Origin of the sequence: Achromobacter piechaudii NBRC 102461 (assembly GCF_001571245.1) — a bacterium.
Lineage (GTDB): Bacteria > Pseudomonadota > Gammaproteobacteria > Burkholderiales > Burkholderiaceae_B > Achromobacter > Achromobacter piechaudii.
In genome coordinates this window covers 447,033-504,703 of sequence record NZ_BCTK01000001.1, presented here as the reverse complement: position 1 = coordinate 504,703, position 57,671 = coordinate 447,033, and the positions used below count along the sequence as shown (strand labels likewise).

Annotated in this window: 48 protein-coding genes and 1 pseudogene (2 of these 49 cut by a window edge); 16 read left to right on the top strand and 33 right to left on the bottom strand. The window is 65.1% G+C overall.

Annotated elements, in window-relative coordinates; genetic code table 11:
* Window positions 1-946 carry the 3' portion of a bifunctional phosphopantothenoylcysteine decarboxylase/phosphopantothenate--cysteine ligase CoaBC gene (coaBC, locus tag API01S_RS02415; RefSeq protein ID WP_050730097.1) on the top strand. It extends 251 nt beyond the left edge of the window, so only the last 946 of its 1,197 coding nucleotides appear in the window; the start codon falls outside the window, past its left edge; it ends in the stop codon at window positions 944-946.
* 74 nt (window positions 947-1,020) lie between these two features.
* Here the strand turns inward: coaBC and API01S_RS02410 are convergent, their stop codons facing one another.
* From API01S_RS02410 to API01S_RS02385, 6 genes are all read right to left on the bottom strand, one after another.
* Window positions 1,021-2,025 carry a Bug family tripartite tricarboxylate transporter substrate binding protein gene (locus tag API01S_RS02410; protein ID WP_006220240.1) on the bottom strand — a complete coding sequence of 335 codons (1,005 nt, stop codon included), beginning with the start codon at window positions 2,023-2,025 and terminating at the stop codon, window positions 1,021-1,023.
* Between the two features lie 114 nt (window positions 2,026-2,139).
* Window positions 2,140-2,829, bottom strand: a complete 690-nt coding sequence (locus API01S_RS02405) for an AroM family protein (protein ID WP_050730096.1) — start codon at window positions 2,827-2,829, stop codon at window positions 2,140-2,142.
* Window positions 2,826-3,755, bottom strand: a complete 930-nt coding sequence (locus API01S_RS02400; protein WP_050730095.1) for a DUF1177 domain-containing protein — start codon at window positions 3,753-3,755, stop codon at window positions 2,826-2,828. The genes API01S_RS02405 and API01S_RS02400 overlap by 4 nt, the downstream gene beginning before the upstream one ends.
* On the bottom strand, window positions 3,752-4,456 hold the full coding sequence (gene pepE / locus API01S_RS02395) for a dipeptidase PepE (protein WP_050730094.1): 705 nt from the start codon (window positions 4,454-4,456) through the stop codon (window positions 3,752-3,754). Before pepE ends, API01S_RS02400 begins: the two co-directional genes overlap by 4 nt.
* A gap of 48 nt (window positions 4,457-4,504) precedes the next feature.
* Window positions 4,505-5,272, bottom strand: coding sequence for an IclR family transcriptional regulator (locus tag API01S_RS02390; RefSeq protein ID WP_006220245.1), 768 nt, complete (start codon window positions 5,270-5,272; stop codon window positions 4,505-4,507).
* A 138-nt stretch (window positions 5,273-5,410) separates the two neighbouring features.
* The gene (locus API01S_RS02385) at window positions 5,411-6,451 is read right to left on the bottom strand and encodes a metal-dependent hydrolase (protein ID WP_006220246.1); all 1,041 of its coding nucleotides are present in this window, start codon (window positions 6,449-6,451) and stop codon (window positions 5,411-5,413) included.
* Between the two features lie 120 nt (window positions 6,452-6,571).
* Here API01S_RS02385 and API01S_RS02380 point away from each other — a divergent pair, with 120 nt between their 5' ends.
* From API01S_RS02380 to API01S_RS02370, 3 genes are all read left to right on the top strand, one after another.
* Entirely contained in the window at window positions 6,572-7,210 is a 639-nt protein-coding gene (locus API01S_RS02380; protein ID WP_006220247.1) for a DedA family protein, read from the top strand.
* 13 nt (window positions 7,211-7,223) lie between these two features.
* Window positions 7,224-7,739 (top strand): hypothetical protein, encoded by a 516-nt coding sequence (locus API01S_RS02375; protein ID WP_050730092.1) that lies wholly within the window; start codon window positions 7,224-7,226, stop codon window positions 7,737-7,739.
* Between the two features lie 95 nt (window positions 7,740-7,834).
* Window positions 7,835-8,488, top strand: a complete 654-nt coding sequence (locus API01S_RS02370) for a dUTPase (protein WP_061303822.1) — start codon at window positions 7,835-7,837, stop codon at window positions 8,486-8,488.
* 78 nt (window positions 8,489-8,566) lie between these two features.
* Here API01S_RS02370 and API01S_RS02365 read toward each other — a convergent pair whose 3' ends face one another.
* The 6 genes from API01S_RS02365 to API01S_RS02340 form a co-directional block, all read right to left on the bottom strand.
* Window positions 8,567-9,679: an NADH:flavin oxidoreductase/NADH oxidase gene (locus API01S_RS02365; RefSeq protein WP_061302938.1), complete on the bottom strand. Its 1,113-nt coding sequence runs from the start codon at window positions 9,677-9,679 to the stop codon at window positions 8,567-8,569.
* A 91-nt stretch (window positions 9,680-9,770) separates the two neighbouring features.
* On the bottom strand, window positions 9,771-10,541 hold the full coding sequence (gene ehuA, locus API01S_RS02360) for an ectoine/hydroxyectoine ABC transporter ATP-binding protein EhuA (RefSeq protein ID WP_006220252.1): 771 nt from the start codon (window positions 10,539-10,541) through the stop codon (window positions 9,771-9,773).
* Entirely contained in the window at window positions 10,538-11,209 is a 672-nt protein-coding gene (ehuD, locus tag API01S_RS02355) for an ectoine/hydroxyectoine ABC transporter permease subunit EhuD (protein ID WP_006220253.1), read from the bottom strand. The genes ehuA and ehuD overlap by 4 nt, the downstream gene beginning before the upstream one ends.
* Window positions 11,206-11,859, bottom strand: coding sequence for an ectoine/hydroxyectoine ABC transporter permease subunit EhuC (gene ehuC / locus API01S_RS02350; RefSeq protein ID WP_061302936.1), 654 nt, complete (start codon window positions 11,857-11,859; stop codon window positions 11,206-11,208). Before ehuC ends, ehuD begins: the two co-directional genes overlap by 4 nt.
* Window positions 11,860-11,868: 9 nt before the next feature.
* Complete coding sequence (gene ehuB / locus API01S_RS02345) at window positions 11,869-12,783, bottom strand: ectoine/hydroxyectoine ABC transporter substrate-binding protein EhuB (protein ID WP_082306105.1); 915 nt, start codon at window positions 12,781-12,783, stop codon at window positions 11,869-11,871.
* Window positions 12,784-12,961: 178 nt separating this feature from the next.
* Window positions 12,962-14,116 (bottom strand): ABC transporter substrate-binding protein, encoded by a 1,155-nt coding sequence (locus API01S_RS02340; RefSeq protein ID WP_061302935.1) that lies wholly within the window; start codon window positions 14,114-14,116, stop codon window positions 12,962-12,964.
* A 225-nt stretch (window positions 14,117-14,341) separates the two neighbouring features.
* Here API01S_RS02340 and API01S_RS02335 point away from each other — a divergent pair, with 225 nt between their 5' ends.
* Both API01S_RS02335 and API01S_RS02330 read left to right on the top strand, forming a co-directional pair.
* Window positions 14,342-14,767, top strand: a complete 426-nt coding sequence (locus tag API01S_RS02335; RefSeq protein WP_006220258.1) for an OsmC family protein — start codon at window positions 14,342-14,344, stop codon at window positions 14,765-14,767.
* Window positions 14,768-14,896: 129 nt separating this feature from the next.
* Window positions 14,897-16,189 (top strand): Nramp family divalent metal transporter, encoded by a 1,293-nt coding sequence (locus API01S_RS02330; protein ID WP_061302933.1) that lies wholly within the window; start codon window positions 14,897-14,899, stop codon window positions 16,187-16,189.
* A 53-nt stretch (window positions 16,190-16,242) separates the two neighbouring features.
* Here API01S_RS02330 and API01S_RS02325 read toward each other — a convergent pair whose 3' ends face one another.
* Together API01S_RS02325 and API01S_RS02320 are read right to left on the bottom strand one after the other, a co-directional pair.
* Window positions 16,243-16,464, bottom strand: coding sequence for a hypothetical protein (locus API01S_RS02325; protein WP_050730089.1), 222 nt, complete (start codon window positions 16,462-16,464; stop codon window positions 16,243-16,245).
* Between the two features lie 180 nt (window positions 16,465-16,644).
* Window positions 16,645-17,250 (bottom strand): TetR/AcrR family transcriptional regulator, encoded by a 606-nt coding sequence (locus API01S_RS02320; protein WP_050730088.1) that lies wholly within the window; start codon window positions 17,248-17,250, stop codon window positions 16,645-16,647.
* Window positions 17,251-17,404: 154 nt separating this feature from the next.
* Between API01S_RS02320 and API01S_RS02315 the strand changes: the two genes are divergently transcribed.
* Window positions 17,405-18,688 (top strand): MFS transporter, encoded by a 1,284-nt coding sequence (locus API01S_RS02315; protein ID WP_061302932.1) that lies wholly within the window; start codon window positions 17,405-17,407, stop codon window positions 18,686-18,688.
* A gap of 80 nt (window positions 18,689-18,768) precedes the next feature.
* Here API01S_RS02315 and API01S_RS02310 read toward each other — a convergent pair whose 3' ends face one another.
* The 13 genes and pseudogenes from API01S_RS02310 to clpS all read right to left on the bottom strand — a co-directional run bounded on the left by API01S_RS02310 (window position 18,769) and on the right by clpS (window position 41,833).
* Window positions 18,769-19,509, bottom strand: a complete 741-nt coding sequence (locus API01S_RS02310; protein WP_061302930.1) for an ABC transporter ATP-binding protein — start codon at window positions 19,507-19,509, stop codon at window positions 18,769-18,771.
* Window positions 19,506-20,309, bottom strand: a complete 804-nt coding sequence (locus API01S_RS02305) for an ABC transporter ATP-binding protein (RefSeq protein WP_061302928.1) — start codon at window positions 20,307-20,309, stop codon at window positions 19,506-19,508. Before API01S_RS02305 ends, API01S_RS02310 begins: the two co-directional genes overlap by 4 nt.
* On the bottom strand, window positions 20,306-21,394 hold the full coding sequence (locus API01S_RS02300) for an ABC transporter permease subunit (protein ID WP_006220266.1): 1,089 nt from the start codon (window positions 21,392-21,394) through the stop codon (window positions 20,306-20,308). The genes API01S_RS02305 and API01S_RS02300 overlap by 4 nt, the downstream gene beginning before the upstream one ends.
* Window positions 21,391-22,242, bottom strand: coding sequence for a branched-chain amino acid ABC transporter permease (locus API01S_RS02295; protein WP_409360600.1), 852 nt, complete (start codon window positions 22,240-22,242; stop codon window positions 21,391-21,393). Before API01S_RS02295 ends, API01S_RS02300 begins: the two co-directional genes overlap by 4 nt.
* A gap of 236 nt (window positions 22,243-22,478) precedes the next feature.
* Entirely contained in the window at window positions 22,479-23,624 is a 1,146-nt protein-coding gene (locus tag API01S_RS02290; protein ID WP_050730085.1) for a branched-chain amino acid ABC transporter substrate-binding protein, read from the bottom strand.
* A 252-nt stretch (window positions 23,625-23,876) separates the two neighbouring features.
* Window positions 23,877-27,698 carry a trifunctional transcriptional regulator/proline dehydrogenase/L-glutamate gamma-semialdehyde dehydrogenase gene (gene putA, locus API01S_RS02285; protein WP_006220269.1) on the bottom strand — a complete coding sequence of 1,274 codons (3,822 nt, stop codon included), beginning with the start codon at window positions 27,696-27,698 and terminating at the stop codon, window positions 23,877-23,879.
* A gap of 162 nt (window positions 27,699-27,860) precedes the next feature.
* Complete coding sequence (locus API01S_RS02280; protein WP_061302927.1) at window positions 27,861-28,508, bottom strand: PqiC family protein; 648 nt, start codon at window positions 28,506-28,508, stop codon at window positions 27,861-27,863.
* A gap of 5 nt (window positions 28,509-28,513) precedes the next feature.
* The gene (locus tag API01S_RS02275; protein ID WP_050730083.1) at window positions 28,514-30,178 is read right to left on the bottom strand and encodes a PqiB family protein; all 1,665 of its coding nucleotides are present in this window, start codon (window positions 30,176-30,178) and stop codon (window positions 28,514-28,516) included.
* Window positions 30,179-30,224: 46 nt separating this feature from the next.
* Entirely contained in the window at window positions 30,225-31,562 is a 1,338-nt protein-coding gene (locus API01S_RS02270; protein ID WP_006220272.1) for a paraquat-inducible protein A, read from the bottom strand.
* Window positions 31,562-33,892: pseudogene (gene clpA / locus API01S_RS02265) on the bottom strand (ATP-dependent Clp protease ATP-binding subunit ClpA). The gene API01S_RS02270 and the pseudogene clpA overlap by 1 nt, the downstream one beginning before the upstream one ends.
* A gap of 37 nt (window positions 33,893-33,929) precedes the next feature.
* The gene (gene pbpC, locus API01S_RS02260) at window positions 33,930-36,149 is read right to left on the bottom strand and encodes a penicillin-binding protein 1C (RefSeq protein WP_061302925.1); all 2,220 of its coding nucleotides are present in this window, start codon (window positions 36,147-36,149) and stop codon (window positions 33,930-33,932) included.
* Window positions 36,146-41,368 carry an alpha-2-macroglobulin family protein gene (locus API01S_RS02255; RefSeq protein WP_167351689.1) on the bottom strand — a complete coding sequence of 1,741 codons (5,223 nt, stop codon included), beginning with the start codon at window positions 41,366-41,368 and terminating at the stop codon, window positions 36,146-36,148. The genes pbpC and API01S_RS02255 overlap by 4 nt, the downstream gene beginning before the upstream one ends.
* Before the next feature lie 150 nt (window positions 41,369-41,518).
* Window positions 41,519-41,833, bottom strand: coding sequence for an ATP-dependent Clp protease adapter ClpS (gene clpS / locus API01S_RS02250; RefSeq protein WP_006220276.1), 315 nt, complete (start codon window positions 41,831-41,833; stop codon window positions 41,519-41,521).
* A gap of 227 nt (window positions 41,834-42,060) precedes the next feature.
* On the opposite strand from clpS, the gene API01S_RS02245 reads away from it, so the two are divergent.
* Together API01S_RS02245 and API01S_RS02240 are read left to right on the top strand one after the other, a co-directional pair.
* Window positions 42,061-42,306, top strand: a complete 246-nt coding sequence (locus API01S_RS02245; RefSeq protein ID WP_006220277.1) for a cold-shock protein — start codon at window positions 42,061-42,063, stop codon at window positions 42,304-42,306.
* A gap of 203 nt (window positions 42,307-42,509) precedes the next feature.
* The gene (locus tag API01S_RS02240) at window positions 42,510-42,911 is read left to right on the top strand and encodes a DUF192 domain-containing protein (protein ID WP_232294762.1); all 402 of its coding nucleotides are present in this window, start codon (window positions 42,510-42,512) and stop codon (window positions 42,909-42,911) included.
* 112 nt (window positions 42,912-43,023) lie between these two features.
* Here the strand turns inward: API01S_RS02240 and pcaF are convergent, their stop codons facing one another.
* The 6 genes from pcaF to xseA form a co-directional block, all read right to left on the bottom strand.
* Window positions 43,024-44,229 (bottom strand): 3-oxoadipyl-CoA thiolase, encoded by a 1,206-nt coding sequence (gene pcaF, locus API01S_RS02235; protein ID WP_050730080.1) that lies wholly within the window; start codon window positions 44,227-44,229, stop codon window positions 43,024-43,026.
* 199 nt (window positions 44,230-44,428) lie between these two features.
* Window positions 44,429-45,856, bottom strand: coding sequence for a chloride channel protein (locus tag API01S_RS02230; RefSeq protein WP_082306103.1), 1,428 nt, complete (start codon window positions 45,854-45,856; stop codon window positions 44,429-44,431).
* Window positions 45,857-45,972: 116 nt separating this feature from the next.
* Window positions 45,973-47,679 (bottom strand): methyl-accepting chemotaxis protein, encoded by a 1,707-nt coding sequence (locus tag API01S_RS02225; RefSeq protein WP_006220281.1) that lies wholly within the window; start codon window positions 47,677-47,679, stop codon window positions 45,973-45,975.
* Between the two features lie 277 nt (window positions 47,680-47,956).
* Complete coding sequence (gene sodB, locus API01S_RS02220) at window positions 47,957-48,535, bottom strand: superoxide dismutase [Fe] (protein ID WP_050730078.1); 579 nt, start codon at window positions 48,533-48,535, stop codon at window positions 47,957-47,959.
* Between the two features lie 138 nt (window positions 48,536-48,673).
* A complete protein-coding gene (locus tag API01S_RS02215; RefSeq protein WP_156487046.1) occupies window positions 48,674-51,727 on the bottom strand; it encodes an ankyrin repeat domain-containing protein in 3,054 nt (1,017 codons plus the stop codon).
* Between the two features lie 87 nt (window positions 51,728-51,814).
* Entirely contained in the window at window positions 51,815-53,182 is a 1,368-nt protein-coding gene (gene xseA / locus API01S_RS02210; protein WP_006220285.1) for an exodeoxyribonuclease VII large subunit, read from the bottom strand.
* Window positions 53,183-53,534: 352 nt separating this feature from the next.
* Here xseA and API01S_RS02205 point away from each other — a divergent pair, with 352 nt between their 5' ends.
* The 7 genes from API01S_RS02205 to API01S_RS02175 form a co-directional block, all read left to right on the top strand.
* On the top strand, window positions 53,535-54,167 hold the full coding sequence (locus API01S_RS02205) for a MotA/TolQ/ExbB proton channel family protein (protein ID WP_039883346.1): 633 nt from the start codon (window positions 53,535-53,537) through the stop codon (window positions 54,165-54,167).
* Window positions 54,164-54,577, top strand: a complete 414-nt coding sequence (locus API01S_RS02200) for an ExbD/TolR family protein (protein WP_006220287.1) — start codon at window positions 54,164-54,166, stop codon at window positions 54,575-54,577. The genes API01S_RS02205 and API01S_RS02200 overlap by 4 nt, the downstream gene beginning before the upstream one ends.
* Complete coding sequence (gene lpxK / locus API01S_RS02195) at window positions 54,574-55,614, top strand: tetraacyldisaccharide 4'-kinase (protein ID WP_050730077.1); 1,041 nt, start codon at window positions 54,574-54,576, stop codon at window positions 55,612-55,614. Before API01S_RS02200 ends, lpxK begins: the two co-directional genes overlap by 4 nt.
* 142 nt (window positions 55,615-55,756) lie before the next feature.
* Entirely contained in the window at window positions 55,757-55,936 is a 180-nt protein-coding gene (locus API01S_RS02190; RefSeq protein ID WP_006220289.1) for a Trm112 family protein, read from the top strand.
* 10 nt (window positions 55,937-55,946) lie between these two features.
* Window positions 55,947-56,711: a 3-deoxy-manno-octulosonate cytidylyltransferase gene (kdsB, locus tag API01S_RS02185; RefSeq protein WP_050730076.1), complete on the top strand. Its 765-nt coding sequence runs from the start codon at window positions 55,947-55,949 to the stop codon at window positions 56,709-56,711.
* Between the two features lie 91 nt (window positions 56,712-56,802).
* Window positions 56,803-57,459, top strand: a complete 657-nt coding sequence (adk, locus tag API01S_RS02180) for an adenylate kinase (protein ID WP_006220292.1) — start codon at window positions 56,803-56,805, stop codon at window positions 57,457-57,459.
* A gap of 131 nt (window positions 57,460-57,590) precedes the next feature.
* A protein-coding gene (locus API01S_RS02175) for a 3-hydroxyacyl-CoA dehydrogenase (protein ID WP_006220294.1) crosses the window boundary here: on the top strand, window positions 57,591-57,671 show its 5' end (the start). Its footprint extends 678 nt past the window's final position; 81 of the gene's 759 nt are visible here — the first part of the coding sequence; the start codon lies at window positions 57,591-57,593; its stop codon lies beyond the right edge, outside the window.

Below are 57,671 nucleotides of genomic sequence, written 5' to 3'. Positions count from 1 at the left end.
CGCCGTGCTGATCGCGCCGGCCAGCGCCGACTTCATGGCCAAGCTGGCGCATGGCATGGCCGACGATCTGCTGTCCACGCTTTGCCTGGCGCGCGCCTGTCCGTTACTGGTCGCACCCGCCATGAACCGCGAGATGTGGGCAAACCCCGCCACGCAGCGCAACGTGCAGCAACTGCGAGCGGACAGCATCAGCGTGCTGGGGCCCTCGGCTGGCGAACAGGCTTGCGGCGAAACCGGCGACGGCCGCATGCTGGAAGCGCACGAGCTTCTGACCGACCTGATCGCATTCTTTCAGCCCAAGCTATTGGCCGGCCTCCATGTGTTGCTGACCGCCGGCCCCACATCCGAACCTGTTGATCCGGTGCGCGTTCTCAGCAACCGTTCGTCGGGCAAGACCGGTTACGCCCTGGCCCGCGCTGCGCGCGAGGCCGGCGCCCGCGTCACGCTCATCACCGGCGCCACCTTCCTGCCCGTGCCGCGCGGCGTGACGGCCCTGTCGGTCATGACCGCGCGCCAGATGCACGACGCCGTCATGGCCAGCGCGGCGGATGCCGACATCTTCATCGCCGTGGCCGCCGTGGCCGACTGGCGCGTGAAGAACGTCAGCACGCAAAAGCTGAAGAAAACGAGCGAAGGCGGCGGCGCGCCGCTGATGGAATTCGAACCGAATCCGGACATCCTGGCCGAAGTGGCCAAGCTGGAAAACGGACCGTGGTGCGTAGGCTTTGCGGCCGAGACCGAGAAGCTGGCCGAACACGCGGAAGCCAAACGCCAACGTAAGGGGATCCCACTCTTGGTCGGCAACCTGGCGCACAAGGTCATGGACGCAGACACCACCGAACTGGTGCTGTTCGACGAGCAAGGCGCGCATCCGCTACCCGCTGGCGACAAGCTGGAAGCCGCCCGCCGCCTGATCGCCGAGATCGCCGCGCGCTTTCCGGCCTGACGCCCGGGCGCTTGCATCGCCCCATCGGCCTGACCTCGCAGCCATAAAAAAGGGCCCTTCCGGGCCCTTCTCCTTTACTGCTCCAGACTGATGTTCGCGGCCTTCACGATATCGGCCCATTGCTGGCGGTCCTTGTCCAGGAACTGCGCCGTCTTTTCCGGCGTCATGCCAGTGACCGGCTCCGAACCCAGGCCCGCCATCTTTTCGACCAGCGCCGGATCCTTCAGCACGTCCTGCAACGCGGCGTAGTAAGCAGCCAGCACGTCGGCGGGCAAATTGGCCGGTGCGAACACGCCCTGCCACGTCGGCATGTCAAAACCCTTCAAACCCTGCTCGTCCAGCGTCGGCACGTTGGGCAACTGGGGCGCGCGCTTGAGCGAGGCTACGGCAATCGCCTTGACCTTGCCCTGCGAGGCCAGGGGCGCGGCCGTAGAGATGTTGTCCATCGTCATGGCGATGTGGCCGCCCAGCAGGTCGGTGATGACCGGCGCTGCGCCACGGTAAGCCGCGTGCGGAACCTTCACGCCCAACTTGTACAGCATGGTTTCGGCGATGAGGTGGTTGGAAATACCCACGCCCGCCGTGCCGTAGGTGGCGCTCGGAGTCTTCTGGAAATAGTCCTTGAGCTCGGCCAGGTTGTTGGCCGGTACGTCCTTGTTGACGATCACCACGTTGGGCTGCACGGCGGCCAGCGTGATGGGCGTGAAGTCCGACGGCTTGTAGTTAGTGCCCTTGGGATTCAAGACGTGCGTGATAGCCATGGAACCGGCTGCCGCGATGCCGATCGTGTAGCCGTCGGCAGGCGACTGCGACAGGCGGAAAGCCATGATGTTGCCGCCGGCTCCGGCCAGATTCTCGACGACCACCGACTGACCCAGGCGCTTGGACAGCGGATCGGCAAGCAGGCGCGCGAGCGTATCGGCCGAGCCGCCAGGCGCGAAACCCACCAGCAGCCGCACGGGCTTGGTGGGCTGCCACGCATCGGCTGCGTGCGCGGGCAGGGCCAGCGCGGGCATCACCGTCAAGGCAGTGACGGCGGTCAAAGCGCCTGCGGCGCGGTGCAAAGTACGGCTGAACATTAAAGACACTCCCAACATTAAATTGACGAAGACAGCTTCGTCTCCCCATGCCGCTCATCTGGCTGGGCAGCGGCGCGAAACCGCCACCGCCCCGCCACTGAAACACCGGCGGCTTTATTCCAATAACTGCGACAAGGCCTGGGCCACGATGCGGTTGGACAACAGCACCGGCCGGCCGGAGCCTCGCGCAACCGCGTCGCGCATGCGTTGTCCATAACCCATGCAGTGCATGACGATCAGATCGCAGGACGCCAACGCCTGCCCCGCTTGCGCGAAGTTGTGCGCCGCCTGCTGCGCATCGGCCTCGTAGGGCGAGGCATGCACGATCTGCATGCCGCAGGCCAGCGGCACGGCCAGGTGAAAGAAGTCGACCTGCTCGGCCAAAGGCACCACCAGGCCCACGTTGCGGCAGTGCTGCGACAGGCCCGCGACCAGATGATCGACAAGCTGCTGCGGCTCGACCACCAATGTGCGCATCGGTGCGATGGCGGTGCCAGTGCACAGCGGCACGAGCGCGTCGTAGCCCGCGCCGTCGGCCTGCCGCATGACTTCGGCCAGCCGCGCTTCGGCTGCCGCGGCGTCCAGCTCGATCTGCGCGCCATCGCGCATGCGGGTGGCGAAACGGTATTCGCCGTCGCGCGGCGCCATCGCGGCCAGCGCGGCGGCATCCAGGCCATCCAGCGCGCCGAACTCATCGATGTGCACGTCGTCGCCCAACAGGCGCGCCATTTCAGGCACGACGTCGCTACGCGGCGATTGGCCGATGGTGAAAAATGCGACGCGGCGTTTGGGCGCCGCGCTCATGCTGCACCGCCGTCTTCGCGCCCGACGGTTTGCAGATGCGCCATCGACCCGTATCGAGCCTGCAACGCGCCCCACTCGGCCTCGTCGAAGAAGCCCATCGTGCGCTGGCCAAACAGTTTGGCGATCTCGATGCAGAAGCGCATCGCCACGTCGGCGTCCACTGCGTTGGTCACGCCCGTAGCGCAGCCGGGCACCGTGGTCTGCGCGGTCAAGGCCACGCCCACGACCGGCGCATCGGTGACGATGGCCGGTTGCATCAGCGAATTCACGTGCCAGAGGCCGTTTTCGTAGGGCGTGATGTCTTGCGTCGTCAGCGGCAGGGTCACGGGCAGTTCGCCGCTGACCCAGCCCATCACGTCCAGCATCGTCTCCGGAATGCGCAGCAGATAACCTTGTTTGGCCACGGGCGTCAGGGCGACGCCGCGCTTGTTCACCAGGCGGTTGCCGCGAGTGGTGTCCACGGACAGAATCGCGTCCATGCGCGGATCGACTTCGTGCGACATCATTTCGCGCATGGGAAAAGGCGAGCGCATCATCGGCACGGGATGATGCGGCCGCGTGCCGGCGCGCGGGCAGATGTGCGTGCGCAGCCGCACCGTGCCCGGCATCACATCGCCCTGGCGCGCCATCGCCATCAGTTTCAGCGCCGTGGCAATCGCTACGACCGCGCCGTCGCTATCGGACACCAGACCCGTCACGGCGGGCCGCGCGCCAATGCCGCCCAGGCGGCCCACGATGCCCAGCTGCGGCGCGGATTCGTCCAGGCCGGGAATGACGATGGACAGGAAATCGGTGGCGGCGCCGTCGCGCTCAAGCCGGGTCACTTCCACCTCGCACTTGCCCGCGTCGCGCAGCACTTGGGCCACGGCATCGCCGGTAATGTGCGCCGAGGACAGCAGTTCGATGGTGTCGATCACCTGTTTCATGCCGCGATCTCCAGCGGGCCCGGACGGAATACGCGCGGCTCTTCGCGCCCCAGGAACAACGGGGCGTCGTGCGGGCCGATCAGCGCAAGCTGTTCGCCGCGCACGCGCAGGCCCGAGCCTTCCGGCAGCCCGAGCACCGGCATGGCCGGGTTCAGGGTGCAGAATTCCGCCAGGCGCTGGGCGCGCGTTTCGCCCCGGTGTCCGGGCGGGTGCGCATTGGTGTAGTGCGGGTTGATCTGAAACGACAACAGGCCCAGCGCCTCAAAGCCGCCCGGGTCGGTAATGGGCATGTCGTTGGTGGTGCAGATGCTGGGGCAGGTCAGGTTCGAGCCGGCGCTCCAGCCCAGGTACGCGGCGCCCTGGCGCACGCGGCTGGCGATGACTTCCAGCAGCCCCAGGCGACGCAACTGGCCCAGCAGATTGAACGTGTTGCCGCCGCCGACGATGATGACGGCAGCGTTTTGCAGCGCGGCGACCGGGTCCTGGGCGCGATGCAGCCCCTCGATGGACAGGCCCGTGTCTGCCAGGGCCGACACCACCAACGCGGTGTAGTCGTCCCAATCGCGCGTGACGCCGGCGAACGGCACGAATACGGCCGGCGCGCCGGGCGGCAGCGTGGCGATGAGTTCGCGGATGTCCGGCATGGCATGCACCAGATAGCCGGCGTCGCTGCTGGAGTTGCTAAGGAGCAAAAGGTTCATGGAAAGGATTCCGTCAAAGAAATTGGGAAGAATTCAGGCCAGCCAAATTCACGCCAGCCAGTAAGGGTCGTTCAGTTGGCGACCCAGCCCGGCCACTTGCTCCAGGACCGCTTCGCGCAGGCGCGCCACGCGCGCCGCATCGGCCTGGAAGGACACGAACGACAGGCACAGGCCGCGCAATTCGCCTGTGGCCGGGTCGCGCACGGCGGCCGCCACCGCGCCGATGCCGGGCATGGCCTGGTCGATGGCGACACCGCAGTGGTCCGCGCGCGTCTGCTCGACCAGGCGCGCCAGGTCGCCCACGGTGGCGGGGCAGTCGCGGCCTTCACGGGGCAAGGGCTGTGTGGGGTCAGCGCCGTACAGCGCCTGGAATTCGGCATCGCTCAGGCGCGACAGCAACGCCCGCCCCATTGCCGTGCCCGAAGCGTTGCGGCGCGAGCCGGGCGGCGACAGCACCTGCACCGGGTGCGAACCATTCAGCCGTTGCAGCACGACGGTTTCGCGCTGGTTCAGGGTGGAAAGATAGGCGGTCAGGCCGCTGTCTTCCGACAGACGCGCCAGCACATCGCGGCAGGCTTCGTCCAGCGGCGTAGCGGCCATGCCAGCGCGCACGGCCTGGGCCAGCAACGTGCCCGGGCGATAGCGGCGCGTGGCCGGATCCTGATCCAGCATGCCGTAGTGCTGCATCTGGTTCAGCAGGCGCGACGCGGTGCTCTTGGGCATGGCCAGCCGCGCCGCGACGTCGGTGAAGCTAAGTTCCACCGCGCCCTCTGCGTAGAGCGACAGGACGCGCTGGACGCCATCTAGAATACTCATGCTTGTTCCGTTTTATGGAACTAAAGTTCCTTAATAGAGAACAAGGATAATGCAGCGCATCGCAGGCGGTCAACATGGATTGCCCGGGCATAAAAAAACCCCCGGCGATGCGGGGGTTTCAAAAATGCGGGGCTGCCGCTACTGATGGGTCAGCGTCGACCACTGTGCCAGCGGCAACGGCGGCTGCGCGTCCAGGATGCGAGCCAGCACCAGCTTGAGTTCCGCCCAACCGCCCCGCTCGCTCGGCCAACTGGACGGGGTCACAGGCTTCCAGCCACCTTCGGGCGTGCGCTCGGCCATCTTGAAGCGAAATGTGTAATGACCCGCCATGCCCATGCGCAGATCGCTGACGACGAGCGCATCTCCGATGGCGTCATAGCGCAGCCAATCGTCCGTAAACCAGCGCAGTCGCTCATGCAGGGGCACATCGTCCAGCGCGCGCGCCAGATCCAGATTGAGCGGCTGGCGCAGCCATTCCGGCCGCTCGCGGTCAAACAGGCTGCTGACGGATTCGTAGTAATTTCCGTCCTTCGTCTTGGCAATGACGCGCCAGACCAAGGTGTTGAACGGCATCGACACGGCCCGCAGCTCGGTCACGGGGATGCCCTCGCGCTCCATGGCCTCGCGCACGCGCTCTTCGGCCAACATGCGGCTGGTCAGTCCGAAGCCCAGGTACGCCGTGCTGAAGATCAACGCCCCCGCCAGCAGGCGGCGCGCGCGGTCGGTCATGCCGACGGCGATTGCAAACAACACGGCCAGCAACAACGGCACGGTGTAGACGGGATCGATGATGAATATCGCCGACCAGCTCTCGGGGATCGAAGGCAGCGGCCAGAAAAGCTGGGTGCCATAGACCGTGAACGCGTCCAGCACCGGGTGCGTCACCAGCACCAGCCACAGTGTCAGGAACAGCCGTCGCCCGCTATAGGGTGCCTGCGGCCAGTATTTGCGTATCAGCCAGGCGAGCAGCAGCGCCAGGCCGGTCAGCACGAATATCGAATGGGAGAACCCCCGGTGATACGTCATCAGCGAGACGGGGTCGGGATAGCGCATCAGCACGTCCAGATCTGGCACCGTGGCCAGCACTGCCCCATAAACCAGCGCCCGACGCCCCTGAAAGCGCCCCAGCAAGGCGCCCTGTATACCCGCGCCCAGCACGGCTTGTGTTACCGAATCCATAGTTTCCCAGTCAAACCTTCAAAGCACGCGCATCAATCAGACAGCCTAGATAACATTTGGCCACCAAGGTAGGCGTTAAGATACCCGATTGCTTTCAGCTAATTTTCAGGTTTCGCCTCCATGGATCAATATATCGACAAAATCGGCCTGTTCATCGAGGCCAATCAGGTGTGGGCCGGCCCGATCACCTTCCTGCTGACTCTCGGCGAATCGCTGGTGCTGGTGGGCCTGTTCATTCCGGCAACGGCATTGCTGCTGCTGACTGGCGGCCTGATCGGCGCCGGCACGTTGGACCCATGGGGCATCATTGCCTGGGGCATCGCGGGCGCCATCGTGGGCGACGCGCTTTCCTATGCGTTGGGCCGCTGGGCCGGGCCTGGCGTCCTGCGCCGCTGGCCGCTCAAGCAGCAGCGCACCGGCGTGGCGCGCGCGCGGCTGTTTTTTTACCGCTACGGTTTTGCGTCGGTGCTGATCGGCCGCTTCCTGGGACCGATCCGTTCGACCATCCCCACCGTGGCGGGCGTGATGGGCATGGCGCACAGCCGCTTCCAACTGGCCAACGTCATGTCGGCCGTGCTGTGGATGCCGCTGATGCTGGCGCCCGGCTACATCACCGCGCGCAGCCTGGGCACGGCGGAAAACGCGCAGCAAATTGCCATGATGATCGGCGCGGGCCTGTCGGTCCTGCTAGGATGCGGGCTTCTGCTGGCCATGATGCGCAAGCGCCGGCAACCGGCGCGGCAGCGGCGCGGCAACTGATCGGAGAATTGGCATGGCGATAGACCTGGAGCCCAAGGACGGCGATTTCGCGCGCTATATCGAAAACCTGTCCCGCGCGGGTGGCGCCACGCCCGGCAAGGTGCCCGAAAAGCGCCGTGCGTCGCCCCAGGCGACGGCCACCGTGCCCACGCCTCCGGCCACCACCGGCGGCTCCTTGTCCACCGCCCCTTGGGGCAACACGGCATCGCCCTATCCCACCGCCAGCGCTCCAAGCTCGACCGCCTCCGCGGATGCCGCCGATGCGTCGCTGGCGCAGCGCGCCAAGCAACGCAAGATCGGCATCATCCTGACCATCGCCGGCATCCTGGCGGGCTGGGCGGCCGTCAACATCGCGTTCCGCGCCTTGCGCGCTCCGCACTTCGAGCTCGACGAACTGGTGCCCGCCGTGTTCCTGGCGTTCTTTGCCTTGATGCTGCTCAAGGCGGCCGGCAGCGCGCGCAAGCCCCGGGCCACGCCGCTGGGCAAGCTGCCTCCGCTGAAAACATCGTCCTATCGCAAGGACACGTGAAGGCGGCGGGCAGCAGCGGCAATGGTGCTAACATTTCCGCCGCTGTCCAAAAGACCCTCAAGAATTACGGAGTGAAAGTGAAGAACGTTGTCGGATTGAACCAGGCCCAGGCGGCCACGATGCTGAAGTTGCAGGATCACTTGAACAGCATGATCAATCCTGACTGGATCAATGGCGGTTCCCGCTTCCTGCGCGCGGCGTTCGTGGAATCGGCCGAAGCGCTGGAGCACTACGGCTGGAAATGGTGGAAGAAGCAGACCATCGATCTGCCCCAGGTGCAGATGGAACTGGTCGACATCCTGCACTTCTACCTGTCGCACACCATCGTCCAGGCCGGTGGCAAGCAAGCCGATGCGGCGCGCCTGCTGATGGAAGATCTGGCCACGCCCGCCTCGGTCACGCTGGACGGCAAGGCTTATGCGCTGGACGCCCTGCCCGTGCCGGAATTGCTGGAACTGATCGGTGGACTGGCCGTTTGCGGACGCGCCAGCTACAAGGTGCTGGAACAGACCATGACGGCATGCGAAATGGGCTGGAACGATGCCTATACGCAGTACGTCTCCAAGAACGTGCTGAACATCTTCCGCCAGCAGCACGGCTACAAGGAAGGCACGTACATCAAGATCTGGAACGGCGAAGAAGACAACGTCGTGCTGGCACGCCTCTTGACGCAACTGGACCCGACCAGCGCCGACTTCGCCGACGCGATGGCGCGCGAGCTGGAACAGGCCTACGCCCGCCTCAAGTGATCTGGCTGCGCGGCTCTGCCGCACGGTAGAAAAAAACGCCGCAACATGCGGCGTTTTTTTTGCCCATGCGACCCAGGTTCAGCGTTGGCCGAAGTGCGTTTCGCCGAACAGGTTCTTGAATTCACGTGGTTGCGAGCGCCAGTACTGATGCGGCGCGGCGACCTGGCCGCCCAACTGCGCGGCCGCGTGCCAGGGCCAGCGCGGGTCATACAGGATGCCGCGCGCCAGCGCGACCATGTCGGCCTGCCCTTGCGCCAGGATGTCCTCGGCCTGCTGCGCCTCGGTGATCAGCCCCACCGTAATCGTCGGCATGCCCACCTGCCGTTTGATCTCGGCCGCGAACGGCACCTGGTAATTGGGCGCCACCGGGATCTGCTGCTGCGACGACACGCCGCCGCTGGACACGTCGATGAACTCGCAGCCGCGTTCCTTCAACTGCCCCGCAAAGACGATGGTCTGCTCCAGGTCCCACCCGCCTTCCACCCAATCCGTGGCCGACACGCGCACGCCCAGCGCCATCGATGCCGGCACGACTTCGCGCACCGCCTGGAAGACTTCCAGCGGAAAGCGCATGCGGTTTTCCAGCGAACCGCCGTACGCATCCTGCCGCTGGTTGGCGATCGGGGACAGGAATTGATGCAGCAGGTAGCCGTGCGCGGCGTGCAGCTCGATGGCGTCAAAGCCGAGCCGGATGGCGCGCCGGGCGCTGTCCACGAAGGCCTGGCGAACGCGCGCCAGCCCGGCCTCGTCCAGCGCGTGCGGCGGCGGCTCGCTCGCCTTGTGCGCGATGGCCGACGGCGCCCAGCCTTGCCAGCCGCCTTCGGACGGCGGCACCAGCTGGCCGCCGTTCCAGGGCTCAGCGCTGGACGCCTTGCGGCCCGCGTGGCCCAACTGAATGCCCAGCTTGATCGGCGAATAGCGCCGCACCGCGGCCACGACTCGGCCCAGCGCCGCCTCGGTCTCGTCGGACCACAGGCCGAGGTCCCCCGGCGAAATGCGCCCGTCGGGCTCGACGGCGGTGGCCTCGGTGAACATCAGCGCCGCGCCGGACAAAGCCAGGTGGCCGAGATGGATCATGTGCCAATCGTTGGCACAGCCGTCTTGCGCCGAGTACTCGCACATGGGCGCGATGACGATGCGATTGGATAGCTGGACGTTGCCAACCGACGTGGGACTGAACAAATGGCTCATGGGTGCCTCCGGACTTGGGATGCGAAAGCATAGCGCCCGGCCCGGACGCCGGGCGCAATCCCAGCGCCCCCGTCAGGGTTAAGCCGGACCGCTATTGGCCTTCGATCACCGAATCCAGGAATTGGCGCGTGCGCGCCTCCTTGGGCTGGCTGAACAGCACGGAAGACTCGGCGTCTTCGACGATGTTGCCCTGATCGAAGAACAGCGTGCGGTCCGAGCTGCGTTCGGCGAATTTCATCTGGTGGGTCACGATGATCATCGTCATGCTGCGCCGGGCCGACAGCTTGCGCAAGATCTCCAGGATGCCGCCGACCAGCTCCGGGTCCAGCGCCGAGGTCACTTCGTCGAACAGCATGATTTCGGGGCACATCGCCAACGCGCGCGCGATGCCGACGCGCTGCTTCTGGCCGCCTGACAACTGTGCGGGATAGACATCCAGCTTGTCGCCCAGGCCCACCATGTCCAGATACTCCACGGCGCGGTCGCGCGCCTGGTCCTTGGTCATGCCCAGCACGTGCACGGGCGCTTCCATCGTGTTGCCCAGCGCGGTCATGTGCGGGAACAGGTTGAAGTGCTGGAACACCATGCCGATCTTGCCGCGCACGCGGCGCAGATGTTCGGAATTGACGCCTGCCGGTCGACCCTGCTCATCGGTCCACATGGGCTGCCCATCGATCTCGATGTCGCCGCTGGTGGGCCGGTCCAAGGTCATCAGGACGCGCAACAGGGTGGACTTGCCCGAACCGGACGGCCCGATCACGGCCACGGTCTGGCCTGCCGGAATTTCCAGATTGATGCCGCGCAGCACCTCCAGCTCTCCGTAACGCTTGTGCAGATTCTTGATGGTCAAGCTGGCGCTCATCGCTTTCCTCCATATCGTTGCAGGCGGGCCTCCAGGCCGCGCACGCCCCACGCCGCCACCAGGCTCAGGGCCAGGAACAGCACGCCGACCAGCGTCAGGGGTTCGGTGTATCGGAACGTGGCGGATCCGATCATCTTGCTTTGTTGCAGCAGTTCGACCACGGTGATGGCCGACAGCAGCGGCGTGTCCTTGAACATCGCCACCAGGTAGTTGCCCAGCGCCGGCACCACGGGCGGAATCGCCTGCGGCAGCACCACGCCCACCGCCGTGCGCCAGCGCGACATGTTCAACGCCGTGGCCGCCTCCCACTGGCCGCGCGGCACCGCCTCGATGCCGGCGCGGTAGACCTCGGCGCAGTAGGTCGCGTAATGCAGGCCCAGCGCCACGATGCCCGTCGCCAGCGGCGACATCTGCACGCCGGTCAAGGGCAGCACATAGAACAGGAAATACATCTGCACCAGCAGCGGCGTGCTGCGGATGAACTCGATCACGAACGCGGTCGGCAACGACACGATGCGCAGGCGCGAGCGCCGCAACATGGCCAGGGCCAGACCCAGCGTGACGGCCACCAGCATGCCCAGCACGGTCGCCTCGATCGTGATGACCAGCGCCGAGCCCAGCGTGGGCAGGATCTCCAGTGCGAAAGACCAATCGAATATCGGGCTCATCGGACTCGGACCCTCCGCTCAAGCGCGCGCACACCGGCCGTGATCACCAGCGCCACCGCGAAATACATCAGCAGCATCAAGGTGAAGATCTCGGTCGTGCGTAGCGTCTCGCTGCGCAGCAGTTGCCCACGGAAGGTCAGATCGGTGATCGTGATGAGCGAGACCAGCGCGGTGTTCTTCATCAGTTCGATCAGCAGGTTGCCCGCTGGCGGCAGCATGGCAGGCACCGCCTGCGGCACGACGATGCGCCGCATGATCTGCGCGCGCGTCAGGTTCAGCGCGACGCCCGCCTCGCGTTGGCCGGGGGGCACGGCGCGAATGGCGCCGCGCACCACTTCGGCCCCGTAGGCGCCCGCGTTCAGCGCCAGCACCACGATGCCCACCAGCATGGCCGGCAACTGCACGCCAAAAAGCGGCAGCACGAAATAGAACCAGAACAGCTGGACCAGCGCCGACGTGCCCCGGAAAACTTCAACGTAGACGGACGACAGCCAGCGCAACGGCCGCAAGGGAGACTGGCGCCCAATGCCCGAGGCCAGCGCCAGCGGCACCGCCAGCACGACGGCGCCCCCCATGATCTGAAGCGTGACCGCCAAGCCCTCAAGCAGGGGCGGCACCAGCGTCGCGATGTGTTCGGAAACGACTTGCATCGGCGCTCCTTACTGGCCGGCGCAGAGCTTGGCGGCGGTCACGCCCTGCGGCAGTTCCTGATCGGTAAAACCAAAGGGAGCCACCAGCTTCTTGTGTTCGTCAGTGCCGATGTATTTGGCAAGTTCGGCATTGAAGGCGTCGGCAAACGCCTTGTCGTCGGTACGGAAGGCATAGGCGCCGTAACCGCGCACGCCCTTGCCGTCGATCACCGGGTCGGTGAACGGGTCCGCCTTCTCCAGTCCGCTGCCCGCCTGCGTCTTGCCCATCAGGTCGTTGATGGTGAGCGCTGTGGCCGCGTAGGCATCCGCGCGGCCCGCCTGCACGCCGGACAAGGCGCTGACCGCGTCCGGAAACACCACGACCTGACCGGACGGAACCTTCACCTTTTCGGCATATTCGCCCTCGATGGCGCCCACCACGACGCCCAGCTTGGCGTCCGGGTTCTTCACCACGTCTTCATAGCTGTGCAGGTTCTTGGGGTTGCCTTCCTTCACCAGGAAAGCTTCGCCCACGCCATAGGTGGGATCTGAAAACGCTACCTGCTGGCAGCGTTCGGGCGTGACGTACATGCCGGCGGCAATGATGTCGAAACGCTTGGCCGCCAAGCCGGGAATCAGGGAACCGAATTCGGTGAGCACCCCTTCCACTTCGTTGATGCCCATGCGTTTGAGCACCACCCGCGCGATCTCGACGGACTCGCCCGTTACCTTCGCTTCCTTGCTGTCCATGTATGCAAACGGCGCCTCGTTGGCATAGCCGATGCGGATCTTGCCCGCCGCCTTGGCCGCCTCAAGCGTGCTGGTAGCCCCCGAGGACGCCCCGCCTGCCGCCGAGGCCGGCTTATCGCCGCCCGAGTCGGAACACGCGGCCAACACGCCAAGGCCCAAGGCCAGCAACAAGCGTTTGGATTGCAGCAAGGTCATGAATGATTTCTCCCGAATTTATTTCTAGGTACATGGCTTCGCTAAAAATAATACGCTATTAAATGATTTCTATACGAATCATATAGGCGTAAAAAAGCAGGCCTAAGCCTGCTTTTAGCGACCGTTGCCCTATGGAGCGTCAGCAGACGTTACCAGATGTAGGCAATCATGGCGCGGACTAGTGGGCGTACGAGAATCGGCCGTTCTTGACGATACCCATGACGCGAGCGCGTTCGTCAAAACCCTGATGATTGTCCTTCGAAATATTCAGGACGCCATTGGGCACCACCAGATCGCGCGTGTTCTCCAGCGCGTCGCGCAGGGCGCTGCGAAATTCCGGCGTGCCGGGCTTGGCGCCCGTCTTCAGCGCCCGGCCCACCGCCGAGTCCAGCAGCATCCACGCGCCATAGGCATCGCCCGCGAACTGCGTCAGGGTGTTGGCGCCGTACTGGCCTTCGTACTTGTCGGCGAACGCCACGGCCACCTGCTTGACCGGGTTGCCGTCCGGCAACTCGCGCGCCACCACGCCGGGGCCGGTGGGAAATAGCGTGCCTTCCACGTCCCGGCCGCCCACTTGCAGGAATTCCAGCGTGCCGATGCCGTGCGTCTGGTAGATGGCGCCCGTGTAGCCGCGTTCCAGCAGCGTCTTCTGCGGCAAGGCGGACGGCGTGCCCGCGCCGGCGATCAGCACCGCGTCCGGCTTGGCGGCAATCACCTTCAACGCCTGCCCCACGACCGAAGCGTCGGTGCGTTGGAAGCGTTCCTGCGCAACGACCTTCAGATCGTTGCCGGCCGCGGCGGTGAATTCCTTCCACCAGCTGTCGCCATAAGAATCCGCGAAGCCGATGAAGGCGACGTTCTTGTACCCCTTTTTCTTCATGTCTTCGACCAGCACGGTGGCCATCAGCGAATCGTTCTGGGGCATCTTGAACGCCCACGCGCGCTTGGGATCGGACATGGGTTCGACGATGACGCTGGAGGCGGCCAGCGCGATCATCGGCGTCTTGGTTTCGGCCAGCACATCCAGCGCGGCAAGGGCAGCGGCCGTGGTGTTCGGGCCCACAATGGCGTCGACCTTGTCTTCCGAGGTCAGCTTGCGCATGTTCTTCACCGCGCGGCTGACGTCCGTGCCGTCGTCCAGCACCACATAGCGCGCCGGCTCGCCCCCAAGCGTATTGGGCCACAAGCGGATCGCGTTATTGGTCTGGATACCGATGGCCGCCGCCGGGCCGGTGGTGGACACGTCCACGCCGATGACGATTTCGGCATGGGCGGACAAGGCGGGCAGCACCAGCGCGACGGCGCAGGCATAGCGAAGAAAATTGCGAGACATGACAGCAGCTCTTGGGACGGTTGGAACAGATGCCGCTATTTTGCCTGATGGGCGGCGGCCGTTACATCGGCTTGCCGTTGCGCACGGGTGGATTCCGCGCCCGCCCCCCAGCCTCGACTTATCATCGTTCATGCCTTGCATGGCAACGCACACCGCCCACCGGGCGGTCGTCTTTTTGCACCGGGCGCGCCGGCCTCGCGCGCGCCCCCTTTCCAAGGAGTCACTATGAAGAAAACCGCATCCGCCGCCTGGTCGGGCGATTTGAAGACGGGCAAGGGCACGATCTCCACGCAAAGCGGCGCGCTCAAGGCCCAGCCCTACGGTTTCAACACCCGCTTTGGCGACACGCCGGGCACCAACCCCGAAGAGCTGCTGGGTGCGGCGCACGCCGGCTGCTTCACGATGGCGCTGTCCAACATCCTGTCCGAGTCCGGCATGGTCGCCACCAGCCTGGACACCAAGGCGGAAGTCACGCTGGACAAGGTGGACGGCGGCTTTGCCATTACCGCCGTGCATCTGAGCGTGGAAGCCGTCATTCCCGGCGCGACCGCGCAGGCGTTTGAAGAGGCCGCGCGCAAGGCAGAGACCGGCTGCCCGGTTTCCAAGGTCTTGAACGCCAAGATCACCATGGACGCAAAGCTCAAGTCTTAAGCTGCGCTGCCTGCCAATGGCGCGCCTGCCGGTCGCGCCATTGGCCCGCCCTATCCCGGGCTTGGTGAAAATCAATTTGACGGTCAGCGGCCATCCCTAGAAAATGAGAACCATTCTCAGGAGCGCTGCATGACCGGTTTCATCTACGCAATTTCTGGCGGCAAGGCCGCTCTGGCGCAAGACGACGCGCGCGTGTCGGCCAGCTTGCGGCGCATGGTGGGCTCGGGCCTGCTCGTGGCCGTCGGTTATATCGACCCCGGCAACTGGGCGACCGACATCGCCGGCGGCAGCGGCTTTGGTTACGGGCTGTTGATGGTCGTCGTCGCGTCGGCATTCCTGGCGCTGGGTTTCCAGGTCCTGGTGTCGCGCCTGGCCCTGGCTACCGGACAAGACCTGGCCACGCTGACCGCTCGTCACCTTTCCCCGCGCTGGTCCAAGGCCGCGTGGCTGGCCGGCGAAGCCGCCATCCTGGCCACCGCCCTGGCCGAATTGATCGGCGGGGCCATCGCTCTGCGCCTGCTGTTCGGCCTGCCCCTGATCGCGGGCGTGGCGGTCACCGGGGTCGGCACTTTTGCCGTGCTGGCGCTGACGCGCGGCAATGCCGATCGCCACGAACGCGTTATCGCCGTGCTGCTGGCAGTGGTGGCCGCCTCGTTCGTCTTCCTGCTATTCAAGGCCAATCCCGCCTGGACCGCCGTGGCCCACGGCGTCGGCGACACCGGTCGCGCCCTGCGCGATCCGCAGGGCTTCCTGATCGCGCTCGGCATCCTGGGCGCCACGCTGATGCCGCATAACCTCTATCTGCACTCGGGCTCCCTGGCCGAACGCGCGCAGTCACTGCCGTCGTCGGCGCGTGGCATGGCGATGCGGCTGGCGCGTAACGACACCATCGTGTCGCTGGGCGTGGCCATGCTGATCAACTCGGCCATCATGATCGTGGCGGCGGCGTCGCTGTCGGGTTCCGGACTGATCGTCTCCAGCCTGGACGATGCGCACGCCGTCATCGGCCACACCCTGGGCCTGGGCGCCGCCATCGTCTTCGCCGTCGCCCTGTACGCCGCAGGCCAAAGCTCGACCATTACCGGTGTGTTGGCGGGGCGCATTCTTTCGCGCGGCTTCCAGGTGCGCAGCAACTGGTCGGACCGCCGTCGCGCCCTGGCCACGCGCCTGATTGCGGGCGCGGCGGCGGTGGGCCTACTTGTCGCCACGGGCGGCAAGGACCCTGACGAACTGCTGGTATTGAGCCAAGTCATCCTGAGCCTGGCGCTGCCCTTCGCACTCGGTCCGCTGGTGGTGCTGGCCCGCCGCAAACAGGTGATGGGCGACTACGTGCTGCAAGGCGCGTGGGCGTGGGCCGCCGTCAGCGCGACCATCGGCATCATCATCCTGGACGGCTACCTGCTGATCGACATGGTCATGTGACGCAAAAAAAACGCCAGCATCTGCTGGCGTTTTTTTGGCTGACCGCGCGCGATTCAGTGGCGGGCGGAGATGACCGGATGCTGCTGTCGACCGGCGTCCATATCATGCAGGACTTCACCGACGGCGCCGCCCAGGGCGGCCATGCGCAGCTTCAGGCGCAGCCAAAGGCCTCGCTTGAACGGCCCGGACAAGGTTTCCGCCTTGACGGCCTCGCGAATCAAGGACCGCTCCAGCGCATCCGACATACGGGCATTTTTCAACGCGGTATCGCTCATGATTCTCTCCTTGAGAAAGCGCGATGTGGAACAACACGACTTCATGTTAGACCCGCGTTTGTTGCGTCGCAATATAAATTGCCAGCATTTTTTTAATCGTTGCGCAATGGGTACAAACACCACCATTACGGTGCATGGGGCACCACATTAAGCACTAGTCTTGTGCGGCGCCTGCTGCTTTCAGTGACCTCCATGCGCCTGGATCAGCTTGTCAGCCATATCGGCGACACGGCTGGCCGGGCCGCCTTCCCCAAACAGCTGACTGGACACGAACGCGCCCTCGATCAACAAGAGCAGTCCATCGGCCAGCGCCTGGGGATCGCGCGCGCCCATGCCCGTGGCCATCTCATTCAAGCGGCGTCGCAATTCCAGCTTGTGCTCGACGGCGACGGCGCGCGCCGGGTGCTCGGGTTCTGGATATTCGACGGCGGCGTTGGTCAGTCCACAACCCCGGTAGCCGCTCACCACTGCCCGCTGGGCCAGGCCGGACAGGTAGTCCAGCAGCTGCGCGCGCGGATTGTCGGGATGGGCGGCGCAGGCAGCGTCGAAGCGCGCCCAGAATTCGGCCTCGTAGTCGCGCAGGTATGTGGCCGCCAACTCGTCCTTGGAGGAAAAGCTGCGATAGAGGCTGGGCTTGGTTACGCCCGCCTGATTGACGATGGCGTCCACGCCCACTGCACGAATGCCGTCCCGATAGAACATTTCACGCGCCGTCTTGCGGATGCGGTCGGCCGCAAGCGGCGGCTTGGCGGCGGCTTGCGGTGCATTCGTCGGTTTGGTGGCCATGCGGAACTCCTGTAACGGAAGGGAGAAAGCCAGGTACGAGCCCCCGACGCCCCCTGCCCTTCGACAACAAAATCATCAATAAACGCTTGACGATGTTACTGACCGGTACGTACTATTCGCAAATTCCAAACCGCAATACGTACCGGTCAGTAACATGAGTATAGCCCACCCCCCAGCACCATTTCAGCGCGCCGGACAACGGTACGCCTTCGTCGTCGTCGCGGTCATTTTCCTGGCCTTGCTTGTGTCGGCCGGTCTGCGCTCCACACCCAGCGTGCTGCTGGTGCCGCTGGAAGAAGCGTTCGGCTGGAGCCGAAGTTCGATCTCGTTCGCGGCGGCGGCCGGCATCTTCCTGTACGGCCTGGTCGGGCCCTTCGCGGCAGCGGCGATGGAACGCTTCGGCTTGCGGCGGGTGCTGATCAGCGCATTGATCCTGATGTCAGCCTCCAGCGCCGTCAGCGCCTACATGACCGAGCCCTGGCACCTGCTTCTGACCTGGGGCGTGTTTTCGGGCCTGAGTTCCGGAGCGGTGGCCTCGGTATTGGGCGCCACGATCGTGAACCGCTGGTTCACCAAGCATCGCGGCCTGATGATGGGGCTTCTGACGGCCAGCACGGCCAGCGGCACGCTGGTCTTCCTGCCCGTGCTTGCCACCCTGGCCTCTTCCGGCGACTGGACGCGCGTGGTCTGGACCGTTGCGGCCGCCGCCGCCGCGCTCGTGCCGTTTGCGATCTGGCTGGTGCCCGATCGCCCGGCCAACGTCGGTCTTGTGCCTTTCGGCAGCGACCCCGACGCGCCGCCCGCCCCCGTCGCGCCGCGCACCGGCATGCTGGCCGCCACGTTCGGCGCCCTGGCGCGCGCCTCCCGGACGACCACCTTCTGGTTCCTGTTCGCCACGTTCTTCATCTGCGGCTTCACGACCAACGGCCTGGTCGGTACGCACTTGATCGCGCTGTGCGGCGACCACGGCATGCTGGAAGTCCAGGCCGCCGGCCTGCTGGCGCTGATGGGGGTTTTCGACCTGGTGGGCACCACGGCCTCGGGCTGGCTGACCGACCGCTACGATCCGCGCAAGCTGCTGTTCGTCTATTACGCGCTGCGCGGCCTGTCCTTGATCTACCTGCCCTATTCCGACTTCTCGTTCTACAGCCTGTCGATCTTCGCCATTTTCTTCGGCCTGGACTGGATCGCCACGGTGCCGCCCACCCTGCGCCTGACGACCGAAGCCTTTGGCGAACGCGATGCGGGCATCGTGTTCGGGTGGATCGTCGCAGGCCACCAGTTGGGCGCCGCCAGCGCCGCATGGATGGCAGGCGCGATCCGCGAAGCGCAAGGCAGCTATCTGATGGCCTTCGTGATTTCCGGAGCCACGGGTCTGATCGCCGCCGTCATCGCCTTGCGCATCGGCAAAAAACGCGCAGCGCCACTGCCAGCCTGAGCGCGAGTTCGACGCGCACAAAAAAGGCCCGGCATGTTTGCACACGCCGGGCCTTTGCCATCGCGCACATCACACGGCGATCAGGCCGGTGCGTCCTCGACTTCTCCCAGATACGCCGCCCTGACCTTCGGGTCATGCAGCATCTGGCTGGCAGGGCCGGACAGGATGATCTCGCCCGACTCCATCACATAGCCGCGATGGCTGTTTTCAAGCGCCAGGCGCGCGTTCTGTTCAATCAGCAGGATCGTGACGCCCTCGCTGGCAATCGTACGTACCACTTCGAACACCTTCTCGACCATCAGCGGCGCAAGACCCATCGAGGGTTCGTCAAGCAGCAACAGCTTGGGACGCGCGATCATGGCGCGGCCCATGGCCACCATCTGCTGCTCGCCACCCGACAAGGTGCCGGCCGCTTGCTTGCGGCGTTCGGCAAGGCGCGGAAACAGCGTGAACACGCGTTCGGTGTCTTGCCGCACCTGCGCGGCGTCGCGGCGGATGTACGCGCCCATCGCCAGGTTTTCTTCGATGGTCAGCTGCCCGAAAATGCCACGGCCTTCGGGCACCATGACAAGGCCTTGGCGAACCAGCTCATACGACTTCATGCCGCCGATCGACTGTCCGCCGTAGACGACTTCTCCGCCCGCAAGCGGGACAAGGCCGCAGATTGCGCGCAGCGTCGTGCTCTTGCCTGCGCCATTGGCGCCGATCAGGCACACAAGTTCACCCGCGTCCACGCGCAAGTCGATGCCGCGCACCGCGCGGATGCCGCCATACGCGACTTGCAAGCCGCGCAATTCCAACAGGGGTTGGGATGCCGTCATGATGCCGGGCTCTCCTTGTGAATCTGCGGGTCCTGCGCCGCACCGGCGCCCAGATACGCTTCGATGACCTTGGGGTCGCGCTGCACCTGGGCAGGCTTGCCCATGGCCAGCACCTTGCCGTATTCCAGCACCAGCACGCGGTCGCACAAGCCCATCACCAGCTTCATGTCGTGCTCGATCAGCAGCACCGTCACGCCGTCGTCGCGGATCTTCTCGACCAGTTTGCGCAGCACCACCGTCTCCGATGCATTCATGCCGGCGGCGGGCTCGTCCAGCGCCAGCAGCTTCGGATCGGTGGCAAGCGCGCGGGCGATCTCCAGCCGGCGCTGGTCGCCATACGGCAGCGAGCGCGCAACGTCATTGGCGCGATGGCCGACGCCCACGTAGTCCAGCAGTTCCTGCGCCCGTGCCTCGATGGCTGCCTCTTCCAGGCGCGTGCGGCGCGTGCGCAGCACCGCGCCGAACACGCCGGCCTTGGTGCGCAGGTGGCGCCCGATCATCACGTTTTCGATGGCCGACAGATTGGCGAACAGCCGGATGTTCTGGAACGTGCGCGCAAGGCCCGCGAAGGCGACCTCGTGCGGCTTCTTGCCGGACAGCGACTGGCCGTTGAACGTGCAGTTGCCCTCTTCCGGGATGTACAGGCCGGTCAGCACGTTGAACAGCGTGGTCTTGCCCGCGCCGTTCGGACCGATCAGGCCATAGATCTCGCCCTGCTCGATATCGAAGCTGACGTCGGACAAGGCTTGCAGGCCGCCGAAGCGTTTGCCCAGGCCCTGGGCTTGCAGCAGTTTGCTCATGCCGCGCCTCCTTGCGTCTTGGTCGCCAGCTCACGTTTGCGCACCGCCGACGGCCACAGGCCGGCCGGACGGAACAGCATGACGCAGACCATCGCCAGGCCGAACAGCAGCATGCGGATGCCCTCGGGGTCCAGCACCACCGCGCCGAACACCATGTGCTGGAAGGGCTCCACCACCGCGCGCAGGAATTCCGGCAAGGCCGCCAGGATCAAGGCGCCCAGGATCACGCCCGGGATATGCCCCATGCCACCCAGCACCACCATGCAAAGAATCGAAATCGACTCCATCAGCGAGAAGCTTTCCGGGCTGACAAAGCCCTGCATCGACGCGAACAACGCACCGGCCACGCCACCGAAGGACGCGCCCATCGCAAACGCCAACAGCTTGATGTTGCGCGTGTTGATGCCCATCGCCTTGGCCGCGATCTCGTCTTCGCGGATGGCTTCCCAGGCACGCCCGATCCGCGAATTCTGCAAGCGCACGCATACCACGATGATGATCAGCGTCAGCGCCAGCAGCAGGTAGTAGTACTTCTCCGGCCCCGTGAAGCGGATGCCCATCAACGTCTCGGTTCGCCCGAAAGTGAATTCGCCGACCTTGAAGGGGTCGATGCGGTTGATGCCCTGCGGGCCATTCGTGATGTTGACCGGCGCGTTCAGGTTGTTCAGGAAGATGCGGATGATCTCGCCGAAGCCCAAGGTCACGATGGCCAGGTAGTCCCCTCGCAGCTTGAGCGTCGGCGCGCCCAGCAGCACACCGAACAGGCAGGCCACCGCCAGCGCGATAGGCAGGATCGCCCAGAACGGCAGGTGCAGTCCGAAATGCGGCGACGCCAGCAGCGCCCAGGTGTAGGCGCCCACCGCATAGAACGCGATGTAGCCCAGGTCAAGCAGCCCCGCGAAGCCCACCACGATGTTCAGGCCCAGCGACAGCATCACATACAGCAATGCGAAATTCAGGATGCGCACCCAGCTTTGGCCGGCCATGCCGATCACGAATGGCAGCACCGCCAGCACGATGCCGATCAGCGCGATGCCGATCAGGTTGCGGGTCGACAGCCCGCTGTTTTTCAGGGAAGCGTTCATGCCCGGTCTCCCACACGTTCGCCCAAGAGGCCGGAGGGTCGGAAGATCAGGACCAGCACCAGCACGAAAAACGCGAACACGTCCTGGTAGTGACTGCCCAGAAAGCCGCCCGTGATGTCGCCGATGTAGCCAGCGCCCAGCGATTCGATGACGCCCAGCAACAGGCCGCCCACCATCGCCCCGACCATGCTGCCGATGCCGCCCAGCACTGCGGCGGTGAACGCCTTCAGGCCGAGCATGAAGCCCATGGTGTATTGCGAGACCCCGTAATAGGTGGCGACCATCATGCCGGCCACCGCCGCCAGCGCCGAGCCGATCAGGAACGCCGCCGAGATCACGGTATTGATGTTCACGCCCATCAACCCCGCCACTTCGCGGTTCTGCGCGGTGGCGCGCATGGCCGTGCCCAGGCGGGTCTTGTGCACGATGGCAAGCAGGCCGCCCATAATCAGCGCCGCGATCACCACAATGGCGATCTGCAAGGTGCTCATGCGCGCGCCGGCGAATTCGAACACGCGCGGCGACAACACCTGCGGGAAGTTCAGATAGTTGCGGCCCCAGGCCATCATGGCCACGTTCTGCAAGATGATGGACACGCCGATCGCCGTGATCAGCGCGGCCAGACGGGGCGCGCGGCGCAGCGGCCGGTAGGCCACGCGTTCGGCCGTCCAGCCCACCGCCATGCACAGCGGCACGGACACCAGCAGGCCCACGCCCAGCACCACGAATGCGGACACGCCGGGGTCGCCGCCCACCAGCGAAATGGCGATGGTTGTCGCCGCCATCGCGCCGATCATGACGACATCGCCATGCGCGAAGTTGATCAGCCCGATGATGCCGTACACCATGGTGTAGCCAAGGGCGACCAAGGCGTACACGCTGCCTAGCGTGACGCCGTTAATCAGTTGTTGAATGAAGATATCCATAGGGGCCGCGAAAATAAGCCTGGAGAAAGTCGCGCAGCAGCGGCCGGCGCCCTGACGAACGGAACGCGGCGGTCGCGGCAACACGCCGAGCGGCGTGTGCGCAATGCGATGGCGGACGGCGGCAACGCCGACCCATCCGCCCTTCGAGTCAAGCCGCCTTAGTTGGCTTGGCTGACCATCGTTTCAACCATCTCCCACTTGCCATTCTTGACTTCGTAGATGGTGACCGAGATTTCCTTGAGATCGCCCTTGGCGTCGTAGGCGATGTGCTCGCTGGTGGCGCCCTTGCGGTCCAGCTTGGCGAGCACCGGCAGGTACTTCTCGGGTTTGGCGGAACCGGCCTGTTCAATGGCCGTGATCATGTTCCATGCGCCGTCGTAGGCATACGGCGCGTACACGCCAGGTGCCTTCTTGAAGCGTTCCTGGTAGCGCTTTTCGAAGTCCTTGCCGGCGGTCATCTTGTCCAGCGGCACGCCGGCCAGCGAGGCGAAGGTGCCATCGGCGGCGTCGCCGGCCAGCTTGATGAAGGTGTCGCTACGGGTCATTTCGCCCGAGACCAGCGGCGCCTTCAGGCCCAGCGTGGCCAACTGGCGCTTCATGGGACCGGATTGCGCATCCAGGCCGCCGTAGAAAATGGCGTCGGGCGCGGAACCCTTGATGTTGGTCAGGATGGCGGTGAAGTCGTTGGCCTTGTCGGTGGTGTATTCGCGGCGAACCACTTCGCCGCCCGCCGCCTTCACGGCCTTTTCGACTTCATCGGCCAGGCCTTGGCCGTAGGCGGTGCGGTCGTCGATGATGGCGACCTTCTTGGCCTTCAGGTTCTGCACCATGAATTTGCCGACCGCGGCGCCCTGCTGGGTGTCGCTGGTCATCATGCGGAACGTGGTTTCGTAGCCCTGCTTGGTGTATTCGGGGGATGTCGCCATGGCGATCTGCGGCAGACCGGCTTCATGGTAGACCCGCGAGGCGGGGATGGTGGTGCCCGAATTGAAGTGGCCCAGAATGCCGACGACGTCCTGGTCGACCAGCTGTTGCGCGACCTGCACGCCCACGCGCGGATCGGCCTGATCATCACGCGAGACCAGCACGAACTTGGCAGGCTGGCCGTCTACCTTGATGCCCTTCTTATTGGCTTCTTCCAAAGCCAGGTTCAGGCCGTTCTGCATGTCCTCGCCGTAGTGCGATTGCGGGCCGGTCAACGGCGCGGCAAAGCCAAGTTTGATGTCGGCGGCGTGCGCGGCGGCCGTCATGCCCACAGCGGCGATGCTGGCGGCGAGAAGCTTCAAAGTGGTGCGGAACTTCATGGGTAACCCTCCGGGTGTCGGACCTTCGACCTTGGTCTTAAGGCCTTGTTATACCTGAGCTTTTAGCCAGGCTTTTGGTTTTTCTACTACCGCGGGCCGGGCTGTGGCCCGGTCCCGCGCATGCATTTTCTGCAAGGTCCGGATGTCGGGTTGCGACATCCGGACTTCAGGTGCGACCGGATTTTCGTTCCAGTGCAACCTGCCCGATATTGGAGATAACCCTCGGTCATCGAGGTGACTTTGCGGTCACCCTCAACCGATCGTCATGAGGCTGGCGTTGCCCCCCGCAGCGGCCGTGTTGACGCTGATGGAACGCTCGGTCAGCAGGCGCTCCGGCACGTAGCTGGCGCCCGCCGCCAAGGCGTCGGAGGTCAGGCCATGCACGGACAGAATGGCGCCAGGACGCTGCGCGATGCGCTGGTTAAGCGCCTGCAAAGCGTCGCCATCGCCCTCGAACAGAACGGCCTGGTAATCGGCCTGATCGACTTCCTCATCGGCAAGGATTCCAACCTGCCCCTGCTGCTCGGCATCCAGCGTGGCCAGCAGCGCCTGGGCGGCGGGCGTATCCGCGAACCAGGCATGGTTGCCGGTCAGGCGCGCCACCGACCACTGCGCGCGCGCGCCGGCCTCGGTGGCAGCCACGCAATAGACAGCGCCACGCGGTTCGACCATATACGTGTTGGTCTCGCCGGTGGGACCCGGCAAGGCGATGCGCTGAGGCAGCGGCGCGGCGGCGTCCAACGAGGGCGGCAGGCCCGCCGGGCGCGTGCCCAGCAAGCGGTACATATACAGCGGTCCGCCCGCCTTGGGACCCGTGCCGGACAGGCATTCGCCGCCGAACGGCTGCACGCCCACCACGGCGCCCACGATGTTGCGGTTGACGTAGACGTTGCCGGCATGCACCTGCCCCGTCACGTGCGCGATGGTTTCGTCGATGCGGGTATGCACGCCGAACGTCAGGCCATAGCCGGTGCCGTTGATGGCGTCGAGCAAGGCGTCCAGCTCGTCGCGCTTGTAGCGCACCACGTGCAGCACCGGACCGAACACTTCACGCGTCAGTTCGCTGACGTGATCGATTTCGATGATGGTGGGCGGCACGAACGTGCCGTGACGGCATTCGCCATTGAGCTCGACCTGGTCCACGCGGTGGCCCGCCGTGCGCATCGTTTCGATGTGGCGCTGGATGCCGTTGCGGGCGTCGGTATCGATCACGGGGCCCACGTCCACCGAAAGGCGGTCCGGGTTGCCCACGGCCAGTTCACGCATCGCCCCGCGCAGCATCGTCAGCACGTGATCAGCGTTGTCTTCCTGCACGCACAACACGCGCAGAGCGGAACAACGTTGGCCCGCCGAGTCGAAGGCCGAACTCAACACATCGAACACCACTTGTTCGGACAGCGCGGACGAATCCACCACCATCGCGTTCTGGCCGCCGGTTTCGGCGATCAGCGGAATGGTGTGGCCGTCGTCGTCCAGGCGGTCGGCCAGCGTGCGCGCGATGATGCGCGCCACGTCCGTCGATCCGGTGAACATCACGCCGCGCACGGCGGGGCTGGCCACGAGCTGCGCGCCCACGGTCTCGCCACGCCCCGGCAGCAGTTGCACGGCGCCCGGCGGCACGCCGGCCGCGCGCAGGATGGCCACGGCTTGCGCCGCGATCAGCGGCGTTTGTTCAGCGGGTTTGGCCACCACGGTATTGCCTGCCGCCAGCGCGGCCGCGACCTGGCCCGTGAAGATAGCCAGCGGGAAGTTCCACGGGCTGATGCACAGCACGGTGCCCAGCGGACGATGCGTGTCGTTGCTGAATTCGCGTTCCGCCTGATCCGCGTAGTAACGCAGGAAGTCCACGGCTTCGCGCACTTCGGCGATGGCGTTGGGCAGCGACTTGCCGGCTTCGCGCACGATCAGGCCCAGCAGCATCTGCATCTGCTCTTCCAGCAGCTGCGCGGCGCGGCGCAGGCACTGGGCGCGTTCGGCCACCGGCGTCGACTGCCAGATGGGCGCGGTGTTGGCGGCGGCGCGCAAGGCGGCGTCGGCCTCTTGTGCCTGCGCCTCGATGACGTGACCCACGACGTCGCGCAGATTGGCGGGGTTGCGCACTTCAATGGCGCGGGCCGCGTCCCAGGCCTGGTCGCCCTCGCCCAACATCGGGCCGGCGCGCCACGGCGTGCCGGCGCTGGCCAACAGCGCGGCCGACAGCGAACCCAGGCGGTGTTCGTTGGTCAGGTCCAGGCCGGCCGAATTGGCGCGCGCGCCTTGTTGCAGATTGCCGTACAGCTCGCGCGGCAGCGGAATCTTTTCGTGCGGCGCGCCCAGCGGCACGATGCGCGAGGCCGCGTCCACCGGGTCCGCCACCAGCGTCTCCACGGGAATGCTGTCGTCGCCGATCAGATTGACGAACGAGGTGTTGGCGCCGTTTTCCAGCAGGCGGCGCACCAGGTAGGCCAGCAGCGTTTCGTGCGTGCCGACCGGCGCGTAGATGCGGCAAGGACGGTTCAACTTGCCTTGCGCCAGCGGGCCGACCACTTCGTCGTACAGCGGTTCGCCCATGCCGTGCAGGCACTGGAACTCATATTGGCCGGGGTAGTAGTTCTGGCCCGCCAGTTGATAGATGGCGGCCAGCGTGTACGCGTTGTGCGTGGCGAACTGCGGGTACACCGCTTCGGGCGCGCCCAGCAACTTGCGCGCGCAGGCCAGGTAGGCCACGTCGGTGTAGAGCTTGCGCGTATAGACGGGATAGCCTTCCAGGCCGTCGACCTGGGCGCGCTTGATTTCGCTGTCCCAGTAGGCGCCCTTGACCAGCCGCACCATCACGCGGTGACGGCTGCGGCGCGCCAGGTCGATCACGTAGTCGATCACGAAGGGCGCACGCTTCTGATAGGCCTGGATGACAAAGCCGATGCCGTTCCAGCCTTCGAGTTCCGGCGCGAAGCAAAGCGCTTCCAGCAGGTCCAGCGAGATTTCCAGGCGATCGGCTTCTTCGGCGTCGATGTTCAGGCCGATGTCGTAGCTGCGGGCCAAGGCGGTCAGCGCCTTCACGCGCGGCAGCAATTCGGCGATGACGCGTTCGCGCTGGCTGCGCGAATAGCGCGGATGCAGCGCCGAGAGCTTGATCGAAATGCCCGGGCCTTCGTAGATGCCCCGGCCGGCCGCGGCCTTGCCGATGGCGTGGATGGCTTGCTCGTACGAGGCGTAATAGCGGTCGGCGTCTTCGGCCGTCGTGGCCGCTTCGCCCAGCATGTCGTACGAATAGCGAAAGCCCTTGGCTTCCATCTTGCGGTTGTTGGCCAGCGCTTCGGAAATGGTCTGGCCCGACACGAACTGTTCGCCCATCATGCGCATGGCCATGTTCACGCCCTTGCGCACCAGCGGCTCGCCGCCCTTGCCGATCAGGCGCGTCAGCGCCTTGGACAGCGATTGCTCGCTGCTGACCGCAACCAGCTTGCCGGTGATCATCAGGCCCCAGGTGGCGGCGTTGACGAAGAGCGACTGCGAACCGCCCATGTGCGACTTCCAGTCACCGCGCGCGACCTTGTCGCGGATCAGCGCGTCGCGGGTGGCGCGGTCGGGAATGCGCAGCAGCGCTTCGGCCAGGCACATCAGCGCCACGCCTTCCTGGCTGGACAGCGAGAATTCCTGGATCAAGCCTTCAACGCCGCCGCCGCTGCGCTTGCCGCGCAGCTTCTTGACGAGGTCGGACGCCATCGCGTGGACCTTTTCCAGATTGGGCACGCGGGCCTGGCCCAGCAACAGCGGCACGCACTCGGGCTCGGGGCGGCGATAGGCGGCGGTGATGGCGGCGCGCAATACGGATTGCGGCTGCACGTCCTGGCCAAATTCATAGAACGGCGGGGTTGGCGCGGCGGGCGTGTCGCCGGCGTCGTCTTCCGCGCCGTGGTCTACGCCCAGATGCGACATCTCGGCGGGCAGATGGCCACGCTCGATCTTGTCCAGATAAGAAAGGATTGCCTGCTTATGCAGCCAGTGGGGCGTGCAGTTGAGCTTGTTCGCGGCCGCCTTGAGGCGGTCGCGCAGTGCGTCATCAACTTTGACGCCGAGGGTCGTGCTGGCCATAAGAGATTGCTTCCTGTCGCATGGCAAAGGTGATACTGGATCCGAACGGAACCCAATATGGGTAGGACCGTATGCTAGACAGGTTGCAACCGCGTTTGTATTGAGGTTAACCCTAGGTTAACCACTTGAGTTAACGCGGGTTTCCCTATGAGCCGCCTAGCCCTAGTCCTCGAGCGGCGAGCAACCCAGCATCTGCACGGACGCGGATCCGGCCGGGGTTTGACCGCGTATGGCCGACGCCATTGCGCCAGCCAACGCAACCACCGCGCGCTGCTGGGCGGCGATCAAGGCCGGGATGCCGGTCTCGGTCACCTTTTCCGTCACGACGCTGCGGCACAACTGCCCGGTGCCCTTCGCGTTGACCGGCCGCACGCGCCAGGTGGCGTCCAACTGCGCCATGCTGCCCGAGACCATTTCAAAGCGCTGCACATCCGTCTGCACCCGCCAGACGGGCGCGCCCGGACCGGGTTTGACCATTTGCACATCGAGCGCGCCCAGCTCGCCCTTCAAGGCATCGGACAAGGCACCGCGCAGCTCGTCGCCCAGCGGGGAACTCCAGCGTTCGGAATACAGCGCCGAGACGCTGCCGTCGCCGGTCCGCACCATCAGTTGCGGCTGGTCGGCCTGGGTCGACAGGCTGACCGGCTGCACCTCGATCAGAAAACCCGCGGACCCGGCGGGCGCGGCAGTGGACGGCGCGGCCGGCCCTTGCAACGTGTAATAGTGCACAGGCGGCGACGAACCGCAGCCGGCCAGGGCGGCGCCGAGCGCCAGCAGGGACAGGACAGGACGCAGCGAAGATAAAGTCATGATTCTTAGTTCCTGACAGGGCCGGAGCCGGGAATCGGGTCTTTACCCCGGCCACGCAGCAAGGCTTCGGGGTTCGACTGCAAGAAGTCGGCCAACGCCCGCAACGAGCGTGCGGCGCGGCTCAGTTCCTGCATCGCCTTTTCGGTATTGACCGGCAAGGACGCATCCGAGGCCAGCATCGAATTGATGTTCGCCATCGATTCCCTGGCCTGTTTAAGCATGCTTTGCGCCTCGGGGGCCACCTGCTTGTCCAGGCGGTTCATCAGCTTGGACGTGCTGGCCAGCGTGGTGCGCAGGTCTTCGCCGATCTTGTCGAACGGAATCTTCTCGATCTTGGCAACGATGTTGCTGACCTGCTGCTGCAATTGATCCAGGTTGCCCGGGATGGTCGGAATCACGGCCGGGTCGGACGGCGTGAATTCCACCGGCTTGGCGTTCGGGAAATTATCCAGCACGACGTACAGCTGACCCGTCAGCAGATTGGACGTGCGCAGTTGCGCGCGCAGGCCGTACTTGATCATCACACCCAAGAGGCGCACGCCCGCCACGTCGCCATCCTTGAGCGCGCGCTCGCGCACTTCCTCGTACACGCGGCCCAGGCGTTCCGGGTACAGCGTGGCGTCGACCAGCGAATAGAACCGCTTGGTGGCCGGGTCGAAGTCCAGGTTGATCTGCGTGACGTTGCCCAGCGTGATGCCGCTGAAGTCAATCGGCGCGCCCACGGCCAGGCCGCGTATCGACTGGTCAAAGCGCATGCGGATCGGGAAGGCTTCGCCGTCGGGATTTGCCTTGGCGGCCGCTTCGGTCGGGTACAGATCGAACTTGGCATCCGCCGGCGCGGGCGCGCTGCCATCGCGCACGCTTTGCACGGATTCGAACGCCACGCCACCCACCGCCATCGACACCAGCGACTGGGTGCGCACCTTCAGGCCGTCGGCATTGACGCTGAAGTCCACGCCGCTGGCATTCCAGAAGCGCGTGGCGTTGGTGACGAACTTATCGTTGGGCGCATCGACGAACACTTCGACATTGACCGCGGTGCCGGTCTTGTCGAGCTCATAGCCAATCACGCGGCCCACATTGATGCGCCGGAAATACACGGGAGAACCGATGTCCAGCGAGCCCAGGTCCGAGGCTTTCAACATGAAGCGCTTGCCCGCGCGGTCATGCGTGACGGCAGGCGGAATTTCCAATCCGTCGAAGCTGAACTTGGTGGCTTTCTGCGACCCGTTCTTGCCTTCCACCGCGTCCACGCCGATGTAGGCGCCCGACAACAACGTGCCCAGGCCCGAAACGCCGCTGACGTCCAGGCGCGGCCGCACGACCCAGAAGTTGGTGCCTTCGCGCGCCAGGTCCGAGACTTCCTTGGCCAGTTCGGCCTGCACCACGACTTTGCTGCGATCGGAATTGAAGCCGATGGACTTGACCGTGCCGATGTTCACGTCCTTGTAGCGCAGCTGCGTCTTGCCCACTTCCAGGCCTTCGGCCGTATTGAACGAGATCGAGATGTCCGGGCCAGCCTGCATCCAGGTGCGTATGACGAGCGACATGCCCATCAACGCCGCCACGATCGGCACGAGCCATATCCATGAAATCCGGCTTTTCTGCTTGCGCGAGATGGTCGGTGATTTGTACTTCTCTTCACCGGCGCCGGGTGCTTGGTCGGACATCTACTTTCCTTTTTCTTCTCTTCTTGAGCGGGAACTACGGAACCTGCTAACCCACTTCCCTGCGTGTCACGGACGGCGCGTGATGCGCCGCTTGAGCCGGTTGCGCCCGACCCTCGATTTCGGGCGCGTCGATTTCACTTTCGCCTTCAAGATCCCAGCTGCGACGCAGATCGAAACTCATCGCCGCCAGCATGGTCAGGATCACCACCACGCCGAAGGCTGCAGCCCCGGCGCCGGCGCTGATCTCCATCAGTCCCTTGAAATCGGCCAGCGCCGCCAGCAATATAACGACAAAAACATCCAGCATCGACCATTGGCCAATGAACTCGACCATCTGATACAAGCGGGTACGTGGCCGCAGATTGGTGGTGCTGCGCCATTGCTCGGTCAGCAGCAACAGGATCAGGGCCAGCAGCTTGGTCAGCGGCACAGCCACGCTGGCGATGAACACGATCAACGCAATATCCCAGGACCCCATCTGCCAGAGTTCCACCACACCGCCCAGGATGGTGTGAGCGCTGTCGCCCAACACTGAACTTACCTGCATCACGGGCAGGACATTAGCCGGGATGTAGAACACAACTGCCGCAAGCAGCAGCGCCCAGGTCCGCGCCAGGTGATCGGGCTTGCGGTAGTGCACGACGGCTTCGCAACGCACGCAGTGGTGTTCTTCTTCGGGGTCGGCATCGCGCGGCAGCGCCTGCACCTGCCCACACACGTGGCAACCGGCCAGGACGCTGTCCGGACCGCTTTCAGGAATGTGTACGGGCACCACGCCCACGGTTTCGGCGTACCGCCACAGCACGTGCGGCGACAGGCGGCCCAGCATGGTCAGGAATATGGTCAAGAGGCCGAATGCGCCCAGGCCGATGCCGGGCGATACCGCGGCCATGCCGGCCAGCTTGACCACCGCGACCAGCACGCCCAGCAGGAACACCGGCACCATGCACCAAGGACGCAAGAAGCCCAGCAGCCGCATCGCGACACGGAAACCAGCGGGCTCGCGGCCTTGCGACAAGGGACCCAACACCCATAGCAGCACGGTCAATTGCAGCAGCGGCAAGACAAAGCCCGCCAGGCCGGTCATGACGGCGACCACCCAGCGGCCCTGCCGCCACGTAATGGAAATGGCGTCCAGCAAGGACGCCTGTTGCACCATGCCCTGAACGGACATGGAAGCGACCGGGTAGGCGTTGGCCACCCCGAAGACAATCAGGGCGGTAATCGCGAGCGCCAGCCAATTGGACAAAGTAAGCCCGCTGTAGCGCCAAAGTATGGCTCCGCAGCGGGCGCAATTGGCGGTCTCGCCAGGTTCAAGCTGATGTCGGCGATAAACGCTTGCGCAATGTTCGCACTCGATCAGCGGCTGGCTATCCGCGGTCATCAATCGATCAGTTCAACTTCCTGCTTGTCCGGCGCATCGGACGACGGCGGTTTCCCGTTGTCGTCGAAGTCCAGCGTCACCTTGCCCGTATCGTCCAGGTCCACCGTGACCGAACCGCCATCGACCAGCTTGCCGAACAGCAGCTCGTCGGCCAGCGCGCGGCGGATGGTGTCCTGGATAAGACGTTGCATGGGACGCGCGCCCATGAGCGGGTCGAACCCCTCCTTGGCAAGATGTTCGCGCAGCTTCGTGGTGAACACGGCTTCTACGCGGCGCTCGTGCAACTGATCTTCCAGCTGCATGAGGAACTTGTCCACCACGCGCAGGATGACCTCGCGGTCCAACGCGGCGAACGGGATGATTGCATCAAGGCGGTTGCGGAATTCAGGCGTGAACATGCGGCGGATTTCCGCCATTTCGTCGCCCAGCATCCGCGAATTGGCAAAGCCGATCGACGGACGGTTCAAGGTTTCGGCGCCCGCGTTCGTCGTCATGATGAGGATGACGTTGCGGAAGTCTGCCTTGCGGCCGTTGTTGTCGGTCAGCGTGCCATGGTCCATGACTTGCAGCAGGATGTTGAACACATCCGGATGGGCCTTTTCGATTTCGTCCAGCAGCAGCACGCAATGCGGCTGCTTGGTGATGGCTTCGGTCAAGAGGCCGCCCTGGTCAAAACCGACGTATCCCGGCGGCGCACCAATCAGGCGCGACACCGCATGGCGTTCCATGTATTCCGACATATCGAAGCGCAGCAGCTCGACACCCAGCGTGAACGCCAGCTGACGGGCCACTTCGGTCTTGCCCACGCCGGTCGGGCCGGACAACAGGAAAGCACCGATGGGCTTTTCCGGCTTGCCCAGACCCGAGCGCGCCATCTTGATGGCGGCGGACAAGGCGTCGATGGCCCCGTCCTGCCCGAAGACGACCGTTTTCAGGTCGCGGTCGAGCGTCGCCAACTTGCTGCGGTCGTCGTTGGAAACCGATTGCGGCGGAATGCGGGCGATCTTGGACACGATGTTCTCGATGTCCACCTTGCCGATCACCTTCTTCTGGCGCGAACGCGGCAGCAGGCGCTGGGCCGCGCCGGCTTCGTCGATGACGTCAATGGCCTTGTCGGGCAAGTGGCGATCATTGATGAAGCGCGCCGACAATTCAGCGGCAGCCGACAACGCAGCGGCAGAATAGCGCACGCTGTGGTGTTCTTCGAAGCGGCTCTTCAAGCCGCGCAGGATCTGAACGGTTTGCTCGACACTGGGTTCGGGCACGTCGATCTTCTGGAAGCGGCGCGACAGCGCGTGGTCTTTTTCAAAGACGCCGCGATATTCCGTGTAGGTGGTTGCGCCGATGCACTTGAGCTGGCCTGAAGACAGGGCCGGCTTCAACAGGTTGGACGCATCCAGCGTGCCGCCCGATGCCGAACCGGCGCCGATCAGCGTATGGATTTCGTCGATGAACAGGATCGCGTCGGGATTGCCCCGGATCTGCTTGAGCACGCCTTTCAGACGCTGTTCGAAATCGCCGCGGTACTTGGTGCCCGCCAGCAACGCACCCATGTCCAGCGAAAAGACCTGGGCAGCTTGCAGAATTTCGGGGACTTCGCCGCGCGTGATGCGCCAGGCCAGGCCTTCAGCGATGGCGGTCTTGCCCACGCCGGCCTCGCCGACCAGCAGCGGGTTGTTCTTGCGGCGGCGGCACAACACCTGGATGACGCGTTCGACTTCGTGCTCGCGTCCGATCAGGGGATCGATGCGGCCCGCCAGCGCGGCGGCGTTCAGGTCGGTGGCGTATTGGTCGAGCGGCGACTGACGCGATTCGCCTTGCTCTTCACCGTTGGTCTGCTGCTCTTTCTGCACGGCGGCGGACTCCACCTGGGGCTGTTTGGTAATGCCATGCGACAGGAAATTGACCACATCCAGGCGCGTAACACCCTGCTGTTGCAGGTAGTACACGGCATGCGAGTCCTTTTCGCCGAATATGGCCACCAGCACGTTCGCGCCAGTCACCGGCTTCTTGCCGGTGCCGCCCGCGGAGACGTGCATGATTGCGCGCTGGATCACGCGCTAAAAGCCCAGCGTCGGCTGCGTGTCGACCTCGGCGCCGCTTGGAATCACCGGGGTGTTTTCCGAAACGAACTGACGGAGGTTGCGGCGCAAATCGTCAAGGTTCGCCGCGCAGGCGCGTAGGACCTCGACTGCCGAAGCGTTGTCAAGCAGCGACAACAGCAGGTGCTCGACGGTAATAAATTCGTGCCGGGCCGAACGGGCCTCGACGAAAGCCATATGCAGGCTGACTTCAAGCTCTTGAGAAATCACGCTTCCTCCGTATTGCATCGAAGCGGTCAAATACACGATTCATATTCTATGCCGATCATGGCGTAACGCCAGCGATTTCAAAAACCACTCTATCGTGGCGACCTTGGGTGTCCATGACGGTTAGCGTATACCGGCCGTCTTGCGCCAGCACTAAATTAAACGGATGACTCGACGCGCCGTGATTCACCACGCGCCCATCAAGCATCCACCATACTTCTCCTTCGGCGCCTTGCACATCTACATCCAGCGCCACTTGCCGGCTTCCTGGCACGGGCCGAAGCACCGAACCGTTGGCCACGCCGCCCACCCGCAACGGGCCTTGGGTGGCGTCGGCATAACCGGCAAATGACGGCGGCGCCGTGTCGTTCAGCAGCCACGCCGCGCGCTGTTCGGGACATTGCCCCGATGGCACGCTGCCCAACCTGTAACCCAGTGGCCAGCATGTGACCGCCGCCTGCACCGTTTCGGGCCGGCTACGGACCTGCTGCGCGCCTTCCGGCAACGCGGCCACAATATCTTGCAGCAACGGCGCCGCCACATTCGCCCCAAAGAAACCGGGGTTTGGCGTGCCGTCAGGACGACCGACCCAGACGCCTAACGTCCATCTATCGGTCACCCCTATCGCCCAGGCATCCCGGAATCCAAAACTGGTTCCGGTTTTCCAGGCCAGTCGCCGGGTCGGGTTGCCCGACTGGTAGAAAGGCCGGTCGGGATGCCCGCCGCCCTCGAGAATATCGCGGACGATCCAGGCGGCTCCAGGGCTCATCATACGGGACTCGATTCGAGGCTGCTCCGTCCGAAGACGAGGCCGTCCCGAGATGCCGTCGCGGGCCAAAGCCCGGTAAGCGCCGACCAGTTCTTCCAATGTGGTGCCACCCCCGCCCAAAATCAAGCTCAAATTTGGGTCTGCCCCCGGCGGCAAACGTAACCGTACGCCGCCGGTCAGCATAACCGACGCGAAACTGGCCGGACCGACGCGGTCCAGCAAGTCCACGGCGGGCACGTTCAACGAGCGCTGCAACGCTTGCGCCACGCTGACCGGGCCGGAAAAAGCGGCCTGGAAATTGCCCGGGGCGTAGCCGCCAAACGACATCGGCGCATCGATCAACAGGCTTTCCGAATGGATCAGCCCTTCGTCGAGCGCCTGCGCGTACAGGAAAGGTTTCAGAGTAGAACCCGGCGAGCGCACTCCACGCACCATATCCACATGCGCATAGCGGGTATCGTCGGAAAAATCAGCCGATCCTGCGTAGGCCTTGACCTCCAGCGTGTCGTTGTCCATCACCAGCACCGCCATGGAAACCTTGGGCGGCAAGCTATCGACACGGTCCAGCAACATTCGTTCCACCGATGCCTGCATGTCCGCATCCAGCGTCGAGGCAACCAGCGGCGGGCGCTGGCCGGGCCGGCGCGCCGACGGCTTGCCGCCGGCTTCCTGCAACAGTCGCTGGGCGGCCAGCGGCGCCAGCCAGCGCGCCCGCAGCGGCGGCGCGATCACGTTTTCGATCTTGGCGTCGGCGACCTCGGCCGGGCTCCAGCGGCCCAGTTCGGCCATGCGGTCCAGCACCTTGTCCCGCGCCGCTTGCGCGGCTTCGGGATGACGATCGGGGCGCAGGCGCGACGGGGCCTGCGGCAAGGCGGTCAGCATGGCGGCTTCGGCCGGGCCCAAATCGCGGGCCGACTTGCCCAGCCACAAACGCGAGCCCATCTCCACGCCTTCCACGATGCCGCCCATGGGCGCATGCGTCAGATACAAGGACAGAATCTCATCCTTGCTGTAGTGCATTTCCAACTGCACGGCGCGCCAGGCCTGCCGCAATTTGGCGGACATCGAGCGCGACGGCTTGCCCGCCAGTTGCGGGTCGATCAGCCGCGCGACCTGCATGGTCAGCGTCGAGCCGCCCGACACGATGCGGCGGTTCGTGGCCCACTGCCAGCCCGCGCGCGCGAACGCCACGGGGTTGACGCCGGGATGCCAATAGAACCAGCGGTCCTCGTACGTGAGCAAGGTATCCAGATAGCGCGCGGACACCTGGTCCGGCGTGACGGGATAACGCCAGATTCCGTCGCGGCTGGGATAGTTGCGCAGCGGCGTGCCATCAGCGGCGACGACCACGGCGGCTCCGCCAGAGTCGATGGGGGGCAACGGGTAGAGGCGGTCAAGCACGAATAACAACGCGGCCAGCGCAAACAACACGCTGGCCGCGATGATGCCGCGCCGCCGCCAGCGGCGGGCGCGCGAGGCGCCCGCCGTGGGGGTGGCGGCGGCGGTCAAGGACGCTTGGCGCCACGATCGCGGATTTCGACCGTGCTCCATTGCTCACCCACACCGCGAATTTCAGGGCGGTACATATCTTCCGCTACGGTCGAGGGCACGGCATAACGGCCCGGCGTCACGACGCGCACCAGATAGAACACGTCCACCTTGCCGCGTCCCAGGGACACGGCGGCCACGTAACGATCGTCGCGGAACTCACGATGCTTGATGTTGGAATCAGACATCGCTTCGGCCACGCGGCGTCCGCCGATCGTCCATTCCTGCATCTCTGGACTTTGCGATAGGTTCAGGTTTTCGACTTCAAAACCCGCCGGCACGCGGTCCTCGATCAGCGCATCAGGAATGTTCTGATTGGCGCTTGCCTGCACCCACACCACCAGCATGTCGCCGCTTTGCAACGTGCCGCCATCCCAAGGCTTGCCGTCCGGACGATACCAGCCACGCTTGAGCTGGATCACGTCATTGCGCGGCTTGGGTGCAACGGTCGGGCTGCCCTGGATGTCGTATTCCAGGAACAGCGACTGAGCGCCCGTGTTCAAGATCTGCGTGTTGGCCAGATCGGCGGCGGTCAGGCCAACGGTCTGGTCGGACTTGCCACCATCCAGCGGCTTGCGCACGCCATTGACCGTCAGCGCGGCCTCCCACGGCGTGCCCTTGTCGCCGCCGATGGCGCGCGCCGCCATCAACAGCGCCATGCGCTCTTGCGTGGACAGGTACGAACGATTGCCCAGGCGCGAGGTCAGCTGCGTCAGCAGGTTTTCCAGGCGCTCGTGCTTCAAGCCGTACTGGTTGGCCAACGCGTACGACAAGGCATAGTCGCGCACGCTGCTGCCGTAGTCGCCCAGCCACTCGTCGTAGTAGGCGTTGTAGTTGCGGCGCGGGAATCCGTATTCGCGCGTCATGGCGGCGTCCAGCGCGGACTTCATGCGCCCTTCGTCACCCATCAGCTTGAAGGCGGCGGCCAACTGGATCAGCGGCAACGGCGAACGCGCGCGCTCTTGATAGTTGTCGAACAGTTGGCGCACCGTCGACAGCGGCGCCTTCTTGTCGCGCGCCAGAGCCAGCACGGCAGTCGACAAGCCAGCAAAGCGGCGATGGTCTTCGCGCAGGATGTTGGCGTCGCTGCTGTCGATGCGGCCTGCCTCGATGTTGCGGCGCAGGTTCACCGACCACGTGCCAAAGCTGTTCGAGGTCTGCTGAACCTGTTCAAGCAACCACTGGCGCGAACGATCCAGCGTGGCTTCAGGCACTTCAAAGCCCTGGTCGCGCGCGTCCTGCAGGAAGCCCACCGCATAGGCGGTCAGCCACACGTCACGCGAGCTGGAACCGCTCCACAGGTTGTACGAGCCCACAGCATTGCGCATGCCCGACAGACGGCCGATGGCGCCCGACACCTGCGCGGCGCGTTCTACTTGCGAGTGCGGCTTCAGGCCGAACTGCTTGGCCACCGCGTCGTCGATCAGCACCCACGGCAAGGCGCGGCTGATGGTCTGTTCGGCGCAGCCATACGGATACGCGAGCAGCCCTTCGACCAGGCGATTGACGTTGAACGGCGGGCGGTTCGACACGGTCAGGCTGACCAGCGCCGAGTCCGGGTAATACGACGACACCCACGATGCTTGCGCCACGTTGGTCTCGCCCGGATTCAGGCGCAGGCGCCGAACCTGGCGTTCGCCCGCGTAGGCCGGCTGCACTTGCAGCACCGATTCGCGCACGATGTGCACGGGCTTGGCGCCGCCCTGCCCGTCGATGGTCAGCCGCATCAGGCCCAGGCCATACGAACCGGTGGTGGTGGCGTTAAAGCGCAAGGTGGTGCGCTGCTTGTCCTTGAGCGTCACCGTGCGCACGCCATCGGTAATGGCAAGCGGGTCCAGCGCTTCCAGCTTGATGCTGATCTTCTGCTCGGCCCCGCTCAGGTTGGTCAGGTCCAGCGCGATGGCGGCCTGGTCGCCCGGCGTGATGAAACGCGGCGTGTTCAGCTCGGCGACGATCGGCGCGGCCACCACCATTTCGGTGTCGGTGCTGCCGTAGTTGTCGGCAGTGAAGGCCACCGCCATCAGGCGCAGCGTGCCGTTGAAGTCGGGCAGGTCCAGCGGAATGTCCGCTTCGCCTTGCGCGTTCAGCGTGACCGGACCCGAGAACAGGTCGACCAGCTTGACCTTCTTGGGCAGGCTCTTGCTGTCGCCGCGCATGGCGGCGTCACCGCCCCACTTCAGCTTGCCCTTGGTCCCGTCCATTTTCTCGATCAGCTTGCCGTACATGTCCAGCAGTTCGGGCGCGTAGCGGTGCTTGCCGAAGAAATAATCCAGCGGATCGGGCGTGGCGTACTGGTTGATGTTCAAGATGCCCACGTCCACGGCGGACAGCGTGACCGTGGCTTGCTTGCCTTGCGCGCCGTCGACCTTGACGCGCACGGTCGTCTTGGTTTCGGGCACGGTCTTGGGCGCGGCGGTCAGCTTCACGTCCAGCTTGCGGTCGGCGCTGGCGATCGGCAGGAACGCCAGGCCCAACGCGCGGGCCGGCGTGACGCGGTCGCCTTCGCTGCCCGGACGGAACACGGCGGCGGCCACGTACAGATCGTGACGCTTCCAATCCTTGCTGACCGGAATTTCGACGACGGTACCCGTCGCCTTCACAGCCACCCAGGTCGACCACAACATGCGGTCGCCTTCGACGGTGACCAGCGCCTGGCCGTCATGCGGCGGAGTCAGCGTGACCTTGACGGTGTCGCCCGGCTTGGCCGGCACGCCTTCAAGCTTCATCTGCACGCGGTCGGGGCGATTGCCCATCGAGTCGGCGTCCTGCGCGTTCCAGCCCGCGTAGAAGCGGTAGCGCATGGTCTCGCCCGTTTCCGGGTCGGCGACCTCAAGGCGGTAACGGCCCCACTTGACCGGCACGGTCAGCGGCGTGCGATCGTTCAGCGCGATCTCACGCGAATCCACCAGCTCTTCGGTTTCGGTATAACCGCTGTTCCAGCCGCGCTGGTCGTCGAAGCGCCAATAGTATTGGCGTTCTTCGCGGAACAGGCGCATCTGTGCCTGGGCCAAGGGCTGGAGTTCGCCCTGGGCATTGACGCGGATCACTTCGAACGCCGCGGGCGCACCCTCGCGCGCCACGTCGCTATCGAATTGCGGACGCACCGCAATCAGTTTCTCGGCGGGCCAGACGCTGCGCTCGATGGAACGCACGACCGGACGGCCACCCGATTCCAGCAGGCTTGCCGACACGCGCACCTTCATGGGCGAGTGCGTACCGGACGCGTTGGGATTGATGCTGATCTGCGCGTAGCCCTTGTCGTCCAGCGCGGCTTCGGGCAGCTCACCGAACGAACGACGCGTGTCGTCAGCCACGTCGCCAAAGATGAAGCCCGGCCATTTCTGGGCCTGCGCGAAACGATCGCGCTTGACCTGGAACGTGGACAGCAGGCGGTTGCCCGCGGCGGGCGCGCCGTAAAGATAGTCGCCCTGCACGTCTACCGTCAGTTCCTCATCAGGCTCCAGCACTTCCTGCTCGGAGGTGAGCGTCATTTTCATGCGCTCGGGCAGGAACTCTTCGACCTGGAATTTCCACGACGCGTCCGGAGCGCGCGAGGCCGGGTCGACACGCAGCTCAAGCAGCCACGAGCCGGTCTGGGCATCCAGCGGCAAGTCGATGGCGCGCTCGACATAACCGACCAGATCCTTCTTCGGTTGCCAGAGCGTCGTCTGCACCACGCGGCCGTCGGGACGCTTGATGGTGGCCGTCAACGGCGCGGGGGTCAGCATGCGGCCGTCCAGGTCGCGCGGCAGCACCGACACGTTGAACGTTTCGCCGGGGCGGTACAGATTGCGGCCGGCATAGACAAACAGGTTGTTCGGGCGCGACACATGGCCGCCCGTATCGAATTCCGACAGATCGAGCGCCGGCTCGGCCAGCGCCAACACGGTCATTTCCTTGTCGCGCGATGCGCGGATGACTCGCGCGTTGGTGAAGCTGCCGTCAAAACGCACGTGGCCCTGCGCATCGGCGGCGGCCTTGGCCAGCGTCTTGCCTGCGCCGTCCACCAATTCGAAGACGGCGCCGGGAATGGCCTGGCCCGACTTGAGCGACACGGAATAGGCTTCGACGCGATCGCTGTAGCGGCGCGCATGCAGGCCGATATCGCTGACGTAGAAGTACGTGACTTGATATTCGTAGCGGAAGCGGCCCGGCTGGCTCATGACCGCGATATAGATGCCGGGCTCTTGCAGTTCCTTCACGCCTTCCACGGGCAGGAAGGTGACGTGGCGGCGGTTGGGTTTGTCGTCGGTCAGGAAGCGGCCTTGGTAGACGCTGGTGGTCAGCGAATTCAGGCGGTCCAGATCCCAGTTGCTGACCGAACCCTTCAGGCCACGGTTGTCGGAATAGCGCCAGGCATCGTCTTCGTTGTAGCCGCCCTCGTCTTCGTCGTCAGAGGTGTCAGCCGTCTTGCGGCCGATGCCCAGCACGGTTTCGAACAATTCCGGCACACGGTCGGGAGCCACGCGCAGGAATTGCACGTCGACTTCGGAGACGTTCACGGTGGCCACGGGCAGACCGCCGTTCTGGCCGGCCGGCAGCACCACGCCACGGCTGGCGAAATAGAACGACGGCGGCATGGCCTGCGTGTTGACTTCGCAATTGGAGGCTTGCGTCAGCACGACCTTGTCAGCAGCGCCCGGCAAACCGGACCGCACCGTGATGGCGTACTTGCGCTGCGGCTGGATGTACGGGAAATACACCATGCGCGGGTTGTCGCCCACGATCCAGCTGCCCTTGACGATCTTGCCTTGCGGGGCGGAGTCGCCCGGCTTGACCGACGCCGGCTGATCGCTGGCCGCGGATTCGCTGTCCTGATCGGCCTTGCCCGACGAGGCGCCCAAGTCCGTGACCTGGAGGAAATCATCGAGCTTGGCTTTGGCGTTCACCGGCTGGGTGAACGTGACCGACAGCGACAGCGCGTCGTTGTATTGGCGGGGTTGGCAGGTCAGCGCGGCGAAGGGGTCGGGCGCGCCGACGGTTGCGCTGGCGCCCAGCGCCGGTTTTGTCTCGGCGGGCGCCGCAGTTGCAGGCGCTTGAGCCGGGGCTGAAACCGCAGGGACCGCGGTCGGAGCCGGCGCCTGCTTGTCCTTGCCCATCCACCAGCCCACGCCGATAGCGCCGGCCAACACCACTACGCCGGCAACCGCCAGCCAGGTCTTACTAACCTTTCCACTCACGGCAAACCCCTCCGCCTACTCGAATCCACTGCTCCTTTGCGGCGGAGCTGCCGACCAACCGGATCCGCGCGCTTCTCAAACGCGGATACTGCCGTGCCAACGGCACACGGCAGAACGCCGCCTGTCAGGGCGGCGTCTTCTTTCTAAGTATTAAACAGGTTCCATCACGCATTGCAGTGGGTGCTGGCGCGCCCGCGCATACTGTCCTACCTGCGCGATGCGGGTGGCAGCGAGATCACGGGGATATACCCCGCAGACTCCGCGACCTTCGTGATGCACTTGCAACATGATCCGCGTGGCCTCTTCATGATTTTTATTGAAGAATTTTTGCAGGACTTTCACGACGAATTCCATCGGCGTGTAGTCATCGTTCAGCAGCAAAACCTGATACATCGGAGGCGGCGCGGCGCGTGCCGGTGCCTTCTCGACGGCCAAATCATGCTGGGTATCCAAGGTAGAACTCATAGGGCGGCTATTCTATTTAAACTGGGGACGCCTAACGCGCAACTTACTCAAAATTACACGCAGAAATACGTAGTTTCCATACTTGACGACACGAAGAAAAGCGGCGCATTATCAGCGCATTCTGGGGTTTTCAACTCATCGAAAATCTGCCAGGAATCCGGAGGGGGGGACAGAGGTCTAGACCGAGATGCCCTTCTGTCAACATACGATTCAATGAGGCAGTCCGCATGTCTGATACGACCGCAACCGCCGTCCAAGGGGACAATCCCAAATCGACGGGTACCGTCAAATGGTTCAACGATGCAAAGGGGTTTGGCTTCATTACGCCCGACGACGGCGGTGAAGATCTGTTCGCCCACTTCTCGTCCATACAGATGAATGGTTTTAAAACCCTGAAGGAAGGCCAGAAAGTGGCTTTCGAAATCATCCAGGGGCCCAAGGGCAAACAGGCGCTTAATATTACGGCTGCCTGACTTACCTCTACAGTGCAACGGTAAGGTTGCACCATTATCCAGGCGGGGCTTTCGGGCCCCGCCTTGTTATTTTCTTTTTACTCCCGCCGCTCATGCCGAAGAATGCGAAGTTATTACCTGTCATCCCTGCGTTGTTCAAGACAGCGTTCTTTAAACCCGCATTCCTGAGAGCCCTATCGGCGACGGTGGCTGCAGCGGCCTTGATGCTGGCTACCGGCGCACAAGCGCAAACTGGCCCGCAACCCGCCTTGCCCACGACGCAACTGTCGGCCGGAATCCATATTATCCGCGCGGAGGTCGCCGACACGGACGCCACGCGTCAGGCAGGCCTGATGTTCCGCAAAGAGCTGCCCGGCAATGACGGCATGCTGTTTGTCTTCGAGCGCCCGGACGTGCAGTGCTTCTGGATGCGCAACACCCTCTTGCCGCTCTCGATAGCCTTTATCGCCGACGACGGCACGATCGTCAACATCGACGACATGGCGCCCCAGACCGAAGATCCGCATTGCGCGCGCAAGCCCGTGCGCTACGCCCTTGAAATGGCCCAGGGCTGGTTCGACGAGCATGGCATCAAGGCGGGCCGGAAAATAGACGGGCTGCCCTGACCCGGGCGGCAGAGGGCGCCAGCGAGCCTTATAGAAATGACAAGGGAGCCCCGAGGGGCTCCCTTTTTGATTCCGCCGCGTCGCGCGCGGCGAAAAAAACAACACTTTCGGCTTAGACGCGTTCGATGATCAGCGCGATGCCCTGGCCGACGCCGATGCACATCGTGCACAGCGCGTAGCGGCCGCCGGTGCGTTCAAGCTGGTTGATGGCGGTGGTGGCCAGGCGAGCACCCGACGCGCCCAGCGGGTGACCCAGGGCGATTGCGCCGCCGTTGGGGTTCACGCGCGGGTCGTTGTCGGCGATGCCCAATTGACGCAACACGGCCAACCCTTGCGCGGCAAAGGCTTCGTTCAGTTCGATGACGTCCATCTGGTCCAGCGTCAGGCCCGTCTGCGCCAGCACCTTCAACGTGGCGGGCGCCGGGCCGATACCCATGATGCGCGGGGCCACGCCGGCGGTGGCCATGCCGACCACGCGCGCGCGCGGGGTCAGGCCATGGCGGGCGGCGGCCTTTTCATCCGCCAGCAGCAGCGCTGCGGAGCCGTCGTTCACGCCCGACGCGTTGCCGGCCGTGACGGAACCACCTTCGCGAACCACGCCCTTGAGCTTGGCCAGCGATTCCAGGCTGGTTTCGCGCGGATGTTCATCCTTGGACACCACGATCGGGTCGCCCTTTTTCTGAGCGATCGAGACCGGCACGATTTCAGCGTCGAACACGCCTTCTTTCTGGGCACGAGCCGTCTTTTGCTGGCTGGCCAGCGCAAACAGATCCTGGTCTTCGCGGCTGATGTTGAAGTCGTCAGCAACGTTCTCGGCCGTTTCGGGCATCGAGTCGACGCCGTACTGCGCCTTCATCAGCTTGTTGACGAAGCGCCAGCCGATGGTGGTGTCGAAAATGGCGGCGTTGCGCGAGAACGCGCTGTCGGCCTTGCCCATGACGAAAGGCGCGCGGCTCATGCTTTCCACGCCGCCAGCCAGCATCAGGCCGGCTTCGCCTGCGCGGATGGCGCGGGCGGCGGTGCCGATGGCGTCAAGGCCCGAACCGCACAGACGATTGACGGTCGCGCCGGGCACTTCGATGGGCAGGCCGGCCAGCAGCGTCGCCATGCGGGCCACGTTGCGGTTGTCTTCACCGGCCTGGTTGGCGCAGCCCATGATGGCGTCGTCCAGTTCTTCCCAGCGCACGCCGGGGTTGCGCGCTACCAGCGCCTTGATGGCGACAGCCAGCAGATCGTCGGGACGCACGCTGGCCAGCGCACCGCCATAGCGGCCGAAGGGGGTGCGGATCGCATCACAAATAAAGGCATTCACGGTCATGGGAAGCTCGGAGTGAAGTGAAAAATTCGGGATCGGACGATCTTAGCGCACCGCATTTCGCGCCAAGTTGGTGCAGTCGCGTCGTGTCCGCCACACGGACAGTGTCCGGTAGGTGTTCACCCTGATCGTGTGCGGAGGCGCGGCGTGCTGGCGGGAAACCGCTGTACGCCGTCGCTTTCTTAGTAATCGGTCTCGCCTGTCAGGCTTGGGAGGCGGGCGGCTTCGCGGGCGCGGTCGCCGTTCCGGACTGCGCGGCGCGGCCCGTCTCCACGATGGCTTGCCGGCGAAAACGACCGGCCGCCAGATGGTAGAACGGCTGCGGGCAGAACTGGCGAGACACGCCCGAGGCGAGCAATGACCCGACCAGCAACCAGAACAGCATCGGCTGGCTGCCCGTCATTTCCATGACCACCACGCTGGCCGTCAGCGGCGCCTGGGTGGCGGCCGCCAGGAAGGCCGCCATCGAAATCAGCACCAGCACGCGCTGGTCCACGCCCTCGCCCGCCAGCTCCCAAATGTGCTGGCCGATGCCTGCGCCGGTGGTCAGCGCGGGCGTGAAGATGCCGCCCGGGATGCCTGCCCAATACGAGGCGACGGTTGCGGCCAGCTTGGCCAGCCCGAAGCCGACCGGCGCCGCGTCGTGGCCCGACAGCAGATCGGCGGCCACGCCGTAGCCGGTGCCGTACACGGAGCCCGCCGTGCATAGGCCGATCACGGCCAGCACCAACCCCATGATGAAAGCCGTCCAGATGGGATGCGCGCGGATCCAGGCACGCCATGCCGCAGGGGCCGCGCCTGACACGCCTTTGCCCAGCAGGCGCGCGAAAATGCCGCCCAACGCGCCGTTGATCGCGCCGCAGATGACGATCCACATCACCATGCCGTGCGCCAGCGGCGCTCCACCGAACACGCCGAAATAAGGGTTGTTGCCCTGCACGGCGACCACGAGAAAGCCCGCGGCCAGCACGCCGATCAATACCAGGCGTTGCCAGCGCAGCACCGTGCCCCGGCCCAACTCTTCAATGGCGAAGATGACGCCGGCAAGCGGCGCATTGAACGCGGCGGCTAAGCCGCCTGCGGCCCCGGCCGCGATCAATTCATTGGCATGGAAGCCGCGCAGCTTCACGCCGCGACGCTTCCAGAAATCGCCCCAGGCAAGCATCAGCGCCGCGCCCACCTGCACCGACGGGCCTTCGCGACCGATGGAGGCGCCAGCCAGCATGCCAAAGAAAGCCAAGGGAATTTTCCAGAGCGTCTGGCCCAGCGACACCAGACTGTTCTGGCTGACGCCGGGTGGCAATGACAATGCGCCGATGACTTGTGGGATGCCGCTGCCGGACGCGTTGGGCGCGAAGCGCAACGTCAGCCAGCGCAGCGCGGCCAGGCTGAAAGGCAGCACCACCAAGGCGAGCCAGCCGTTGTGGCCCACCCACTCGCGGTTCCAGTCCAGCGCCTTGTCGGCCAGATACGCAAAACCCAGCGACATCATCGCGACAAGCGCTGCCCCGCCCAGCAAGAGCGCCATTTGCAGGCTCTTGCGCGACAGGCGGTTGATCTGGCGCACCTTGCGCCGCATACGGCGGCGTACGGCGGTGGACATCCGGCGGAAGGGTTCAGTCAGGCTCATGGGCTGCTGGCGTGCGGCGGAAAGTCGCTAACCTTAACATCCTCACCTGACTCCCAGCCCACAATTTCACACGACGCGGCGCGGCGCACGCTTGCGCGCGCGGCCGCGCCGTCGCATCAGAACGAGGACCAGTCGTCGTCCGATGCATGCGCCAGGGCCGGGCGCGCCAAGCCTGCGCGCGGGGCCGCGGCTACGGGCTTGCGCGCCGCGACCGAAGCGGGCTGCACCAGCCGGGGCTCGGCGCCACGCGCCGACCCCGCGCCCGCATCAACCTTGAAGCGGCGCACTTCCTGCGCCAGTCGTCCGGCCTGCTCTTGCATGCTGGCGGCCGCTGCGGCGGCCTCTTCGACCAAGGCGGCGTTCTGCTGCGTCACGGTGTCCATCTGCGCCACGGCCTGATTGACCTGTCCGATACCGGACGATTGCTCTTCCGAGGCGCTGGCGATTTCGCGCACCAGGATCGCTACCTGACGAACGCTATCGACCACTTCGCGCATGGTTCGGCCCGCTTCGTCGACCTGGCGGGTGCCGCCCTGCACGCGCGTGGCGGATTCATCGATCAGCGCCTTGATTTCCTTGGCCGCAACGGCCGAGCGTTGCGCCAAGGTGCGCACTTCGCCTGCCACCACCGCGAAACCACGGCCCTGCTCGCCCGCGCGGGCCGCTTCCACGGCGGCGTTGAGCGCCAGGATGTTGGTCTGGAATGCAATACCGTCGATCACGCCCGTGATATCCGCGATGCGGCGCGAGCTATCGGAAATGGCGCTCATGGTCTGAACCACGCCTTCCACCACTTCGCCGCCGCGCACGGCGACGCTGGATGCCTGCGTCACCAGGCGGTCGGCCTCGCTGGCGTTGTTCGCGTTCTGCTGCACGGTGCTGGTCAGCTCTTCCATCGACGCGGCCGTTTCCTCCAGCGAGGATGCCTGCTCTTCGGTGCGTTGCGACAGGTCGGAGTTGCCCTGCGCAATCTGCGAAGACGCCGAGGCGATGCTTTCACAGCCGTCGCGCACGTCCGCGACGATGCGCGCCAGGCTCTCGTTCATGGCCTTGAGCGCCGTCATCAAGTCGCCGGTTTCATCGCGCGTGGCGACCTGGATGTCGGTGGTCAGATCACCCGCGGCGACCTGGCGCGCCGCCTTCACGGCCTGCTCCAACGGTCGCACGATGCCGCGCGTCACCAGCCAGCCCAGCAACATGCCGATCACCACGCCAGCGATCGCCAGGATGATCATCACCAGGCGCACGGTGCCGTACAGGTCCGTGCCTGCATCCACGGATTGCGCGGCGGCTTTTTCCTTGCCCACCGCCAGGTCGGTCATCAGGTCGTCGAGCTTTTGCGACGAAGCGATGACGCGCTTTTCGATCTCGGCAACGCGCGGATCCGTCTGGGTCAGCGATTGCGATTGCGCCGCTGCGAAGAAGGCCTCGGACTCACGCTTCCAGACCTGCTCGGTCTCGACGAACTGCGCCAGCAGGCGCTTGCCCTCTTCCTCGTGGAAGTTTTGCGCGGCTTTCTCGCGCAGCACGTCCATGGTTTTGACGGCTTCGTCGAACTGTTTCTTCAATGCCTGACGATCTTGCTCGGAGCTGGCGGCCAGGTAGCCGCTGCGGGCGCGCCCCGCATAGATCAGGTTGAGGTTGGCTTCCTTCAGATCCGAGATGCCGCGCAGCTCGGTGTCGTACAAGCGGTCATTCAATTCATTGATGCGGGACAGCCCCCAAACGCCAAAGGCTCCAATCGCACCGCCAATCACTGCCACCAGCAAAAACGCACCCGACAGGCGCGCCCCAATGCGCAAGCCTGAAAATAAGCGAAACATGCTTCCCTTCCCTGTAGATACCCCGGTTTATAGCGGGCACGCCGCGATCCGTTGGCCCCGTGGTTCAACCCCTGACCACTGGCAACAATAGCGGGCTGAATTCCTAGGGATAACCCTAAAGAAAAGGTTGTTTCTTTGTTATTTCCCTGGAATGAAATCGACAATCGACAGGATTTTGACAGCTGAATTTTTTCTGAACGAAATAAAAAACCCCTTGGCAATGCACAAGGGGCTTTTCGTTGGGGGCCGCTTATGCGGCCCGGCTAGTCTTTAGCGATCAGCCAAAGTTCTTGGCGGCGAAATCCCAGTTCGCCAGTGCCCAGAAGTTTTCCAGGTACTTGGGACGCGCGTTGCGGTAGTCGATGTAGTACGCGTGTTCCCAGACATCACAGGTGAGCAGCGGCTTGTCGGCCGTGGTCAGCGGGGTGGCGGCATTGCTGGTGTTGACGATATCGACCGAGCCGTCAGCCTTCTTGACCAGCCACGTCCAGCCCGAACCGAAGTTGCCGGCTGCCGACTTGTTGAACGCTTCCTTGAAAGCGTCGAAGCTGCCCCACTTGGCGTTGATGGCGTCAGCCAGCTTGCCGGTGGGTGCGCCGCCGGCCTTGGGAGCCAGGCTGTTCCAGTAGAACGTGTGGTTCCAGACTTGAGCGGCGTTGTTGAAAATGCCACCCGAGGACTTCTTCACGATGTCTTCCAGCGACAGCGTTTCGAATTCCGTACCCGGGATCAGGTTGTTCAGGTTCGTGACGTAAGTCTGGTGATGCTTGCCGTAGTGGAACTCCAGCGTTTCCTTGGAAATGTGCGGGGCCAGGGCGTCGAGTTCGTAAGGCAGGGGGGGAAGAGTATGTGCCATGTGTTGGTTCCTTCTGTTGAGTGCACGATCAAGCCGGTCAATTGTATCGGCAACTAATGAGGATACCGCGTTAACCCCGCGCCCGCGCGGGGTTAACGCCGTGCATGAGTCCAAGCCGCCAGAGTTTTTTTGTGAACGCTACTCTTTCTCGTATCGCAGTTCCCTGCGCTGGTCCGACTCGATCAGCGCGCCGTCTTTGTGAACGGTGAACGTTTTGTGCATCGGCGTGCCGGCTGCTTGTTCGGGCACGTCAAGATCGATGCGGATGGCGCGCGCGTCGGCATCCAGCTTGCTGATGTCGACCTGATGCCAGCGCGCTCCGGAAGGCAATGGCACGAACACCGCCAACGCGCGCAAGGCGCCCGGTGCGATCGGCGCGCTGATGCCGTCCGCACCTTCGGATTGGCGTGGCGCGCCGCCGTGGTCGGCGTCCGACGAGGACATCGCCACGTCGATCTTCACGGGGCGGTCACGGTAGAACACGCGCACGGTCAGCTGGTCAGGCTTGGCGGGCTTGCCCTCGGCGCGCACGCCGGCGACAGCCGAATACGGTTGAATCGGCGGCGTGTCCAGAAACACCTGCCTGCCGTCGTGACGCCACGCGCCACGCGCTGAAATATCGACCGCGCCGTAACTCATCATGTAGTCAAAGCTGCCGTCTGGCGACAGCAGCAGCTCGCTGCCCACTTCGCGCACGCCGCGCAAATAATAGTGACCAGGCAGGCCCGTGGCCTCGGCGGATTTGCTGGCCGATTTCGCGCCTGCGCGCCTGCCCTGCGTGGCTGGGGTGCACGCTGCCGTCAACGACACGCCAGCCGCTTGCACGACCTGCTGGAAGGCCGGCGCGGACTGGCACGCCAAGGCATACGCAAACGACAGGGCAGGCGGCGCGGCCGCCTTGTCCAGGCGCGCGCCGTGCCGCGCCAGCAAGGACAACATCTCGGGTTGGCCGGTCTGCAAGGCCACCCACGCCGGGCTGCGGCCCGACGCGTCCGCCTGATCGGGACGCGCGCCAGCCGTCAGCATCGCGCGGGCCAGGTCTGCGCGGCCCAGCTGGATGGCGGTCGTCAACGGCGTGTCGCCATTGTCCAGCGCGGCATCCAGCGACCCGCCAGTAGCGTTGACGAAACGCAGCAGCGGCACCAGGTCGTCGTACCTGGCCACATACCATTGCCGGCTGTGCAGCAGTTGCGACACGATGCGTCGCGGCAGCGGCGCAGCATCGGGCGCGCAGGCGGTCGGCTTGCCGGTGAATCCGGCCGCTTGCAGCGCCGCCACGTATCGCGGCTCGGCCACCAGATTGGATTCACCTCCTTCCGGCAGGCAGGCCTGCGCGACCGGCTGGCCAGTCGCCTGACTGATCCGGCGCACCAGCGCCATATCGCCCGAGGCCACCGCCGCGTTCAGCAGGGCATAGGCGGCGGGGGCACGCGGCAGGCGCGGGTCGTCCAGCCTGGCCCCGGCACGCAGCAGCCGGTCCAGCATCGCCGTGTCTTGCCTGCCGATCAGCCAATACAGCGCGCTTTCGCCATCGGCGGCAAGGCCGACGGGGTCCGCGCCCTTGGCCAGCAACGCATCGACAACGGACGTCTGGCCCGAGGTGGCGGCCAGCAGCAACAGCGGCGCGCGGTCGCCGCGATCCCCGGCAGCCTGCCGGGGATCGGCAAGTGCGCCGGCCTCGATCAGCATCAACGCCAAGGCCGTATCGCGGTTCTCCAGCGCGCGCCGGATGGCGTCATCGCCCAGGGTTTTGAGATCGAAGCCCGCGTCGGCAAACAGCCGCAGCGACGCGGCGTCGCCCGACTGCACGGCGATGTCCACGGCCGATTTCAAGTCATAGCCTTCGCGCTTGACGCGAGGATCGGCGCCCGCAGCCAGCAGCAGCTTGATGGCGGCGGGCTGGCGCGCCTGGACCGCATCGGCAAGCGGCGTGTTGCCGTAGGCGTCAAGCGGGTCGCCATCGACGGGCGCGCCCAGCGCCAACACCCGTTGCAGGGTTTGCACATCGCCCTGGCGCGCGGCCAGATTCATGATGGGCTGGGTGTCCAGCTGCACCTTGGTGAACAGCGTGGTGCTGGATCCGGTCTGCGGCCCGCGTTGCGCGAACGGCATGTCTTTTTGCAGCAGTTGCGCGGCGATATCGGGATGGCCGCCCTGCACCGCCGCTTGCGCCGCATCCAGCCAGATATCGCGCTGGCCGGTTTCGCCGTAGCCGGTGGCGGGAATGTGGCGCGGCCCCAGCGCCATCAGCGCGGAAACCGCGCCGGCATCGCCCAGGTAGGCAGCCAGCGCCAAGGCGGTCAGGCCGTCTTCATAGGCGGGCTTGGTGCCGGTGGCGGCCAGGGCTTGCAGCGGCGCGGCGCCTTCGGTCAGTTCCACCATGGGCTCCCAGGCCAGGAAATCCGCCACGTCGGCGCCCGCATCGGCGTAGGGCTTGGAGGCCCCCGCCTTGAACAAGGCCAGCACCATGCGCGTCATCGCCGCACGATCGACCAGGCGCGGCAGATACGTCATGCGCACCGCAAATTCGAAATCGCGATGCAAGAGGAATTCAAGCGGCGTGCGTCGTTCGTCGTTGCGCTGATCGGGATTCGCGCCGGCAGCCAGCAGCATGTCCATGATGTCGGGCGTGCCGGCCAGCAGGGCCAGATGCAGCGGGGGACGGCGGGATTCGTAGGTAACGTCGTCCAGCGCCGGCTTGGTGGCAAGAAGCGCGGCCAACATGCGTATGCGTGCGGGCAGAATCGCGTGATAGGCCTGGCGCAGCTTGTCGGCGTCCTGGGGCGAAATGCTCCAGTACACGTCCTTGTTGCGCAAGGCCGACGGCGGTTTGAGCAGTGCGTGCAGCAGGGGCACGCCGTCCAGCGCGTAGTCGCCGGGCCGCTCCACCTGGGTCAGCGCGCTGGAAAAAGCATCGGCGTCGTTCGCAAGCACGGCGGCAAAGAGCGCGCGGGCTGCAGGGGTGTCGGCTTCTTTATAGATTCGGTATGGCGATTGGCAATCGCAGTTATCGGCGGCTGGCGCGCTTGCCGCCTGCTGGCGGGCGCTGGATTCGACCTTCGTGGGGTCCGCTTTCACGCCCTCGCTGATGGTTGCCGACGTCGCGGCCTGGACGGCCACCGCGTGGCCCAACACGATGGCCGATCCGGCCAGGATACGAGCTATCCAACCCCCGCGTTCGTCGTGCCGCATTGTGTTGCCCCAAGGTGCATTCAGGTGTCTTGCACTGCCGCCCAGCCAGACGCGGCCGGCGCTGGCCGAGCGCCGGTCAGCGTTCGGTCAACCCGCGTCGCGAGTCTTGCGCGTCTGCTGCACCTGGACCTGCGCGCCCCCTTGCGCGAAGCTCAGATCCAGCGCCTGCCCCGCCGCCAAGGTGGCCGCGTCCCGCACGATGCGGCCGTCGGCGTCACGCGCGATCGCGTAACCGCGAGACAAGGTATTGCCTGGATCAAGCGCACGCAACTGCGCCGTGGCCGCCGCCAGCCGGTTGCGGCCCTGCACAAGCAGACGCGCGTGCGCCTGCCCCAATTGGCGGGCGGCGCCGGCCAGCCGGTCGGCGGCGCGGCCGGTATCCGGCACGCGATGCGCCAGACGCTGCGTCAGTAGATTGACGCGAGCGGAGCGCCGGCCTTGCGGACCGGACCATGCGGACGCCAGACGAAAACGCAGGCTGTTCAGGCGTTCCTGTTGATGTTCAAGCCGTTGCGACGGCGACACGAGCTGCGCCGACGCACGGTCCAGCCGCTGCGCCGCGCGTTCCAGCCGCCGTTGCTGGCCACGGACCATGGCCTGGGCGGACTGCATCACGCGGCCCATCAACTCCGAACGCGGCACGCAGGCCAGTTCGGCCGCAGCCGTGGGCGTCGGCGCGCGCACGTCGGCCACGAAGTCGACGATCGTGAAATCGGTTTCGTGACCCACGCCGCTGATGACGGGAATTTCACTTGCCGCGACCTGGCGCGCCAGGTCCTCGTCGTTGAAGCTCCACAGATCTTCGATGCTGCCGCCGCCACGCACCAGCAGCAGCGTGTCGACTTCAGCGCGGGCATTGGCCAGCCGCACCTGGGCCGCGAGGCGGCTGGCGGCGTCCGCGCCCTGAACCGGGGCCGGATAGATGATGATGGGGACTTGCGGCGCGCGCCGGGCCAGCGCCGACAGCACATCGCGCAATGCGGCGGCGTGCAGCGAGGTAATGACCCCGATTGCGCGTGGCAGCCGCACGGGCTCGCGCTTGCGAGCCGGATCGAACAGGCCTTCCGAGGCCAGCTGTTCTTTCAGCCGCAAAAAGGCTTCATACAGGTTGCCCAGGCCGGCCCGGCGCATGGCGTCGGCCTGCAATTGATAGTCGCCACGCGGCTCGTACAGGGACACCCGGGCCCGGATTTCCACCTGATCGCCCGCTTTCGGCACAAACCCCACCGCGCTGGCGCGGCTTCGGAACATGACGGCCCGCACCGAAGCCCGGCTGTCCTTGAGCGTGAAGTACCAATGCCCGGATGCCGCCTGCGTGAAGTTCGAAATCTCGCCGCGCACCCATAACGCCGGGATGCTGCGCTCCAACAACTGCCCCACTGCTTGGTTTAGCTGGGCAACTGTCAGGATATCCCGCGTGAATGCGTTGTTTGTGACTGCAAATTCAATTGTCATAAGGCTTTCCGATGCGTACCTGTCCACAGGGCATACGTAGCGGGGCGCAATGATACCGCGTCCACGATTTTTTGCAGCGACCGGCCCGAGAGCCAATAAATTTCTAATAAGTCATTGATATTTATATAGATTTTTATATTTCAGCATTGCGCTCAATTGAAGCAAACAAGCGCCAGCCCTGTGCCCGCAAGCGTTCCGGCGAAGTTTTGCACAGAATTATCCACAATTTCTGTGGATAATTCGGACCCTTCCCGCCTTGCCACAAAGCCGCCGCACCGTTACAGTTTCGGCTTGATCTGATACCTCGGCGCGAGCGATTTTCCCGCCCTGGCCCCCCCGGGAGTTGAACGCTTTGCTTTCCATTTTGCGCGAGGCCGGCTGGCCCATCTGGCCCCTGCTGGCGACATCCGTGCTGGGACTGGCGCTGATTTTCGAGCGCTTCCTCTCCCTGCGCCGCAGCCTGATCCTGCCCCGGGGCCTGAACGATCAGGTCGTGGACATGCTCCGCAACCGCCAGGACACCCCCGAAGCCATCAATCGCCTGGAACGCAATTCCCCGCTGGGCCGCGTTCTGGCCGAAGTGATGCGGCATCGTCATCTGCCGCGCGAAGAACTGCGCAATGTGGTCGAAGACACCGGCCGCGCCGTCGCCCATGATCTCAGCCGCTACATTCCCGCCATCGGCACGATTGCCGTCGTCGCCCCGCTGATGGGCCTTTTTGGCACCGTGGTCGGCATGATCGAAATTTTCGGTTCGTACACCCCTGGCGGCGGCGATCCCGCCCAACTGGCGCGCGGCATCTCGATTGCGCTCTACAACACCGGCTTCGGCATCCTCATCGCCATCCCCGCGATGATCGCCCACCGCTACCTGCGCAGTCGGGTCGACAACTACCTCAGCGCCATGGAGCAATCGGCTTCCCGACTGGTGCGGGCCGTATCGCCCGTGCCTGCCACGCCGCCGCTGCGCGAGGGGCGTTCATGAATTTCCGCGGTTCCCGGGGCGATCGCGACGAGCTGGACATCAACCTGATCCCGCTCATCGACGTCCTGCTGGTCATCCTGATCTTCCTGGCCGCCACGACGTCGTTCACGCGATTCACGCAGCTGAAAGTGACCTTGCCACAGGCTTCGTCCGAGCAGGACACGCCGCCCGCGCTGGAAGTGGCCGTCAGCCAGGACGGCCGCTATGCCCTGAACGGCACGCTTATCGACGTGTCCACCCCGCCTGAAATCGCCGAGGTGTTGCGTCAAGCAGCCGCGGGCAAGACCGAACCGCTGGTCATCATCAATGCCGACGCCCAGGCCACCCACCAGTCCGTGATCAACGTCATGGAAGCCGCCCGCCTGGCCGGCATCGGCCGCGTCAACTTCGCCGCCCAGACATCCCGGTGAGCACCCCGCGTTCGTCCCCGTCGCTGCTGGCCCGCCAGTGGCAGCATGGCGGCTGGCTGTCGACGCTGCTGTCGCCGCTGGCCGCGCTGACCGCGTGGGCGGTGGCCCGCAAGCGCGCCGCGTACGCAAGCGGCGCCAAGCCCAGTTACCGCGCGCCCGTGCCCGTGGTCGTCGTGGGCAACATCTATGTCGGCGGCACCGGCAAAACCCCCGTGGTGATCGCCACCGTGCAAGGGCTGCGCGCGCGCGGGTTCACCCCTGGCGTGGTCAGCCGGGGCTATGGCGTGAAGATCGGCCCCGACGCCCGTGTCGGCGTGGGAGCGCTGGCGGCCAATCTCTATGGCGATGAACCGGCCCTGATCGCGCGCGCCACCGGCGCGCCGGTGTCCGTGCACCCCAAGCGCGCTCTGGCTGCCCGCGCCCTGCTCCACGCGCACCCCGAGGTGGACGTCATCGTGTCCGACGATGGCTTGCAGCATCTGGCGCTGGCGCGAGATATCGAAATCGTGGTGCAGGATGCGCGTGGCGTGGGTAACGGCCGGCTGCTGCCCGCCGGCCCGCTGCGCGAGCCCGCCCAACGCCTGCGGGACGTGGATGTGGTGGTCACGAACATCGGCGAGCCGGACGGCCGCCCCGCCGACAGCGGCTCGCGCCCGCGCCCGGTGCGGATGTGGCTGGAACCGGGCGACGCCCGCCACATCGAAGACGGCGCCACGCGTCCGCTGTCCGCGTTCGCCGGACAGCCCCGTATCGCGGCGGCGGCGGGCATCGGCAACCCGGAACGGTTCTTCACCACGTTGCGCGCGGCCGGCATTGAACCGGAAGCGACGCTGCCCCTGCCTGACCATCACGACTACGCGGAATCGCCATTCCAGTCGCTGTCGGCCGATACGATCCTGGTGACCTCCAAGGACGCCATCAAATGCGCTGCGCTGCACGACCGGCGCCTGTGGGAAGTGCCAGTTCAGGCGGCTTTTTCTGATCCGCAGCTGTTCGACTGGCTGGCGCAGGCGCTGCGCCTGCGCGCCCCGACCTGATCGATCTGTCCCGATTGGCGGGCGGCGGCGCGTCTGAAGCAGGAATGCGCTTATCGCCCTTCGCGTCCTGACGCAGGCAAAATCCAATTGCGCCAGGGCGAGCCGGTCCTTACCCCGCACAAACTGTTTTAGAATCCCGGTCATGGAATCCCGACTTCTCGACATCCTCGTCTGCCCCCTGTGCAAGGGCCGCCTTGAACACGACCGCGAACAGGCCGAACTGGTTTGCCGCGCCGATCGCCTGGCTTTCCCGATTCGCGACGGCATCCCCGTCATGCTGGAATCGGAAGCCCGGGTGCTGGACGAAACCGCCCCCACCTGACCGCCGCACCGTGAGCTTTATCGCCCTGATCCCGGCGCGCGCCGCCTCGACCCGCCTGCCCGACAAACCGCTTGCCGACATCGCCGGCAAGCCGATGGTCGTGCGCACCGCCGACCGCGCCGCACTGTCAGGCGCCTCGCGCCTGTACATCGCCACGGACGACGCCCGCGTGCAGGCGGCTGTCGCGGCCCACGGCCTGAACGCCCTGATGACGCGCGGCGACCACCCCACCGGCACCGACCGGCTGGCGGAAGCCGTCGAACAATTGGGCTTGCCGGACGAGGCCATCGTGGTCAACGTGCAGGGCGACGAGCCGCTGATCGAACCCGAACTCATCGACGCCGTGGCGGCCAAGCTGCTGGCCAACCCGCAGGCCGATATCGCCACCTGCGCCAGCCCCTTGGCGGACGCCGAGGCGCTGTTCAACCCGAACGTCGTGAAGGTCGTCTGCACGGCGGACGACCGCGCCATGTATTTCTCGCGCGCCCCGATTCCCTGGGCGCGAGACGCATTGGCTGCCGGCGAGCGCGTACTGGCCGAGGGCCTGCCCGCCTGGCACCACATCGGCCTGTACGCCTACCGCGTGTCGTTTTTGCGTCGCTTCCCGACCCTGCCGCAGGGCGTGCTGGAACGGTTCGAGTCGCTGGAACAACTGCGCGCCATGGAACATGGCCATCAAATCGTCGTACACCGTACGCTCAACCCTCCCGCGGCAGGGGTAGACACCCCGGCGGATCTGGAACGCGTGCGGTTGATCTACAGCAAACAGATGTAAGGGTTATTTCCCATGGCGCAGCCCCGCATTGGCTGCTGCGTTGCGGCATAATCCCCCGGATCACAAAAAATAAACCCCATCAGGAGCACTCATGCGTCTCATCTTGCTCGGACCTCCCGGCGCCGGCAAAGGCACCCAGGCCGCGTTTCTCACCCAACACTTCGGCATTCCCCAGATCTCCACCGGCGACATGCTGCGAGCCGCGGTGAAGGCAGGCACGCCCTTGGGTATTGAAGCCAAAAAGGTCATGGATGCCGGCGGTCTGGTTTCCGACGAGATCATCATCGGCCTGGTTCAAGACCGCCTCAAGCAGCCCGACTGCGCTGGCGGCTACCTGTTCGACGGCTTCCCCCGCACCATCCCGCAGGCCGACGCGCTCAAGAGCGCCGGCGTCAAGCTGGACTACGTGGTGGAAATCGAAGTGCCCGAAGAAGACATCATCGAACGCATGAGCGGCCGCCGCGTGCACCAGCCCAGCGGACGCAGCTACCACGTGCGCTTCAACCCGCCCAAGGTTGAAGGCCGCGACGACGTCACCGGCGAAGAACTGATCCAGCGCGACGACGATCGCGAGGAAACGGTGCGCCATCGCCTGTCCGTCTATCGCGAACAGACCCGTCCGCTGGTCGATTACTACTCGACCTGGGCGCAGCAGAACGCCGCCGAAGCCCCCAAGTACCGCAAGATCTCGGGCGTGGGCGCCGTCGACGAAATCAAGTCGCGCCTGTTCGAGGCCGTCAACGGCTGATCGGCGCTGGGTTGGCCCCAAAGGCCTTCGGCGCCGGCTGGACGCAATGCGCTCCGGCATCGGCCCGAAGGCCTTGTTGCATCCGGCGCCTGCCGCGCCGCTTTCATCCCTTCAATTGAACTGGTAGAGACATGGAAATCGCGAACAAGGTATTCATCGTTACGGGTGGCGCGTCCGGACTGGGCGCGGGCACCGTGCGCATGCTGGTGGAA

Excerpts from the sequence above, each read along its gene's own strand:
- API01S_RS02400 (WP_050730095.1), bottom strand. The coding sequence starts at position 3,755 with ATGAAACAGGTGATCGACACCATCGAACTGCTGTCCTCGGCGCACATT.
- API01S_RS02375 (WP_050730092.1), top strand. The coding sequence starts at position 7,224 with ATGGCGATAGACCTGGAGCCCAAGGACGGCGATTTCGCGCGCTATATC.
- API01S_RS02405 (WP_050730096.1), bottom strand. The coding sequence starts at position 2,829 with ATGAGCGCGGCGCCCAAACGCCGCGTCGCATTTTTCACCATCGGCCAA.
- ehuB (WP_082306105.1), bottom strand. The coding sequence starts at position 12,783 with ATGACCTTGCTGCAATCCAAACGCTTGTTGCTGGCCTTGGGCCTTGGC.
- ehuD (WP_006220253.1), bottom strand. The coding sequence starts at position 11,209 with ATGAGCCCGATATTCGATTGGTCTTTCGCACTGGAGATCCTGCCCACG.
- API01S_RS02410 (WP_006220240.1), bottom strand. The coding sequence starts at position 2,025 with ATGTTCAGCCGTACTTTGCACCGCGCCGCAGGCGCTTTGACCGCCGTC.
- API01S_RS02300 (WP_006220266.1), bottom strand. The coding sequence starts at position 21,394 with ATGAACGCTTCCCTGAAAAACAGCGGGCTGTCGACCCGCAACCTGATC.
- pcaF (WP_050730080.1), bottom strand. The coding sequence starts at position 44,229 with ATGACCGTGAATGCCTTTATTTGTGATGCGATCCGCACCCCCTTCGGC.
- API01S_RS02190 (WP_006220289.1), top strand. The coding sequence starts at position 55,757 with ATGGAATCCCGACTTCTCGACATCCTCGTCTGCCCCCTGTGCAAGGGC.
- clpS (WP_006220276.1), bottom strand. The coding sequence starts at position 41,833 with ATGAGTTCTACCTTGGATACCCAGCATGATTTGGCCGTCGAGAAGGCA.
- API01S_RS02215 (WP_156487046.1), bottom strand. The coding sequence starts at position 51,727 with ATGCGGCACGACGAACGCGGGGGTTGGATAGCTCGTATCCTGGCCGGA.
- API01S_RS02295 (WP_409360600.1), bottom strand. The coding sequence starts at position 22,242 with ATGGTGTACGGCATCATCGGGCTGATCAACTTCGCGCATGGCGATGTC.
- API01S_RS02280 (WP_061302927.1), bottom strand. The coding sequence starts at position 28,508 with ATGACTTTATCTTCGCTGCGTCCTGTCCTGTCCCTGCTGGCGCTCGGC.
- API01S_RS02315 (WP_061302932.1), top strand. The coding sequence starts at position 17,405 with ATGAGTATAGCCCACCCCCCAGCACCATTTCAGCGCGCCGGACAACGG.
- ehuC (WP_061302936.1), bottom strand. The coding sequence starts at position 11,859 with ATGCAAGTCGTTTCCGAACACATCGCGACGCTGGTGCCGCCCCTGCTT.
- ehuA (WP_006220252.1), bottom strand. The coding sequence starts at position 10,541 with ATGAGCGCCAGCTTGACCATCAAGAATCTGCACAAGCGTTACGGAGAG.
- API01S_RS02245 (WP_006220277.1), top strand. The coding sequence starts at position 42,061 with ATGTCTGATACGACCGCAACCGCCGTCCAAGGGGACAATCCCAAATCG.
- API01S_RS02230 (WP_082306103.1), bottom strand. The coding sequence starts at position 45,856 with ATGAGCCTGACTGAACCCTTCCGCCGGATGTCCACCGCCGTACGCCGC.
- API01S_RS02340 (WP_061302935.1), bottom strand. The coding sequence starts at position 14,116 with ATGTCTCGCAATTTTCTTCGCTATGCCTGCGCCGTCGCGCTGGTGCTG.
- API01S_RS02330 (WP_061302933.1), top strand. The coding sequence starts at position 14,897 with ATGACCGGTTTCATCTACGCAATTTCTGGCGGCAAGGCCGCTCTGGCG.
- adk (WP_006220292.1), top strand. The coding sequence starts at position 56,803 with ATGCGTCTCATCTTGCTCGGACCTCCCGGCGCCGGCAAAGGCACCCAG.
- API01S_RS02275 (WP_050730083.1), bottom strand. The coding sequence starts at position 30,178 with ATGTCCGACCAAGCACCCGGCGCCGGTGAAGAGAAGTACAAATCACCG.
- API01S_RS02365 (WP_061302938.1), bottom strand. The coding sequence starts at position 9,679 with ATGAGCCATTTGTTCAGTCCCACGTCGGTTGGCAACGTCCAGCTATCC.
- putA (WP_006220269.1), bottom strand. The coding sequence starts at position 27,698 with ATGGCCAGCACGACCCTCGGCGTCAAAGTTGATGACGCACTGCGCGAC.
- API01S_RS02385 (WP_006220246.1), bottom strand. The coding sequence starts at position 6,451 with ATGGATTCGGTAACACAAGCCGTGCTGGGCGCGGGTATACAGGGCGCC.
- pepE (WP_050730094.1), bottom strand. The coding sequence starts at position 4,456 with ATGAACCTTTTGCTCCTTAGCAACTCCAGCAGCGACGCCGGCTATCTG.
- sodB (WP_050730078.1), bottom strand. The coding sequence starts at position 48,535 with ATGGCACATACTCTTCCCCCCCTGCCTTACGAACTCGACGCCCTGGCC.
- API01S_RS02240 (WP_232294762.1), top strand. The coding sequence starts at position 42,510 with ATGCTGGCTACCGGCGCACAAGCGCAAACTGGCCCGCAACCCGCCTTG.
- API01S_RS02320 (WP_050730088.1), bottom strand. The coding sequence starts at position 17,250 with ATGGCCACCAAACCGACGAATGCACCGCAAGCCGCCGCCAAGCCGCCG.
- API01S_RS02200 (WP_006220287.1), top strand. The coding sequence starts at position 54,164 with ATGAATTTCCGCGGTTCCCGGGGCGATCGCGACGAGCTGGACATCAAC.
- xseA (WP_006220285.1), bottom strand. The coding sequence starts at position 53,182 with ATGACAATTGAATTTGCAGTCACAAACAACGCATTCACGCGGGATATC.
- API01S_RS02270 (WP_006220272.1), bottom strand. The coding sequence starts at position 31,562 with ATGACCGCGGATAGCCAGCCGCTGATCGAGTGCGAACATTGCGCAAGC.
- API01S_RS02310 (WP_061302930.1), bottom strand. The coding sequence starts at position 19,509 with ATGACGGCATCCCAACCCCTGTTGGAATTGCGCGGCTTGCAAGTCGCG.
- API01S_RS02290 (WP_050730085.1), bottom strand. The coding sequence starts at position 23,624 with ATGAAGTTCCGCACCACTTTGAAGCTTCTCGCCGCCAGCATCGCCGCT.
- API01S_RS02325 (WP_050730089.1), bottom strand. The coding sequence starts at position 16,464 with ATGAGCGATACCGCGTTGAAAAATGCCCGTATGTCGGATGCGCTGGAG.
- API01S_RS02335 (WP_006220258.1), top strand. The coding sequence starts at position 14,342 with ATGAAGAAAACCGCATCCGCCGCCTGGTCGGGCGATTTGAAGACGGGC.
- API01S_RS02380 (WP_006220247.1), top strand. The coding sequence starts at position 6,572 with ATGGATCAATATATCGACAAAATCGGCCTGTTCATCGAGGCCAATCAG.
- API01S_RS02390 (WP_006220245.1), bottom strand. The coding sequence starts at position 5,272 with ATGAGTATTCTAGATGGCGTCCAGCGCGTCCTGTCGCTCTACGCAGAG.
- API01S_RS02305 (WP_061302928.1), bottom strand. The coding sequence starts at position 20,309 with ATGAGCAAACTGCTGCAAGCCCAGGGCCTGGGCAAACGCTTCGGCGGC.
- API01S_RS02225 (WP_006220281.1), bottom strand. The coding sequence starts at position 47,679 with ATGTTTCGCTTATTTTCAGGCTTGCGCATTGGGGCGCGCCTGTCGGGT.